The sequence below is a fragment of the Bacteriovorax sp. BAL6_X genome (genome assembly GCF_000443995.1).
Taxonomy (GTDB): Bacteria; Bdellovibrionota; Bacteriovoracia; order Bacteriovoracales; family Bacteriovoracaceae; genus Halobacteriovorax_A.
Genome location: NZ_AUMC01000006.1, coordinates 230,686 through 288,356, shown reverse-complemented (window position 1 = coordinate 288,356; position 57,671 = coordinate 230,686). Strand labels below are relative to the sequence as shown.

45 protein-coding genes (2 of these 45 only partly in view) are annotated in these 57,671 nt (G+C 36.3%); 27 read left to right on the top strand and 18 right to left on the bottom strand.

All coding sequences use genetic code 11. The features are described 5' to 3' along the window. Together M902_RS05645 and M902_RS05640 are read left to right on the top strand one after the other, a co-directional pair. On the top strand, positions 1-300 hold the end of the coding sequence (locus tag M902_RS05645; protein WP_156979729.1) for an IS3 family transposase. It extends 570 nt beyond the left edge of the window; the window shows 300 of its 870 coding nt (coding positions 571-870); its start codon lies beyond the left edge, outside the window; the stop codon is at positions 298-300. 70 nt (positions 301-370) lie between these two features. Continuing rightward, positions 371-1,348 (top strand): hypothetical protein, encoded by a 978-nt coding sequence (locus tag M902_RS05640; RefSeq protein WP_021266976.1) that lies wholly within the window; start codon positions 371-373, stop codon positions 1,346-1,348. A 31-nt stretch (positions 1,349-1,379) separates the two neighbouring features. Here the strand turns inward: M902_RS05640 and M902_RS05635 are convergent, their stop codons facing one another. Beyond that, positions 1,380-2,171, bottom strand: a complete 792-nt coding sequence (locus tag M902_RS05635; RefSeq protein ID WP_021266579.1) for a helix-turn-helix transcriptional regulator — start codon at positions 2,169-2,171, stop codon at positions 1,380-1,382. Positions 2,172-2,307: 136 nt separating this feature from the next. On the opposite strand from M902_RS05635, the gene M902_RS05630 reads away from it, so the two are divergent. The 3 genes from M902_RS05630 to M902_RS05620 all read left to right on the top strand — a co-directional run bounded on the left by M902_RS05630 (position 2,308) and on the right by M902_RS05620 (position 11,328). Then, complete coding sequence (locus tag M902_RS05630; protein ID WP_040314180.1) at positions 2,308-2,568, top strand: DUF3892 domain-containing protein; 261 nt, start codon at positions 2,308-2,310, stop codon at positions 2,566-2,568. 331 nt (positions 2,569-2,899) lie between these two features. Next, positions 2,900-3,175 (top strand): hypothetical protein, encoded by a 276-nt coding sequence (locus tag M902_RS05625; RefSeq protein WP_021266776.1) that lies wholly within the window; start codon positions 2,900-2,902, stop codon positions 3,173-3,175. Positions 3,176-3,201: 26 nt separating this feature from the next. After that, positions 3,202-11,328 (top strand): RHS repeat-associated core domain-containing protein, encoded by an 8,127-nt coding sequence (locus M902_RS05620; RefSeq protein ID WP_021266687.1) that lies wholly within the window; start codon positions 3,202-3,204, stop codon positions 11,326-11,328. Positions 11,329-11,616: 288 nt separating this feature from the next. On the opposite strand, the gene M902_RS16750 is transcribed toward M902_RS05620, so the two are convergent. Beyond that, entirely contained in the window at positions 11,617-11,739 is a 123-nt protein-coding gene (locus tag M902_RS16750) for a hypothetical protein (RefSeq protein WP_021267115.1), read from the bottom strand. Between the two features lie 989 nt (positions 11,740-12,728). Between M902_RS16750 and M902_RS05610 the strand changes: the two genes are divergently transcribed. The 4 genes from M902_RS05610 to M902_RS05590 all read left to right on the top strand — a co-directional run bounded on the left by M902_RS05610 (position 12,729) and on the right by M902_RS05590 (position 17,866). Further along, on the top strand, positions 12,729-13,931 hold the full coding sequence (locus M902_RS05610; protein WP_021267107.1) for a hypothetical protein: 1,203 nt from the start codon (positions 12,729-12,731) through the stop codon (positions 13,929-13,931). Between the two features lie 791 nt (positions 13,932-14,722). Further along, positions 14,723-16,036 carry a cytochrome-c peroxidase gene (locus tag M902_RS05600; protein WP_021266847.1) on the top strand — a complete coding sequence of 438 codons (1,314 nt, stop codon included), beginning with the start codon at positions 14,723-14,725 and terminating at the stop codon, positions 16,034-16,036. Positions 16,037-16,145: 109 nt separating this feature from the next. Further along, positions 16,146-17,435, top strand: coding sequence for a hypothetical protein (locus M902_RS05595; RefSeq protein ID WP_021266806.1), 1,290 nt, complete (start codon positions 16,146-16,148; stop codon positions 17,433-17,435). Beyond that, complete coding sequence (locus M902_RS05590; protein WP_021267012.1) at positions 17,435-17,866, top strand: hypothetical protein; 432 nt, start codon at positions 17,435-17,437, stop codon at positions 17,864-17,866. Before M902_RS05595 ends, M902_RS05590 begins: the two co-directional genes overlap by 1 nt. Here the strand turns inward: M902_RS05590 and M902_RS05585 are convergent. Next, positions 17,858-18,733: an arginase family protein gene (locus tag M902_RS05585; protein ID WP_021267054.1), complete on the bottom strand. Its 876-nt coding sequence runs from the start codon at positions 18,731-18,733 to the stop codon at positions 17,858-17,860. The genes M902_RS05590 and M902_RS05585 overlap by 9 nt on opposite strands. A gap of 23 nt (positions 18,734-18,756) precedes the next feature. On the opposite strand from M902_RS05585, the gene M902_RS05580 reads away from it, so the two are divergent. Then, positions 18,757-20,130 carry a DUF4339 domain-containing protein gene (locus M902_RS05580; protein ID WP_021266672.1) on the top strand — a complete coding sequence of 458 codons (1,374 nt, stop codon included), beginning with the start codon at positions 18,757-18,759 and terminating at the stop codon, positions 20,128-20,130. Positions 20,131-20,132: 2 nt separating this feature from the next. Here the strand turns inward: M902_RS05580 and M902_RS05575 are convergent, their stop codons facing one another. After that, on the bottom strand, positions 20,133-20,975 hold the full coding sequence (locus tag M902_RS05575) for an MBL fold metallo-hydrolase (RefSeq protein ID WP_021266603.1): 843 nt from the start codon (positions 20,973-20,975) through the stop codon (positions 20,133-20,135). A 205-nt stretch (positions 20,976-21,180) separates the two neighbouring features. Between M902_RS05575 and sucC the strand changes: the two genes are divergently transcribed. From sucC to uvrB, 7 genes are all read left to right on the top strand, one after another. Next, positions 21,181-22,353, top strand: a complete 1,173-nt coding sequence (sucC, locus tag M902_RS05570; protein ID WP_021266827.1) for an ADP-forming succinate--CoA ligase subunit beta — start codon at positions 21,181-21,183, stop codon at positions 22,351-22,353. Then, positions 22,353-23,228 carry a succinate--CoA ligase subunit alpha gene (sucD, locus tag M902_RS05565; protein WP_021266725.1) on the top strand — a complete coding sequence of 292 codons (876 nt, stop codon included), beginning with the start codon at positions 22,353-22,355 and terminating at the stop codon, positions 23,226-23,228. Before sucC ends, sucD begins: the two co-directional genes overlap by 1 nt. A gap of 41 nt (positions 23,229-23,269) precedes the next feature. Next, positions 23,270-23,698 (top strand): nucleoside-diphosphate kinase, encoded by a 429-nt coding sequence (ndk, locus tag M902_RS05560; RefSeq protein ID WP_040314368.1) that lies wholly within the window; start codon positions 23,270-23,272, stop codon positions 23,696-23,698. A gap of 99 nt (positions 23,699-23,797) precedes the next feature. Next, complete coding sequence (locus tag M902_RS05555; RefSeq protein WP_156979728.1) at positions 23,798-24,280, top strand: hypothetical protein; 483 nt, start codon at positions 23,798-23,800, stop codon at positions 24,278-24,280. After that, positions 24,255-25,646, top strand: coding sequence for a sensor histidine kinase (locus M902_RS05550; RefSeq protein ID WP_040314176.1), 1,392 nt, complete (start codon positions 24,255-24,257; stop codon positions 25,644-25,646). The genes M902_RS05555 and M902_RS05550 overlap by 26 nt, the downstream gene beginning before the upstream one ends. 135 nt (positions 25,647-25,781) lie before the next feature. Beyond that, positions 25,782-26,255, top strand: a complete 474-nt coding sequence (locus tag M902_RS05545) for a CarD family transcriptional regulator (RefSeq protein WP_052607400.1) — start codon at positions 25,782-25,784, stop codon at positions 26,253-26,255. 125 nt (positions 26,256-26,380) lie between these two features. Beyond that, positions 26,381-28,378, top strand: a complete 1,998-nt coding sequence (gene uvrB / locus M902_RS05540; protein WP_021266675.1) for an excinuclease ABC subunit UvrB — start codon at positions 26,381-26,383, stop codon at positions 28,376-28,378. Here uvrB and M902_RS05535 read toward each other — a convergent pair. Further along, positions 28,341-28,853 carry a hypothetical protein gene (locus M902_RS05535; RefSeq protein WP_021266745.1) on the bottom strand — a complete coding sequence of 171 codons (513 nt, stop codon included), beginning with the start codon at positions 28,851-28,853 and terminating at the stop codon, positions 28,341-28,343. The genes uvrB and M902_RS05535 overlap by 38 nt on opposite strands. A 115-nt stretch (positions 28,854-28,968) precedes the next feature. Between M902_RS05535 and M902_RS05530 the strand changes: the two genes are divergently transcribed. Further along, the gene (locus M902_RS05530; RefSeq protein WP_156979726.1) at positions 28,969-29,361 is read left to right on the top strand and encodes a hypothetical protein; all 393 of its coding nucleotides are present in this window, start codon (positions 28,969-28,971) and stop codon (positions 29,359-29,361) included. Beyond that, entirely contained in the window at positions 29,339-30,478 is a 1,140-nt protein-coding gene (locus M902_RS05525; RefSeq protein WP_021266787.1) for a metallophosphoesterase, read from the top strand. Before M902_RS05530 ends, M902_RS05525 begins: the two co-directional genes overlap by 23 nt. On the opposite strand, the gene M902_RS05520 is transcribed toward M902_RS05525, so the two are convergent. Continuing rightward, positions 30,475-31,488, bottom strand: a complete 1,014-nt coding sequence (locus tag M902_RS05520; protein ID WP_021266888.1) for an HD domain-containing phosphohydrolase — start codon at positions 31,486-31,488, stop codon at positions 30,475-30,477. The two genes, M902_RS05525 and M902_RS05520, sit on opposite strands and share 4 nt — an antisense overlap. Then, positions 31,485-33,980, bottom strand: a complete 2,496-nt coding sequence (locus M902_RS05515; protein WP_021266972.1) for a hypothetical protein — start codon at positions 33,978-33,980, stop codon at positions 31,485-31,487. The genes M902_RS05520 and M902_RS05515 overlap by 4 nt, the downstream gene beginning before the upstream one ends. A gap of 287 nt (positions 33,981-34,267) precedes the next feature. Between M902_RS05515 and M902_RS05510 the strand changes: the two genes are divergently transcribed. After that, positions 34,268-35,101: a flagellin gene (locus M902_RS05510; RefSeq protein WP_021266720.1), complete on the top strand. Its 834-nt coding sequence runs from the start codon at positions 34,268-34,270 to the stop codon at positions 35,099-35,101. 107 nt (positions 35,102-35,208) lie between these two features. Here M902_RS05510 and M902_RS05505 read toward each other — a convergent pair whose 3' ends face one another. Next, the gene (locus tag M902_RS05505; protein ID WP_021266592.1) at positions 35,209-35,553 is read right to left on the bottom strand and encodes a hypothetical protein; all 345 of its coding nucleotides are present in this window, start codon (positions 35,551-35,553) and stop codon (positions 35,209-35,211) included. 89 nt (positions 35,554-35,642) lie between these two features. After that, on the bottom strand, positions 35,643-36,050 hold the full coding sequence (locus M902_RS05500; RefSeq protein ID WP_021266610.1) for a DUF523 domain-containing protein: 408 nt from the start codon (positions 36,048-36,050) through the stop codon (positions 35,643-35,645). Between the two features lie 135 nt (positions 36,051-36,185). On the opposite strand from M902_RS05500, the gene M902_RS05495 reads away from it, so the two are divergent. Then, complete coding sequence (locus M902_RS05495; RefSeq protein WP_021267072.1) at positions 36,186-37,370, top strand: hypothetical protein; 1,185 nt, start codon at positions 36,186-36,188, stop codon at positions 37,368-37,370. A gap of 37 nt (positions 37,371-37,407) precedes the next feature. Here the strand turns inward: M902_RS05495 and M902_RS05490 are convergent, their stop codons facing one another. From M902_RS05490 to M902_RS05455, 8 genes are read right to left on the bottom strand one after another with little or no spacing between them, the layout of a single operon-like run. Further along, positions 37,408-38,898, bottom strand: a complete 1,491-nt coding sequence (locus M902_RS05490; protein ID WP_021267051.1) for an aldehyde dehydrogenase — start codon at positions 38,896-38,898, stop codon at positions 37,408-37,410. A 9-nt stretch (positions 38,899-38,907) separates the two neighbouring features. Then, entirely contained in the window at positions 38,908-40,119 is a 1,212-nt protein-coding gene (locus M902_RS05485) for a thiolase family protein (protein WP_021266946.1), read from the bottom strand. Beyond that, entirely contained in the window at positions 40,116-40,775 is a 660-nt protein-coding gene (locus M902_RS15785) for a 3-hydroxyacyl-CoA dehydrogenase family protein (RefSeq protein ID WP_021266621.1), read from the bottom strand. Before M902_RS15785 ends, M902_RS05485 begins: the two co-directional genes overlap by 4 nt. After that, complete coding sequence (locus M902_RS05475; protein ID WP_021266679.1) at positions 40,768-41,631, bottom strand: 3-hydroxyacyl-CoA dehydrogenase NAD-binding domain-containing protein; 864 nt, start codon at positions 41,629-41,631, stop codon at positions 40,768-40,770. The genes M902_RS15785 and M902_RS05475 overlap by 8 nt, the downstream gene beginning before the upstream one ends. A gap of 4 nt (positions 41,632-41,635) precedes the next feature. Further along, positions 41,636-42,448: a Phenylacetic acid catabolic protein gene (locus M902_RS05470; protein ID WP_021266762.1), complete on the bottom strand. Its 813-nt coding sequence runs from the start codon at positions 42,446-42,448 to the stop codon at positions 41,636-41,638. 12 nt (positions 42,449-42,460) lie between these two features. Further along, entirely contained in the window at positions 42,461-43,249 is a 789-nt protein-coding gene (locus tag M902_RS05465) for an enoyl-CoA hydratase/isomerase family protein (protein ID WP_021266830.1), read from the bottom strand. Positions 43,250-43,251: 2 nt separating this feature from the next. Continuing rightward, the gene (locus M902_RS05460) at positions 43,252-44,031 is read right to left on the bottom strand and encodes an enoyl-CoA hydratase-related protein (protein ID WP_021266851.1); all 780 of its coding nucleotides are present in this window, start codon (positions 44,029-44,031) and stop codon (positions 43,252-43,254) included. 14 nt (positions 44,032-44,045) lie between these two features. Next, a complete protein-coding gene (locus M902_RS05455) occupies positions 44,046-44,357 on the bottom strand; it encodes an EthD family reductase (RefSeq protein WP_021266832.1) in 312 nt (103 codons plus the stop codon). A gap of 275 nt (positions 44,358-44,632) precedes the next feature. On the opposite strand from M902_RS05455, the gene M902_RS05450 reads away from it, so the two are divergent. Continuing rightward, the gene (locus M902_RS05450) at positions 44,633-44,992 is read left to right on the top strand and encodes a hypothetical protein (RefSeq protein WP_021266657.1); all 360 of its coding nucleotides are present in this window, start codon (positions 44,633-44,635) and stop codon (positions 44,990-44,992) included. 5 nt (positions 44,993-44,997) lie between these two features. Here M902_RS05450 and hppD read toward each other — a convergent pair whose 3' ends face one another. After that, positions 44,998-46,071: a 4-hydroxyphenylpyruvate dioxygenase gene (gene hppD / locus M902_RS05445; protein WP_021266726.1), complete on the bottom strand. Its 1,074-nt coding sequence runs from the start codon at positions 46,069-46,071 to the stop codon at positions 44,998-45,000. A 94-nt stretch (positions 46,072-46,165) separates the two neighbouring features. On the opposite strand from hppD, the gene M902_RS05440 reads away from it, so the two are divergent. The 5 genes from M902_RS05440 to M902_RS05420 all read left to right on the top strand — a co-directional run. Further along, positions 46,166-46,681, top strand: a complete 516-nt coding sequence (locus tag M902_RS05440; RefSeq protein WP_021267048.1) for an energy transducer TonB — start codon at positions 46,166-46,168, stop codon at positions 46,679-46,681. Between the two features lie 70 nt (positions 46,682-46,751). Beyond that, the gene (locus M902_RS05435; RefSeq protein ID WP_021267121.1) at positions 46,752-50,189 is read left to right on the top strand and encodes a thiamine pyrophosphate-dependent enzyme; all 3,438 of its coding nucleotides are present in this window, start codon (positions 46,752-46,754) and stop codon (positions 50,187-50,189) included. Next, positions 50,186-51,523 carry an MBL fold metallo-hydrolase gene (locus tag M902_RS05430; protein WP_040314172.1) on the top strand — a complete coding sequence of 446 codons (1,338 nt, stop codon included), beginning with the start codon at positions 50,186-50,188 and terminating at the stop codon, positions 51,521-51,523. The genes M902_RS05435 and M902_RS05430 overlap by 4 nt, the downstream gene beginning before the upstream one ends. Positions 51,524-51,779: 256 nt before the next feature. Continuing rightward, entirely contained in the window at positions 51,780-54,722 is a 2,943-nt protein-coding gene (locus M902_RS05425) for a FlxA-like family protein (protein ID WP_021266969.1), read from the top strand. Between the two features lie 341 nt (positions 54,723-55,063). Beyond that, positions 55,064-57,671, top strand: partial view of a hypothetical protein gene (locus M902_RS05420; protein WP_021266722.1) — the 5' portion only. Its footprint extends 35 nt past the window's final position; the window shows 2,608 of its 2,643 coding nt (coding positions 1-2,608); it begins with the start codon at positions 55,064-55,066; its stop codon lies off the right edge, out of view.

Genomic DNA, 57,671 nt, shown 5'->3' with positions numbered 1-57,671 from the left:
GTCTTTCATTCTGACCAAGGAGCTCAATATAAGAGCATAGGATTTAGAGATACTCTTAAAAAATATAAAATTAGAGGTAGTATGAGCAGAAGAGGAAATTGTTATGATAATGCATTTGTAGAAACATTTTTTAAGACGATCAAGAGTGAATTATTGTGGAATCAAAATTTCTTAAGTGAAAAGCATTTGAAGTTTGAAATATTTGAGTATATAGAAAGTTGGTATAATAGAAAAAGAATTCATTCTTCACTTGATAACAAAAGTCCATTGGAGTATGAATTATCAGCGCTAAGCGCTTAAACTAAGTGTCCACTATTCGTGGGGAAGTCCAGTTAATAATAAACCGATTAAAGAAATAAATAATACTCCAGTGTTATTACTTGATTCAAATATAGTCGGTAATTTAGATCTATATTTTAATAATATAAATTATTCAAAAGAGCATGATGATAGATCCTTACTCGTTCATGATCTATTAACATTCACTGCAAAGTCAAAATGGGACTTTAACTATAACTTTTACCTATTGGAGTCATTATTAAATAATGGACCTAATGACTTTATTAAGAGCTCTTTAGACTCATTAATAAACATTAATAGGGTTTTAATGCTCAATAATGATCAGTTTTTAGAGTCTGGAAGTGTTACTATTTGTGATGAGACTTTTAGGTTTTATTGTGAAAAATACAATTCAAACTCTGTAGAAGAAATTTCCTTATCAATTCTTAAACAAAAGTTAAATAGCTGGCCTACAGCTAAGTCCATGGGGCTTGCAATGAAGATAAGTTATATTTGTTTAATTGAAATGTTTTTGATCCATAAAACTAGTAAAAAAAGTGTACCTAAAAAGATGGAGGAGTTTTTAAACTTTATAGATGAAAAAATAAGAAATAAAATGGGTGTTGAGGAGATTTTAGCGATACATTATTTTTTTAATAAGTTTAATTCTTTTTTTAAAATAGAGTTGAATTCTTCTTTCATGAAATGTTCCAGTAATTTAAAAGCTACATCTAGAGATTTATATTTTATTCGAATGATTGAAGACTTTTTTGGCTCATCACTTCCTACAGTTGCAAAATACTGTTATATCTGTACCTTCGAGCACTCTATAAAAGAATTGTTTGATATTCTAAAGCCATCATTGATAAAAGTTGAGAATAATAGAGTTTCATTAAGTATAAGGAATTTTGATTTTAAATATTTAGAGAATGAAAAGAATATCGATACAGTAATAGATTATTATATTAATAAAAAAAGATTTGGTAATAGAAAGCCTTTAACTGAATCAGAGATTGAATTACTCGTTTGTGAGAGTGAATCTAGACTAAAAAATATTCTAAAAAGTTAAAGAAGGTATATGTTAAAGTTACTGCTTTTTGTTAAATACTTATAACTTTCTTTTTAATATAGTGGAAGTCTTCAAGCCTTAGACCTATATGCTGAACTATCCTTTTTATATAGCTTTCCTCTTCTTCTGCGAAGTCATTATCAGATTTTGCAGTGATTATTAGAAGCCATACTAAGAATCGCTTTATTGCATCAGTTTTGAAATACTTTGGAGATGTCTTTCCTAGGTAAACTTTCTTATTCGCTCTGTTTATTGATGATTTTTCTTGTTCTGTAAGAGGAAAACTAAGAGAACTCATTAATTCATTAAATATAATCTTCTCTTCAGTCGTTATTTTATTGTCTATATTTATTAAAGAACTCATATATTTTAGTACTTCAATTGTTACTTTTCTTTTTTGGTTCTCTGTTAGCTTATCTGTAATCCTATCAAATGGTGATTTTCTAAGAGGGACTTCATTAAGGCCAAGATCGGCCATGATTATTGGATCAGTTATGAGGTGATGATGTATTATGTAGTAGTTCTTATTTGAAATTCCTGTTTGAAGTACTGGCAGGAAACGTAAATCTGATGTTTCCTTTGTTTCTGTATTGTTTTTTTCTTTTTCAATTGAGTATATTTCTTCTAGTGAACAGTCATATAGATTTGCTAGCTGTATTGCTGTTTCAATATTAAGTTTTATTCTTCCTCTTTCAAAATCGAAGATTGCCATTGGCCTTAAGTCTAGCTTCGCTTCCACCTGTGCCTGTGTATAGCCAGATGACTTTCTTAATTTTTTAAGATTCTTGCAAAATAACAATTCATTAAAGTTTTTATAGCTCATAAATTACCACTCAAAGTTTTCTAAATAACTTATCGTCTATATTTTTTTCAATATTAGAAAATAAAATTGATATAAATGTCTACTAAATGTAAAAGGTTGACTTTACTAATGTTTTAGATTTTTTAAAGGAGTTATTATGCTAAGTAGAGAAATCAAACGAGTCCAAAAGGACACTCGCGACAACATTACCGGTGTATGTAATGCTGGTAATTACTGGTCCCCGAGGAAAGCATCAGAGGTAATTTCAGACATTAAGTCTGGAAGTTATGCTTATTTTGTTAAAGTAGGTGGGAACAAGGTAGATGTTCTAGTTAAGTCAAACGGGGGGAGTGAGTATTTAACGACTGCCCCAGATAACTATAGCTCGAACAACTTAGATAACTTACCTCCTTGTTAAAAGGTTGTTAAAAGTTAGCTATGCTACAACGGAGCGTGCCTTTGATTAGGTGCGTTTCATTTTGAGAAAATTGCCAATATTTTGTGTTTTTATCCAATGTTTTTAAATTCCATTTTGATAAAAAGCTCTTTTTCTTAAGAGTATCTTTAGAAACAACTTCGGAAAGCCGTTGTTAGAATAGCCTTTGTGTGTGCAAGTCGTGCGATTTCTTGAGTTTTGCAATGTAAGTTATCGAATTTATTGCCTATTTTAAAGAAAAATAAACTTTCTTTTTCAGAAGAATTTGTTGTGCCCGATACTCAATTAAATATAAATATTTGATGAGGGATAAATGAAGAATTCATTCATAGTTTTAGTTTTTTGTTCTTTTTTACTTTTTAGCTGTAACTCTGGAACAGGAGATGGCCCAAAGGTCTCTAGTAGTAATAAATCATTCTCACAGTCAAAGTCAGAAGAAATCGCTCAATTTAAAGAAGCTTTAAAAGAAACCCCATATATCTTATCTAAATCAGAATTAGATAACTTGAAAGCTGATGGGGCAATTTCGGATGAAGACTATCAAGAACTACTAGCTTTAGCTAATTCAAACTCTTCAGCAACTAATTAATTAAAATAATAGCAGGACGTATGATCATGAATAGAAACTTATTCACTAAGCTTATTTTATTATTTTCAATCTCACTAAGTTCTTTGGCATTTGTTGGATCAAAGTATAATAGAAAGGGTGTTGTTATTAAGTACGATACACCAGCACCTAATGATGTTAAGCATGATTCAGGCTCAACAACTGAACTATCAGGTTCAATTTGTGTTTCGAAATATTCTTCTATTCATAATAAACAAAAGTGTAGAGCAACGTTAGATGGTAATGTTTCTATAAGAGCTTATTTTCCAGATGCAATGACAGAAGTGACTAACCAGCTTCAGGTGACGAAGCATGGCCATGAATATAAATGGAGTTTTTCTACGCCAGAGCTTAGCACTGGTACAGAAAATACTCTTCATATCTTAGTTGCTAAAGAAGATAAAAGAATAAAGAAGTATGAAAAACTCCAAGCCAAGCTAAATAAGAGAATTCTTTTAGTGGAAAAAAGAATAGCAAAACTAGAAGGGCGCGTATTAACAGACCGTTTAGTTGAGTGGTTAGAGCAGCTTAAATCTAGGCTAGAAAGAGTATCTAAAAATATTGATAGTTTAGTTGAAGAGGATACTTCTGTTTTAGCTCAGATAAAAGTACCACTTCAAGTCGATAATCAAATATCTTTTCCATTCTATTATTCTAGTTTTTACTCAGGACATAAAATGTCTCTAAGAGTACCACTAGGATCACCAATTGAAGGTAGAAGTGTAAATGTTGAAGCGAAATCTAAGAACCTATCAGAGAAAAGCTTTTGGTTTCCTGAAATTGATGAGAAAAATGATAAGCATGATAAGTCATTTGAAGATGATGGGCTAAATCAGTATGCATTGTCTCTATTTCATAAAAGTGTTGAAATCTCTAATACGGGATATATTGAAGTACCTTTTGGAAATGAGTTGGAAATCAACAGAGAAATATCATCTTTAAGTATTTCTGAGGCCAATAGCTTAAGACTTGATCTTCTTAAAAAACTCAATCTTGATTTTAAAGGAAAAGGTAAAAAATCTGAAAAAGAATTTGTATACGGGTCTCTAGATTATACAATTCCTGTAGCTGAGGATTTAATTGCTCCAAAATGGTCTCATATTTCATATGAAGGACAGAATAATTACTTTAATTCAGACTTTTCTATAAATTTACAGGCCGGTGATGATTTTGGTGATCTTGATACTACAAAGTCCAAGTTTGAGCTGTTTAAGGTTGTAGACGGGACTTTAACAGAGCTTGCTCTACCAAGTATTAATCAAAATGTAGGCGAAGACAGAGTATTAGATATTAATATCGACTTTAACTCGTTAGCAGATGGTGAATACCTATTTAAAGCTACTGCATTTGATCATGCTGGTAATGCTACTGATACATTAGAATATACTTTCTTTTGGGATACTGTAATTCCAGAAATTGCTCTAAATAATGTTGAAAGGATAATTACTAACGAAGCATTATTTCAATCAGACGTTATTGTGACAGATAAGTCTCCGACACAAATTGAAGTTTTTAATAATAACCAACTAGTCAATTCTGTAGAAGACAGTGTCTTTAGTAATTTTGTGTCTTTATCCGAAGGAATGAATAACATTGTTGTTCGTGTCGTTGACCGTGCTGGAAATATTAACGAGGCATCTTATCCTGCGATTGAATTAGATACAATTGCGCCAACGTTGAGTGATATTTCTCCAATTCAAGACTCTATTATTGATTTAATTACATTTCCAGTTAAATTTAAAAGTAGCGAAAATCTTTATCAGGTATTTTTAAATGATGAAGAAATTGATATTTCATCAAATCGCTTGAATATTAATCATGTTTTTACAGCCGAAAGAGAAGGGGATTTTCACCTTAAAATTAAGGCTGTTGACTATGCGCTAAATGAAACAGTCGTTGAAGTAGATGCTGTTATTGTATTAGAAGTTCTAAGAGCTGAACTAATCTCTATAAAGCCTAAGGAGAATGATCCATACACAATTGTAGTCACAGGTGCAGAGTGGGCTTCTCAGCCAGGTCTTAAAATTTCTACTGGTTTCTTTGGGTTTAATTCTATTAACTCAGATGAACGAGGGCGATTTGAAATAGAACTTCCAATCGCGTCTGAAGTTACACTTAAGGGTGTAGATAGTGTATATGACCGTACAGAGTATGTAACATTAAGATATAATATTGATACTACTTTTTCTGGTAAAGTTCAGAACATTCACGGTGAAGCAATGGCCGGTGTAACTGTTACAATTATTAACTCTAACCAGAGTGCTATTACTGATGCTTCAGGTATTTTTTCTATCTCTGATCCGGCAACTGGGGATCAAAAGGTTTCTTTTGATGCATCAGGTATAAATGTTGTAGATGAAGAACAGACATACGAAGAACGTTATCAAAAAACAAGTGTGGCATTCTCTTTAGGTAGTAATCAGTTAAACGTATTAAGTAAACCTATTACTTTAGTACCTCTTGTAATTGATGGTAATGAAACGATTGTAGATGAAACAACTTCTACAACAGTAACAAATCCTAACGTCGAAGGTTTTGCTTTAAGTGTGTCCGCAGGTAATACTGTTTTCCCTGATGGAACAGAAACGGGGACAATCAGTGTTAGTAAGCTCTCGTCTGAACATTTAAATGTTACACCTCCTGAATACGTGAAGCCTGAGTTTGTTTATGCGCTAGAACCTTCGGGGCTTAAATTTAGAGAGCCTGCAAGTCTTGTATTACCAAATGACAATGAATTTCCACCAAAGACTCAGTTAATTGTATATTCTAAAAATAGTGATACAGGAATTTGGGAAGTTGACGGATTATCTCAAGTTTCTGAAGATGGACAAACTGTTGAATCAGTTGAAAATGGTGGGATTACACATTTTTCAGAAGTATTTGTGGCTCCTATTGCTCCTAAATTAAGTAGCTTTTCAGATGATGCAATTAATGGTGCAACTGTTGGCAAAAATGGTCTTTCTTTATCTGCAACAATACCTTCAATGAAAATTGCTGGAAAAGATTTTGCACCTAGTTTTGTTTACAATAGTGCATGGGCAAATCCTAAATTAGTTGTTTCAAATATTATCAATGTTGATAAACAAGAGAGAAAAATAGAAAGAACGAGTCTTGGAAAATCTCGAATTGAAGGACATGGTTACGAGGTTTCTTTTGAAGGGAAGCAATGGGTTGAACCTGAGAACCTTTGGGCATGGGCTTCAGTTGGTGATTATACAAGTGAAAAATACCCATTTACAGGAGTTCCTAATAAATCTGTAGTTTCTTATGCTTTAGATTTAAAAGATCAAGCTTCTGGTTATCATCCATATTTATCAGAATATGAGATTCAATTAAAAACAATGACTCTTGGGACGTATTATTTAAGGCCAACTAGTAATGCTTTATATCTTCTTTCAGGTACAATAAAGAATAAATTGTCAGACCCAGAGTCAAGCGTAATGGAAGAGCTTTATCCTTATGCATATTCTGGAAATGTCATCGTTCAAAATAAGTCTAAATCTGAGTTTGGGAAGGGATGGAAATTAGGTATTAATAGTCAAATCCTAGATCCGAAATCAGCTGTCTTAGCTTTAGAAGGGCCAAGTGGTGACGTAAAAACATATTATGCTAATAACCTTATTCAGAATGTATATACATCAGAAGAAGATATATTTAGCGCAAGTTTTGATGGCACGTCAGCCTTTCTTTCAAAGACTAATGGAGAAGTTATTGAGCTAAGTTCTAATACTGGAGAATTTCTAGGCACAACACAAACTCCAAGTTTTGAAGGTTATATGGGCTATAACTATGTTCGTCATGAAGGTACATATGGTTGTGGGTTCTTAAATTCAAAACGTTGTAATCGTTATAGATGTCACAATAGAAGAGTCGATTATAAGCAAAGTCACGTATTTTCTAAGATTTTCAAAAATGATGAAGGAAAGCTTGTTGGTTCAGATGTTAATGGTGCTTTATTTGTCATAGATGACTCTTCTAAAGAAGTCATTGTTGGAAATGTTGCAAATATGGCTGGAGTAAGTAGTGGTAGATCATCTTCAAATTCATATAAGAACACCACCTGTGCAACAACTGGTTTCGAATGTTCAAATGATGTCTATTTAAATAAATACAACGGTGTTTCATGTGGTACGCCTACTGCAAGTACTGGTCAAAGAATTTATTCTGGATATGTCGCAGGTGATAGACTTTCTTCTAAGTTTAACAATATTACAGATTTTACATCAACGCCTTTTAATAGTCTTTTAATTGTTGATTCAGGGAACAATGTAATTCGTTCTGTAAATATGGAGACAAATACTGTCGAAATATTCGCTGGAAATAGACAAACACTTGATAATGGAGATGGTGGACTTGCTACTGCTGCAAGTATTTATCACCCGAATGGCATAGTTGCCGATAAACAAGGAAATGTTTATATCTCTACAGAAAATGGATATATCCGTAAAATTGACTCGGCTGGATATATTACAAAAATTGCAGGTCTTAATACTTTAGATGGTGGGAAAATTGCATTAAGTGGGCATGCTCTAGAAATGGCACTTACATTCCCTAAAGGGATGACAATTGATCATAGTAAAAATGTATTATATGTTGCTGATTCTGGAAATAATCGTGTTCTTGCGATTAATTTAACAACTTTAGACAGTTATGTTGTTGCAGGAGATGGTGAATGTCGTGCTACAATTAAAGAAAATGTCCCTGCTACATCTGCATCTCTATGCTCTCCCGAAAGAGTCGCACTAGATGAAAATAATAATCTTCTTATTTTTGATAAAGGACACAGAAGTATTAGACGTGTAATTCTAAATACTGGTGTAAACAACCTAGCTTTCTTTACAAAAGATAATGATGGAACAACTCTTGAGAGATTGGATAATGGGGAAATCAAACTAACTATGCGTGATGGAACTCACACGTTCTTTGATAACAAAGGTCGAGAATACTTATCACAAAGCTTAATCGGGACAACTCTAGAATATAAATATCAAGATGAGCTATTAACTGAGGTTATTAAAGATGATATCAAGCTTTATGACTTCTATTACTACGACGGCCTTCTGGACAGGGTTGTGGATAAAGCACAAAGAGAAACTCAATTTGTATATGAGGACTCAAAGCTCACAGAAATAATATATCCTGATCAAACAAAAGAAAAGTTTGTGTACGATGAAGCTGGAAAAGTTATTCAAAGCTTTAATAAGAACAATATTGCCACTAGTTACTTTTTTGATGAATACGATCAGCTTGTCAGCAGTGAAAGTGCTAATGGTGCACAAACTTCTGTAGAGGTCGGTACATCAAATACTGTTGGTAATGGAAGTGAAGAGACAGAATTAAAAGACTTTGATGATCCTGCAATCGCAGACTACTTAGTTGATGCGAAAGGTAATGAAGTTACAATGAAAAAGGACTTCACTGGATTTGTAAACACTATTACAGATGTAAAAGGGCAAACCACTGAAATCGAAAGAGATTCTATAGGGCGTCCAGTCTTTGTTAAACGTCCAGATGGATCAGAAGTTTCCTTTGTATATGCTGGCTTCTCTAGTGATTTAATTGAGAAGTATGATACAGCTACAGGTGTACGAGTAAAATATACTTATAACGACTTTGGTCAACTTCTTCTAAAAACAGAAAATGGAGATGTCGTAGAAGAAAATTTATATAATGAAATTGGACAACTCGTTTCTAAAATAAATCAAATCGGCCAAAGTGTTTCATATGAATACAACTCTATGGGATTGGTTAGTAAGAAGACAAATCCGGATGGAACTTTTGTTGAATATCTTTATAGTGATGTCGGAAATGTTCTAGCTAGTTCGGATGAGCTTGGCAACGTTACTGACTTTGTAAGAGATGCCTCCGGTAATATTATTTCTATTACAAATGCTAAAGGGCAAAATGTTTTAAGAGAATATGACGAATTTAATAGGTCACTATCTGTTACTGATGGTAATGGACAAAAAACATCATATACATATTCAGCAACAGGTCAACTTGCTAATATTCTAGATCCTAATGGAAAAGTTACAAGTTTTACTTATGATAATTTAGATCGACTAGTGGAAAAAATTGATCCCTTAGGTCGAGTTACATCTCTTGAATATGACTTAAATAATAACGTCACAAAAGAAGTTCTACCGAATGGAGTCATTAAGCAATATCAGTATAATAGTGCAAATGAGCTAATTAAAAAAATTCTTCCTGATAATCTATATGAATATGCATACGATAGCCGTGGAAATCTAACAATGGCCCGTAATAATGTGACTCAAGTAAATTTTGAGTACGAACATTTAGAAAGTGGTGATGTGGTAAGTGTTGCTGGAACGTTTGGAGTAGGGGAGAGAACAGATCTTCCAAGTCTTGATTTTGAGTACTCTTATGACTCTCGTGGAAATCGTGTTGAGTTCAGAGATGGAGATGAGATAAATACTTACGAATATGATTCGATAAATAGGCTTCGACGTTTAGTTAATCATAAAGGAGAGGTCTTTGATTTTGACTTCGATTCTAAAAATAGACTGTCGAAAATTACAAGGCCCGGAAGTACATCGTCATATACATACTTTGATAATAATGCTGTTCAATCAATTATTCATGAAAATAATCAAGGAATAATAAATAGCTTTTATTATCAAGTTGATGGAATCGGAAATATTACTCAAAAAAGAACACCTTCTTCAGTCGAAGACTACAGCTATGGCAACAATAATCAACTCGTGGGTGTCTCTAGTGGTGGAGTTCCTCTAGAAAACTTTGAGTACGATAATTTAGGAAATAGAATTGCCGATGATAATGGCTCTTACTCTTATGATCAAACAGGGCAACGCCTCACCGAAGATTGGAAATATTTATATTATTTTGATGATGCTGGTAACCTTTCGAGTAAAATCGATAAACAGAATAACGATACTCATCAGTATATTTATAATTCTGAGAATCAATTGATTGGGTATCAATTCTTCAAAGAAGGAACGCAAAAAGAGATTGAGTCATTCTATACCTTTGATTCTTTAGGACGGAGAGTCGAGAAAGTAGTTAGTAATTATAGAAATAATACATCTAAGATATTACGATTTGCATATGATGGGCAACAGATTGTTCACATATACAACGGATCAAATAATTTACTTCAAAAAGTTACACATTCAAATACAGTAATCGATGATGTACTTTCTTATGATGTAAAAAATAATGATTCAGTTGGAAGTGCAGACAATAATAGTTACTTTTATTTAAAAGATCACTTAAACTCGATTGTTAACATAGTTGATGGATCTGGTAATATTAAAGAAACCTATAAGTACTCCGTCTTCGGTGAGACTCTTTCTTCAAATAATTCTCTGATTAATAATTTCTTTACATTTACAGGCAGAGAATATGATGAGGAATCAAGTCTATTTCATTTTCGCTCTAGGGCCTATAGTCCCGAGAGCGGTCGCTTTCTGCAGATAGATCCAAATAATGGAAACTTGCTTCTACCTAGTACATTAAATAATAAGTATGTATATGTCGCAAATAATCCATTGGGATTAACTGATCCGACTGGTGAATCATTTTTAGGTGATTTTGGTAAGGAGATGAAAAGCTTCTTTTCTGGAAGCGGTGGTTGGACAGGTGACCTTGTTGCAGCATTTGTGGCGGGGACAATTTTATACGCTACCGGAGGTGCTATGGTAGGTGTTTTAGATGTCTTATATGCGATTGGATCTACTGCTATTGGTTCAGCTTTGGCTGCAGGAGCTAGCTCTTTAGCCGGCGGTGACTTTGGGGATGCTTTTCATAGTTATTTTCGTATATCTTTGAGCTTTCTTACTTTGTCTGCAATATTTGCAAAAGGGGGAGTAGCAGGATTAGGTGGTGATGGGTTACAAGGCTATGTTGAGTCTTGGGATCCTTTCATGGGAGAGGGGAGTGGACTTACGATTGGTAGCTCCACAACTTATAACTTTGGAAGTGGGCTAAGTGTGCATGAGCTTTCTCATACAATACAGTTTATAGCAATAGCGAGAGGATCAAAGAAACCTTCGCAAACATGGTTCTTATATACGATAATAGGTGGAATTGGTGCGGGGCTGCGACTAATGGGGCTTCCTGACAGTATGAATCCGATTGAATTTGTACATTAAATACGAGAGGTGTAATTTGTATTCATATATTAAAGTTCTCATTTTTATATTAATTGTTTCTTGTGATTCTATGTCGCGAAGATTTACAGTTGGTCAATGTATGAAAAATAATTGGGTGAGCGGGATATATCGAGTTAAAAGCATGGATGGAGTGAGTATCTATCTTGTAAATGTAGAAACTAAAGAAAAACTTGAGATTAGTAGTATGGATAGAGGATGGGAGGATGTGTCATGTTATTAGGTAATGATTCGTTTCTAATTATTTAGGTGTATTGAGAAATATGATTATTATCCTCCACCCATATCTCCACCGTCGATAAGTCTTCTTAGGGTATTAACATCAATTTTAAGACCGTTGTTTAAATATAAAGACCTAAGATCAAGATTAGAAAGATCATTTAAATCAATCACTGTATGGTATTGCTGGTGGATTCGGGGGTGCTATCAGCTCGGGAATAAATCCAAGCTCATCGAGTTCAGTGTTTGCAAATACAGTAAATGAAACTAACCGTAATATTACAACTACAGTTGCACCAAATATAAACTTTGATTGGGCCGGGGGGAAGATTAATTTGGAAATAGATACAAGTTATGTAAATAGAAACACTACTAATTTTCTATTGTATATATACAGAAATTTTATAAGTCACACTATATTAGCATGTGTTTCTGTAATATTCGTTTTTTACCTAATTATGACAGTTATGAATAAGGAGTATGGTTATCATTTTATGTTAATCATAGTTTCAATATTCATTTTTTACATTTTTGCATTGTGTAATCATTGGTGTCTTTCATTAAGAAGAAACTCAACGAATGATGGGTATAGCGTAAAAGATTTATTTTCTAAATATGATTTTTATAAAAATGATATAAATAAAATTATTTACTTATCAGGAGATAAAAAATGGTTGTTGATAATTAAACCAGAAAATAGGTTCAAGAAGTATTTGTATATTGATGACATAAAAATATTTTTTAATAAAACAGGATTAGATATAACTAATATCAATTCCTGCATTGAGTCGGATAACGTCTTGTTCTTATTGAACAATCGTTACGAAGAAAAAAAAATAACAAAGACTTTTCTTAAATATAGGGACAAGTAAAATTGTAGTATATAGACTGTTCTCCATTAATTCTAGCTCAATGATATTTGCTTTATATCTATACGCTTCAAATACTTTTTCTCTACGCAAGGTAGGACATGGATGAGATAAAAAAAGTTGAAGACTGGAGAAAGTCAGTTCTTTTCTCATCGTGACCCCAAAATGGTTGAGTATCTTAATAGCCTCTTGTATTGGCTATATATAATCCTGTTTTGAATAATTTGTTGTTTTTCTAGCTTATTAATAACTAGTAAATTATGATTTTTACTAGAGTCTAATTTAGGAGTTTTAGTGAGTATAGAAGAGGATAAAACATTATATCGAAATCGTCCCATTGGGGCATTATCTTTAAATGGAGTTGGAGAAGTAAACATCTATCCTCTTAATTTTGGTCTAATGTTTGAGCTTTGTAAGAAACTAAAAAAAAAAATTAAAGATTGTTCTCCTGAAGAATATGTTGAAAATTTGTTGCTATTTGTAATATTTAAAAAAAATGAGAGTGGTGATGAAGAAATGGTTAAAGAGGAAGATATTGCAAATATGTCTTATGAAGACAAAGAAAAAATAATTAATGTATTGCTAAAAGAGAATGAAGGTTTATATAGAAAGAATATTACAGATAAGAAAACAGATGAAGATGGGAATACTTCAATTGAATTTAAATATGGTGAAATCGAGTACCCTAAGGAAGATGGGGAAAGTCTCTTCCATTATTTTCACCGACTAAGTGTTATCGAAGAGGAAGGAATTGAAGAGAGTTCACGAAAAATAACTGAAAGTTTCAAGAGCCAACTTCACTTTTCTTCTGGATTAAATAATAGAATCACTGATATGCTCAAAAAATTGAGTCCTGTAGCAAATCAAATGTCTCATATGCAAAAAATGGCACAGATTTATCAACCATTAAGTGGATTAAGTGAGTCTGTCGCTAGGGCTACAAAATTAAATGATACTATTAACAAAAGTGTATTAAACTCACCATTTTATAAAATTTTAAATGATCAAAGCAGTTTTGAATTAAGAAAGGAAAATCCACAACTAATTGTACCTAGAGATAATCGATTAGATGCATTGAAAGAACTCAAAGAAAGCTTTAGTCTTATGACCACAAAAATGGATGTTTTTATTTCTGTCACCACGGAAATGCTTAATGAAATGAAAGATTCAGGCGATTTGGCTAAAGAATCAAGTCGGCATTCACAAACCTCGTCAAAGACAAATGTTCGACTAACGTATTTAGTTATTTTTATAACAGTATTGTTTGGTTTTGCGACAATTTACACAACATATGAATCATCTAGTTCCTCTACTGATGAAATGATTCCTCCATTAAATGAAATTGTAAAATCAATTAATAATCAGAATACGGCTAGTGATGATAGCAGTAAGAAAATCATAGAATTGCTAGAGAAAAGCTTAGAAAGTGATGAAAAGATATTAAAAGAGCTGCATAGATATAATAAAGGTAGGGGAGAAGGAAAGGCTAAAAAATAATCAAGTTAGGGAGTTGGACTGTTAAATATAATTTTGTTTGTGTTAGTATTTTACTGCGGCACGCATAGGTAACTCTCTTTTTAAGATTTTGTCTCTTACAATATGTATCTCTTCTTTGTAGGAACATTGTTATCTATTAATCTCGCTTCAATCTTACATGCTTAAAAATAATTATTTATCTGTTCAATTAAGTAAACTCTAAATTCTGCCTTCTTGGCCTTGTGGAGTAATGATTTATTACTAAAATAAAGTTCTGTCTCGGGTGGGATGATGTTGATTTTGAAAATGAGATTGTTCGTGTTTCAAAATCATTTAATAAAAGAACTAATGAGATCAAGAGTACAAAAGCTGGTTATTGGCGAAATGTTCCAATGTTACCAGAACTCAAAGAGCTTATTATTTCTTTAAAGTCATCATCTAATAAAAAAATTGTTTTACCAAGATTCAACGATTGGAGGGGGGGAGATCAATCAAAGATATTCTTGATTGGTAACGGCCTTCCCAAGATTAAATTTCATGCTTTAAGAGCTTGTTTTGCAACTCAGCTCTTAGCAAAGGAACACTTGCTGTAATTGTGATGAAAATTTGTGGTTGGAGAGATTTGAAAACCATGGAGTTTTACATTCGTGTGGCTGGTGTGGACGAAAAAGGTGCGACTGATTGTCTTAATATCCTACCTTTTCTGATGTGGGTTTGACGGGCGTCGTGTAAGATTTAGGAAGTTAAATGTTTGACGTATCAAACACTCTTTCCTAATATTTTGAAAATTAATTTTTTGGGACACACACAAAATGAAAACATTATTTATCCTCACTTTTTGCTTGGCCGCTTTATCGGCGCAAGCAGACCAACTTGATATCAAACTAAAACGCTATATTAGTGACTTTAGATTAGAGGCCGTTGTAAAGCCTAAGGGAAAGAATCCTCAAATCTTTAAATTGGGACAAGAGCTCTTTAATGAGAAAGAGATTTCTGGAAATCGAAATATTAGCTGTGCTGATTGTCATAGGCCAGAGTTTGGAAGTGGTGACAAGCTTCCTGTTGGAATTGGTGAAGGTGGGAAGTGGCAAGCTGGTGAGCGCTTGATTGGTAGTGGACATGCAATCCCACGAAATTCTCAGCCTCTTTATAATCTTGGTGATAAGAATGTCGAATTTCTTTTTTGGGATGGGAGAGTTCACTACAGAAAAGATTGGGACGTTTACACAACTCCAGTTGAGGCCCTAAACGGTGACTATCCTGAGCGTTGGGATATTACAGAAAACTTAGGAAGTGCCCTTGCTGCTCAAGCTCTTTTTCCAATTACTTCTCATGAGGAAATGAGAGGTGTTAAGGGGAGTAACGATATTGCAAATGCTACAAATGAAGAAGCTGTCTGGGATCTTGTCATGAAGAGACTATTGGCCATGCCAAAGTACCAGAAGCTTTTTAAAGAAGCATTTCCTAAAACTCCACAGGCCGAGCTTAATATTGGTCACTTCGGACAGGCGATGGCCCATTTTGAAACACATGAATTTGCTGCATATAATACTGGTTGGGATAAGTACCTAAGAGGCGAGCGTATGGCCCTTAACCAAAAGGCAAAGCGTGGAGCAGTGATCTTTTTTGAAAATGGTAGTTGTTTTTCATGCCACTCAGGTGATCTACTGGGTGGGCGCGGGTTCTTCTCTGTTGCCTCTCCTCAGGTTGGTCCAGGTAAAAATGATCCTAGAAAGAATGATGAAGGTCGATTTAATATTACTAAACGTGACTTTGATCGTTATCAGTTTAGAGTTCCACCACTTAGGAATATCGCTCTTACTGGCCCATACTTTCACGCTGGAGCCTATGGGACATTAGAAGAGGTAGTGGATCATTATAATAACGGAATAAAGTCTATTGATACTTATGATAGTTCTTGGGTGGAGAATACATTCTTGAAGAATTTTGGACGAAAGTTATTTGTTGAAACTAATAACTATATGAACTTTAAGAAGAAAAATGCCGCAGATACGATCCTTAAAGATCACCTTATTCGCCTTAATAATTCTCAAAAAAGCGATTTAGTCTACTTTTTAAAGTATGGATTAACTGACGAAAAAGACCTCGATAAAATAGTGCCTTAAATAATTGGTAGCGAAATTTGTATAAACAAGCAGATTTCGCCCATATTTTATTAACCTTCCTGCAGTGTGCTACAATAACTATTGTCGCGTTAAACTTATGGGGAAGTTGATGAAAAAGTTGATATTATTTTTAAGTATCCTTGCAGTTTCAAGTATATATGCAGGTACGTCAGATCCTTCTTATGAGGAAATTTCAGATATTCAATTTGATGTTGTTCGTTCATTTGATGTTCTAGATACAGAAACTGGCTATTCCCATCGTATTGATGCCCCAAAAAAGAGAAGCGATAAGAGTATTAAGGTTCGTATTGTTGGCCAAAATAAGTGGGCCTATAGAATAAAGATTGAAGTTGATGGTATCGAGCACGACAAAACATATCACGTAACAAAGAGATACCTTAAAGAGGCCCTAGATATGGCAACGGCCTATAATTATATTCGTCTAAACCGTATGGTTGGAGAGGTTGGAAATCCACCTGTTGAACCTTGTGGAGATAGTACTGTATCAACGAGTCTAAGACCTAAGCCTCGTCCTGTTTATGTAAGTGAAATTTTTGAAGAACCTGAAAGTATCATTACAAATAATCAAAAATGGAAAGCTGGTTGTGAAGTTCTTGAAAATCGCGGTTCATTATCAGCAGAAGATAGTGAGTCAAAATCTAAGCTTGCACAGTGTATGAAGAGTATTCAAAATTCTATCACTCGTCAGGGGACTCTTTCGAACCGTGGGCAAATCTTTAAAAATCTTTATAGGTATCTAAGGCCAGAAGAACAGCATTTTGCAGCGATGGTATTTACAGCTCAAGGTGAGGCTGGGATTCTTGTTCGTGATTTAAATGGCGGGGAGAGACATCCTGAAGAAATGATGATGATTATGAAGGTTATTGATAACCGTGTCCGTAATTCAAATGAAGATGCGGCCCGTGCTGGAAAGAAAGGTGATACAAGAGCTCTCGATATTGCTTTAGATCCTTGGCAATTCTCAATGTATAACCACAATGAAGACAACTGGCGACAGATGATGTTTCCAGGACGTAATCAGGAGTTTGATACGGCCATTGATGCTTATATGAAGTTTGGAACAGCGGATTTTAAGCCTAAGCCAGATGTTGATCATGTTTATCATTACCACGCAAACTGGATGCTTCCTTCAAATGATGCTTGGGGAGACAACTTCAGAGCAAATCAAGATAATTGGGAATTAAATGTGAAGGTAAATGGAGATCTTTTAAGACAACCAAACCCGATGTATAATGAAAACAATGCAAGTGATCGCAAGAAAATTGCAAAGAGTTGGAAAAGACAACGCCATATTTTTTATAAACCGATTGATACCGATGGAAAGATCGTTGATGGCGACGATTGGCATTGGACGGTAAGAAAGCCATTTAGGTCATAATGAAAAAGCTACTATTAATTTCTACAATTATTTTACAAACAATTGCATTCGCTGGTGTTAGTGACTGGTCAATTGTAAATATTAAAGGTGACTTCTGGCTTAAGAAGAAAGATTCAAAAACACTTAAGGCAAAGATCACAAAACGAACTGGTAAAAGTAAAGTCACGGAGACAAAATCAGTAGGTGAGAATTATGAGCTTATCATTTATTATTCTGGATCTGCCGGTACTTTTCAACTAATCGATATTTACTATGCGGTTATCTTTGATAAAAAGAAAAATCAATTTCTCGGGGATTATCCTTGGGCCTATAAAGCGCAAGAGGCGTCTAAGAAGGTTGATAATCCAAAGTGGGATATTTCAGAGAAGTCCATTAAAATCATTGATCAGCAAACTGATTTGAATAAAACAATCGAATTAAGATCAAATTAGAAAATCATAGATGAGTGAGGCGAGGGCGCGCGCGTCCTTTGCCGATAGCTCGTCAAATATCGGATTGTATTCATAAATTCCCAAAATTTGCTTTTTATTAGCAGTATACTCTTTATATTGCGAAACAAGCTTCCTTAAAAATTCAAGTGGTATACCATCGTGATTAACTGCACTCACACTTTGCATGTCACTTGCGGCAATGGCATCAGCATCAATACTAAAGAGGATATCTCCATCGTGACTTTTATAGATATCATCCATAAAGCTAATATCATTGAATGTGTGGGATAACTCTTTTAGCTTCTTTGTATCGATAATATCCATCTTCATGCCCTCATAATTTTCAGGAATATTGGCATAATGGTGAATTCCTATTTGAAGAATCTTAACTTCTTTTTGATTGGCGACTTGGCGAAAAGGTGTACCCGAATGATAGACATCATCATTTCTTGTATCGAGATGAGCATCAATATTAATGAGAAGTGGATTCTTTAATTCAACTCCCATCGCCAATGGGTATAGATGATCATGGCCTCCCCCTAAATGAATAATCTTCTTGGCCATAACACTTTTTATCGTCTCAATTGATTGGGCCTGCATTTTGTCAAAGTCTAACTGCGTTTGGTTTGCGACGCTGATGATACCAAGCTCTTGTAGATTATTATGGTCGGCAAACTTTTTAAGTTGTGAAAGTATGACTTTTGGCCCATGAGAAGCACCTCGACGCCCACCATTTCTAACAACTCCGAGATCATTCTCACTTAAAAGAAGTGCTTGTTGGGTCTTTAAATCATCTATTTTGAAGCGAGTGACAATGGATTGTGATTTTCTTTTATTAAGATTGTCATCTATTTCTTTCCAGCCCATGTAACTTCCTTTAAAGTATAACTATGCAAAAAAATTGGTATATTAATCAGTCCGGTAAAAACAAGGGACCATTCAACGCTCAAGATATTATCGACTTTTATGATAAAGGTCTAATTAAATCCTATCAACTTTGTTGGCGCAAAGGAGCTGCTAATTGGAAGCCTGTCTTTGCTGTCATTCAAATTGCCCGCAATGAGGCCCAGTCTTATTATGAGTCTAAGGTATTAGATGAGGGGCACGATCTTCCTGAAATTCCTATTCACGAAGTAAAGTCCACAGGTGATTATGATGAGCTTAATGATGAGAATATTCCCCCTCTCTTAGAGGAAGAATTAAGTGAAGAACTTGATCAGGAATACGACCAGGATATCTTGGAATCAAATTCTTCATTTGATCTCAAGGATTCAGAAGCAGAATTAGAGGCGCAGATACCTAGCAAATTTCCCATTTACTCAACAGTAGTGGCGAGCTTTATTATTGCTGTTGTTGTCGTTGTTAGTTTTTATATGGCAGCTGGCCCTAAGGTAAAAGAGGTTGAGTTAAAAAATATTTCTATAAGTGCTTTAAATGAGTTTAAAAAGCCTGTTCGTTCTAATGATGTTCACTTAATTGTGAATAAGGATATGTCTACTCTCTATCTCAAGCTTCCTTTCGAAAAGAGAGTGAGTGTCGAGTTGATCTTGCATCGAAAGCCTGATGAGTTTCACCGTGGTGATGTTCTTGTTAAGGCCCATAATATTGGAGAGGGTGGAGTTATTGAGTTTAAGGATCTAATTCTTGAAGAAGGTCAAAATTTTATTCCCGGTACATACGCAGTCACATTCATTTATGACTACTTAGGCTTACTGGATAATATTAAAAGTAAATTTGGTAGTGGCCCAAGTCGAGAAGTCTTAGAAAAGAAAGTCTTCCTTGTTCCAGAAACTCGCGAAAAATATCTAGAGAGAATTACTAAAATTGAAAAGAAGAAAACGGTAGCCTCTAAGAAGAATATTGCCGCTATTAATGAAAAGCTTAGAACATTGGAGGCCATCATTTCTTCAATGTCGATTCACTATCGACTTTCTCTAAGTCAACAAAGTGGATGGCTTGCTCATAAAGAGTTCAAACAGCGTTACGCTAAGAATATTGCACCTCTCTTACAAAGTATTGTTTTATCAAATTATGACCTCAATAATACGAAGTTATCTGATAAGGAAAGAAAGCTTGAAAATGAGATTCATTCACTTGGTAAGGATATTAGTGCATGGAGCGTGAAGTTAACTGAAAAACTTTCTCGTTATGGCATGCTTAATAAGAAGAAGCGTCTTTATCTGAGAAGATTCATGGATAAAGATCGTGTGAACTTTCAGTCTTTAAAGAACGAAGTTCAAAAGCAAATCAAAAAGCTACTTTAATTTTATTCTAGTTCAACTGGAATATACTTACCGCGCTCATTTTGCGTAATCTTTGCACTGGCATATTTTGGGTCATGTTCAAAGATTACGCGAAGATCTTTTTCCACAATCATCTTTAAAAACTCGATCTTATCCATTGTTGTCTGCCCTGGAGCAATATCGTAGCCCATAACCCATGGAACGTGGACATGATTAGATGTTGGAATTAGGTCTGCCAAGTAAATATATTCATTAGTATAAGGATGAATAAGGTGTGGAGTGTGACCGTAAGAGCACTTAAAGCGCAGACTATCGTCACTTAACTTTAAGATTTCGCCTTCTTTGCCACTCAGCCAATGAACGCGTCCGGCCTTATCAAAATTTTCAATTGTTTCTTTGAAATATTGAGTATGGAAGGAGCCACTATCTCTTACTGTTGGATTAAGTGCATATTCCCAGTGATCTTTATGAAGGTGAATTGTGGCATTGGGAAAGACTGGTGTAAATTGACCATTCTCATCCTTATATACCATCCCTCCAACATGATCGAAGTGAAGGTGAGAGATCACAAGATCTGTTACGTCAGTACAATTAATTCCCTTATTTGCAAGGGCCTTAACTAGAGGAGAGTGTTCTTGGCGAACATCAAATTGCTGGTCAAACTTCTCGCCGTGATAATCACCAATTCCCGTATCAGTAATAATGATACGATCCTGGTCCTTAATAATCCAAAGACGGAGATCGAGGTCAATGCGGTTATAATCATCCGCAGGATGAACCTTATTCCATAATGGTTTTGGTATAATGCCGAACATGGCACCACCGTCTAATCTAAATTTACCAGGGCTAATAAGTATGTTTTCCATGCCTTAATTGTGCGAAAGTTTGGAAATAGCTTCAAGACTGTAAGCGTTATATTGTTGATAACTCTTTTGTTCTAAAGTTTAATCATTTAATGCACAAAAAACTTTGGGAAAATGACACGACTCACCTAGAAAGATATGGTCTTGCCCTCTATTATAAGCCAGTAAAATCATGAATATTTCATAGACTAAAAACTTAGGAGTTTTAATGAACGTACATGAGTACCAGGCCAAGGGTTTAATGAGAGATATGGGCCTGAAGGTTCTTAGAGGTGAAGTTGCAAAGACTGTTGATGAAGCAGTTGCTGCGGCAGAAAAATTAGGTGGAAATATTTGGGTTGTTAAAGCTCAAATTCACGCAGGTGGGCGTGGTAAAGCAGGTGGTGTAAAGCTTGCAAAGTCAATCGAAGAAGTTCGCTTACACGCTGACGATATTCTAGGTAAGACTCTTGTTACTCACCAAACTGGTCCAGAAGGCAAGAAAGTTCACACTCTTTTCATCGAAGAAGGTTGTGACATCGAGCACGAGTACTATGCTGGTGTTGTTCTAGATCGTGCAACTGGTAAAGTTACAATGATGGCCTCTGAAGAGGGTGGAGTTGAAATTGAAGAAGTTGCTCATAAAACTCCAGAGAAAATTATTAAGGTAGCAATCGATCCTGCAGCTGGATTTACTCCATTTGTTGCAAGAAAGCTTGCATACGGAATTGGTCTTAAGACAAAAGAAGAAGTGAAGGAAGCTTCAATTTTCTTTAAAGGTCTTTATGATCTATACATGAAGTACGACTGCTCAATTGCAGAAATCAACCCATTAGTGAAAACTAAGCAAGGTGATATCTTAGCACTAGATGCAAAGCTGAACTTTGACTCGAATGCTCTTTTTAGACATCCTGAAGTTCAAGAACTAAGAGACCCAACTGAAGAAAGTGATAAAGAACTTGCAGCAAGTGAGTTTGGTGCTGCATATATTGAGCTTGATGGAAATATTGGTTGTCTTGTAAACGGTGCTGGTCTTGCGATGGGTACAATGGACATCATTAAGCTTCACGGTGGTGAGCCGGCTAACTTCCTTGATGTTGGTGGTTCAGCAACTAAAGAAACTGTTCAAAAAGCATTCTCTCTTATTCTTCAAGATGAGAACGTAAAAGCAATTCTAGTTAATATCTTTGGTGGGATCATGAAATGTGACATCATTGCTGAAGGTGTTGTCGCTGCTGCAAAAGAACTAGAGTTAACAGTTCCATTAGTAGTAAGACTAGAAGGAACAAACGTTGCTCTAGGTAAGAAAATATTAAATGAATCAGATCTTGCAATTATCGCTGCTGAAGATCTAGCTGACGCTGCGAAGAAAGCAGTAGAAGCAGCAAAAGGGGAGGCGTAATGGCCATTCTTATTAATCGTGATACAAAACTAATCACTGTTGGTTTTACAGGTAAGCAAGGTACTTTCCACTCACTACAATCAAGAGATTACGGTACTAATTTTGTTGGTGGTGTAACTCCAGGTAAAGGTGGAACAGTTCACGAAGGTTTCCCTGTTTTCAATACAATTAAAGAAGCTATGAATAAGACGGAAGCAAATGCGGCCATGATTATGGTTCCACCTCCGTTCGCAGCTGACTCAATCCTTGAAGCAATTGATGCAGAAATGCCACTTATCATTGCTATTACTGAAGGGATTCCTATCCTTGATATGGTTAAGGTAAAAGCAGCTCTTAAAGGTTCAAAGTCAAGACTAATTGGTCCTAACTGTCCAGGTGTTATCACTCCAGGTGAGTGTAAGATCGGAATTATGCCAGGTCATATCCACATGCCAGGTCGTGTTGGTGTTATCTCTCGTTCAGGAACTCTTACATACGAAGCTGTTTACCAATTAACTCAAAGAGATATTGGTCAATCAACTTGTGTCGGTATTGGTGGTGACCCAGTAAATGGAACTAACTTCATCGACGTATTAGAACTTTTCGAAAAAGATCCTGATACTGATGCCGTTATCATGATTGGTGAAATCGGTGGTTCTGCTGAAACAGATGCAGGTCGTTGGATTCAAAAGAACATGAGTAAGCCTGTTGTATCTTTCATCGCTGGTGCTTCAGCGCCTCCGGGTAAGAGAATGGGTCACGCAGGTGCAATCATTTCTGGTGGAGATGATACTGCAGAAGCTAAGTTTAGAATTCTTGAAGAATGTGGTGTAACAGTTTCACGTTCTCCTGCTGAGCTTGGTGAGACAATGGAGAAGGTTTTAAAGAACCTTTAAGTAAAAAATTAGTGAATTTTCCACTAGATAATTTTAAGGAGATTAAAATGGAAAGAACTTTTAGTATCATTAAGCCAAACGCGCTACTTGATAACAACATCGGTAACATTGTAAAGAGATTCGAAGAAGAAGGTCTAAGAATCGCTGCACTTAAACTTACTCATCTTTCAAAAGAGAAAGCTGAAGGGTTCTATATCGAGCACAAAGATAGACCATTCTTTGGTGAGCTTGTTGCTTTCATGACTTCTGCACCAGTAGTACTTATGTGCCTAGAAGGTGAAAATGCAGTTGAAAGAAATAGAGAAATCATGGGTGCAACTAACCCAGCTGAAGCAGCAGAAAATACGCTAAGAAAGCTATATGCTAAGTCAATCGGTGAAAACGCTGTTCACGGTTCAGACTCTCTTGCTTCTGCAGAAAGAGAACTTGCTTATTTCTTCGAAAAAGATGAAATCGTTTCACGTTTCTAATTATCTTTTAAATTAAAAGCATAATATGAGAAGGTCCTGTTTTAAACAGGGCCTTTTTTATACTTGGTCATAACGTTCTAAACGTGATAAAAATTATTTATGAGAATATTGATATTAATCACTACACTTATTAGTCTTAGTGCTTTTGCAAATAAGATTCCTAGGCAAAAGATTAAAATTCTTAATCATAAGCGCCATATGGAAGTTGAGATTGTGAAGGTTGATTACTTTAATAAAATTCCAAGCGTTGAATTTGATTTTATCGATCCTTATCAGCAACATAAGAAAGTTAAGGTCACTGCGATTTCACTTGAGAATCTATTTGCATACTTTGCACCTAGTGCTATCTCTGTAAAGCTAAAGGCCATTAATCTTTATAAAGTTCATATAAAAAGGAATGTAGAGCGTTCGAAAACTACATACTTAATGTATAAGCAAGATGGTAAATGGTTGAAGAATTCTGAATTGGGACCATTGAGAATTATCAGAAAGGGCCTTGGAGTAATTGCCAAAGATAAAATTACTGAAGAGGGAGCTGATTGGATTTGGATGATTAATGAAATCGAATTCATCTATGAGTAAGCTTTCTAATAAGCACTTATTTTACAGTTTTCTAATAATCCTTGTACTTATGCTCTCTGCTGGTTTTGGAGCAGGGTTTCGAATTTTTGACAAGGAGGAGCACAGACTCTTTAACTCAAGAGTCGTCGCAAGGCTATATTTTCACGTCGCCTACGCCATACATGATACTCATAAAAAACTGATTAAGTTCAAAGATAAACCTACTGTTGATAATCTAGAGGATGCCTATTTAAGAATAGATGCTAGTTTTGGACAAATTAGTGCTCTTAAGAATGAGGCCTTCATTTTAGATGAAATTGAAACAAAGTCATTTCAAGACTATTTAAAAGTCGTAAATTCTATACTTACATCTGCTCGCAATATAATTGAAGAGGTTCTCATCAAGGCCGAGAGTATTGAAGGTTATAAATTTCAAGAAAGTGATTTTAAAAAGATTGTTAAATCGATTGTAATTCTTGAGCGATTAAGTGATTTAAACTTAGAGCTAGAAAGTGAGTTTTGGCAGCTCTCAGCTTATGTTTATGGAGATATTACTAGTTCTTTCGATTTTAAACGAGCGGTCTATGTTGCATCTTTTTCGGGACTGACTATTTGCCTAATCGGTTTCCTAGTTATACTTGTGCTTAAGATTCGTAGTGATTCAAGACTTGAAGAAAAGAATGTAGAGTTGGTTAATAATTACCGCCTGGCAAATCTTGGAGAGTTTGCGGCCAATGTTGCACATGAAATTAATAACCCTCTGACTGTCCTTTTGTGGAGTGTAAAAAGACTCGAGAAGAATACAGTCAATGAAGAAGAGAAGAAACGATTTAATATGATCAAGAATCAGGCACAGAGGATTGATCAAATCATTAAAGGGATTAAGCTTTTATCAAAGAACTCAAATCATCTTAACAATAGCGCAATTGATGTTGATAAGCTTTTTGAACAGCTTCAAGAGCTTGTTATACATAAATGTAGTGCAAATAATATTGCTTTGAATATCGAAGGTGACTGCGATGGTTGTCAGATTTGGGGAAAGGAAGTTCAAATCCTTCAGGTGCTAACAAATTTTGTTTCCAATTCTGTTGACGCTATTGAAGAGATGGAGAAGGGAAGAATTACTATTCGCTACAAAAATAGTAGTGACAATCAACTCATTATTCACATCATTGATACAGGAAAGGGGATTAAGCTTAAGGATCAAAAGAAGCTCTTTGCCTATATGTATACGACCAAGCCAGAAGCCGGTATGGGGATTGGATTGGCCCTTAGCACGCAAATTATTGAATCGATGAATGGCCATATCAAATATCTCAATGAAGAGAAGAATACGACATTTGAAATCATGCTGCCACTGTACCGTAGTTCTGCTAAACATAAGTAATTGAAATTATAAGAGTTGCTCTCTACAACGAACTGTCTAAAAATCAAAGATCATATGTAAATCTTACAAGGCTCATTGAGACTGATGCTGCGTCATAGTATATTCAATGGGAGAGAAGTACCCATGGAGGTAGAAATGTTTAACATTGGAGATTACGCAGTTTGCCCTGGCCACGGTGTGGGACAAATTGTGGACATCGAAGATCGCGAGGTGGGAGGACAGAGCCTTTCATTCTACATCATCAAAGTTGTAGCAAATGGAATGACTGTTATGGTTCCTACAAATTCCAAAGACGGAATTAGAGTACTCGTCGACGAAAGTGAGATAAGTGAAGTCTATGAACTTCTTAATGATCACGATGTAACAGTTGATAATTCAACTTGGAATCGTCGCTATAGAGACTATATGGAAAAAGTGAAGACTGGTTCACTTTTAGAGATTGCTGATGTCCTAAGATCATTATTCTTATTAAAGAATAAGAAAAATCTGTCATTTGGTGAAAAGAAAATGCTTGAGCAGTGTAGAGATTTAATTGTGCAAGAAATTTCAATCAAGAACGGGGCAGAGAAAACTGAAATTAAAAATCAAATTGAGAGCTGTTTTAATTAATAGCTATATAGGTTCATGATTCTTTTGAACTTATTCTCTTGTGTTGTGTGTGTGAAATAAGCGTTTGTGGGGCAACTTACAAACGCTTTATTTGTTTTTGTCTTCTTTTAGGCTAGAATACACTTATGAGTGACACAGTCTTTAACTTAAAATCAAAATTTCAACCTTGTGGTGATCAGCCCGAGGCAATAAAAACAATAGTCGATAAAATTGGCTCTGGCGCTAAAGAACAGACACTTTTAGGAGTAACTGGTTCTGGTAAAACTTTTACCATGGCCAATGTTATACAAAAGCTTGGAAAGAAAACTCTTATTCTAGCTCATAATAAAACACTCGCAGCGCAACTCTATGCAGAGTTTCGTGAGTTCTTTCCTGATAATGCTGTCGAGTACTTTGTTTCATACTACGACTACTATCAACCTGAAGCCTATGTGCCAGGCAGTGACACTTATATTGAAAAAGACTCGTCTGTAAATGATGAGATAGATAAGCTTCGCCACTCTGCAACTCGATCTTTATTAGAGAGAGATGATGTTATTATCATTTCATCTGTTAGTTGTATTTATGGGATTGGTTCTCCTGATGAATATGCAAATATGAGAGAGACACTTTTTGTCGGTGATGAGAGAGATCGTGATGAATTTTTAAAATCACTTGTTGCCATACAATACGAAAGAAATGATATCGACTTTGTTCGCGGTTGCTTTCGTGTACGTGGTGATATCGTTGAAGTTTTCCCGGCCCATGAAGATTCAAATGTCGTGCGTATTGAGTTCTTTGATGATGAAATTGAAAGTATAACTGTCGTTGACCCCTTGAGAGGAACTAAGATTCAAGCACTTCAAAAGGTGACTATCTATCCAAAGTCTCACTACGTTGTTGGTGAAGAACGAATGGAACAAGCCTTGGAGACAATTAAAGTTGAACTCCGTGAAACACTACAGGATTTAGAAAAGAAAAATAAATTGGTTGAAAAGCAAAGGCTTGAACAAAGAACTCTTTTAGATATTGAGATGCTAGAGGAGATGGGCTTTTGTTCAGGAATTGAAAATTACTCTCGTCACATGACAGGAAGTGAACCGGGAGATCCTCCACCGACTCTAATTGATTTTTTTAGAAAAGATTTTCTTATGATTATTGATGAGTCACATATTACTGTTCCACAGGTTGGTGGTATGTATAGGGGAGACCGAGCAAGGAAAATGAATCTCGTTGATTATGGCTTTAGGCTTCCTTCTGCTCTTGATAATCGTCCTCTTAATTTTGAAGAATTTAAATCGAAACTAGATGATATTCTTTACGTGTCTGCGACTCCGGGAAATTATGAGTTGGAGAGAACACATGGAGAGTTTGTAGAGCAAATTATTAGGCCAACAGGTCTTCTTGATCCAATCATTGAAGTAAGGGATGCGACTAATCAGGTCGATGATCTTTTGGTTGAAGTTAAGAAGATTATCGATAAAGGTCAAAGAGTTCTGATTACAACATTAACAAAGAAGTTGGCCGAAGAGTTAACAAATTTCTATCATGGTAGTGGAATTAAGGTTAAGTACCTGCATAGTGATATTGATACCATTGAGCGAGTTGAGATTATTCGCGATCTTAGGCTTGGCGAGTTTGATGTTCTTGTGGGGATTAACTTATTAAGGGAAGGACTTGATATTCCGGAAGTTTCACTCGTTGCTATCTTAGATGCTGATAAGGAAGGCTTCTTAAGGTCTGAAAGGTCACTTGTTCAAACAATCGGACGTGCAGCTCGAAATAGCGACGGTAAAGTTCTCATGTATGCTTACCAGACGACGAAATCGATGGAACGTGCAATTGGCGAGACAAAGAGGCGTCGAGCGATTCAAATGGAATATAACGAGGTCAATGGAATTACACCACAAACAATTCTAAAAGAAGTATCTGGTGGAGTTATTGAGACACTTCGTGGAGGTAAGAAGAAGGGGAAAAATAGCGGGCCAAAAGAAGTTACAATGTCTCCTGATGAGATAAAAAAACGCATCGCTGAGCTTAAGCTTGAAATGAAAGAAGCTTCTAAAGATTTACGTTTCGAAGATGCTGCTAAGATTCGAGATGAAATTAAGTTCTTAAACGAATCATTTCTAGTCTTTGGCTAACCTCTGTCGTGATAGGCATGCTCTTTAAGAAACTAAAGAGACCTAGTGCATGGCCATGACGAATTGAAAACTCGTCTGCTTCAATTTGTTTTGTCATCTCACTTAGTTGAGATCTCATCGTGAAATGACGATAGTATAGGTGTCCTAACTCGTGGAAGATCACAGCTTGGGCCATAATATTATCTGCAGAACGAATCATTTTAAGTAATTGAGGATAAATAAGGATAAATGTTTTATCACCATGTGATGGGATAACACTTGAGTAAAATCCTTGGCTGTCTAGAAAAACGAGTTGCCCATAAGATGCTAAGCTTTCACACTCCTCATCATCAAGTTGACCAAGTATATCTTGAAAGAATCTGAAAATATGTGGGTTTGAAACAATCCAATGGTGTGCTGGATCAGAAAAGTCTACTAATGGTAGATTTTGTTCTTCAATATTCTTTGTAAATGTTTTCTTTATTGCGTTTATCATACATTATTCATCGGATCGAAACTATGGTGACATCAGTTTCAGAGTACATTAGACAATTACTAGGTAAGCTTTGCCAGCTGTAATCGGTAAACTATTAAAAAGTTACAATATAAACATGAATAATAAACAATTAACCTGCCTCTTCTCCCTTATATTTAGCTTTTTATTACCTTATGAAGTCTATGCTCAGCAGAGAATGGAGAGGTCTGAAGCATTTATTGTGACGGCCATGCCTAGTTATTATAAAGTTATCTCTCCTGCCAAGATGAGAAATGGAAGAGTTTCGGTTATTGTTCAGAATAAAACTCTTACTCCCATTCGAGGGAAGTTTATTGATGAGAATGACAAAAATTTAGAATTTATTACTGTTAAGTCTGATATGGAAGTAAGTACTGAATTTGACTTTAATACTAAGAAGAAATTTTTCTTCGTTCCACTAGACCCTGCTTTTCAGAAAGTAGTCTTGAATATAGGTAAATCGGCGTATGAGATTCCTTCGCAAAAATAATTCAAAAAAAACTATTATTGTAATTTCTGATGTTCATTTAGGAGCAGGTGAATATGTAGATGGTGTAAGAAATTATCTAGAGGATTTTCACTACGATGAAGAACTAGTGGACTTTCTTGAATACTTTAGTAAAGAGGAATATGCCAATAAAGATGTCGAGTTAATTATCAATGGTGACTTCTTCGATCTATTGGCGGTTCCTTATATTAAAGTCTATGATGATGAGTTTTGGTCAGAAGAGTCGTCTTTAAAGAAACTAAAGATGATACTAGAGGCTCATAAAGAAGTTATGCAAGGTTTAAATGACTTTCTTAAGGCAAAGAATAAGAAGATAACTTTTATTATAGGAAATCACGATGCTGAGCTAGTCTTTAAATCATTACAGGACTTAGTCCTAGAATGTTTTGAAGAGAGTGTTCGATCTCGCTTTGAAATTCGCCATCTTAACGATGATTATCGTCCGGCCGATCGAGTTGTCTTAAAGCATGGACACGAGTACGAGATTGCCCATACTTTTGATGAAGAACATTGTATAATTGAAGATGAGTCAGGTAAGAGATATTTTAATCCTCCATGGGGATCATACTACGTCACAAGAGTTATCAATAAATTTAAGGAAGAGCGTGATCATGTTAATGCAGTAAGACCAATTAATAAGTTTCTTATTAATGGGCTTATTTACGACACATTCTTTACTCTTAGGTTTATGTTGGCAAATGTAATCTACTTCATTATGGTGCGTTCGATTTTTCTCTTTAAAATAAGCGATAATTTTGGTGACTGGCTGAAGCTCTTCTTTAAAGAACTTACACTTTTTCAGGACTATGAATCTCTTACGTTCGACTATCTACAACAGGCCGAGGATACAGACGTTCTAATTGTAGGTCACACTCATGAGCCTATTTGCCGTACATACTCTAACGGTAAAACATTTATTAATACGGGAACATGGACTCGTATGTATAATCTTGATTTTGGGAAAGGAACAGGTACAACTCAGCTAACTTTTGCAAAGATTGAAGTAATGGATAGTAAGAATGATGAAGATATTAAGATTCAGGCAAACCTTCATACTTGGATGGGGCGCAATACTCTTCCTTACGGAACGTTTAACTAGAGATTTAAAACACTTGTAATATGAGGCCTTATTCGCCCACTATAGTTAATATTTAGGCCATTTACGCCAGCGCCCGCATCAATCATATAGACAACACTACTTAGTGATGTCTTTTCTCCAGTGATTAAACCGTCGCTAAACTCCATAATGTGGGAGATAAACTCAAGGATCTCACTGCTAAGGTTAAGACCTGCTTGGGAGATCTGATCTGGCATTCCTGTACCATCATATTTTTCGTGATGAGTATCGATTAGCTTCTTACATGTGTCACTAAGCTCAATTCCACTTTGCTCAATGAACATACGACTGAATTTAACATGCTTATAATATTGTTCTCTTTGGTCTGCTGTTATTTCGGTGTGGTTGCCGTGAATGATATTAGGAGATATTTGAGTCAGGCCAATATTTGCTAAAAAAGAAGCGCATACTAGATCCGCTAAGTCACTAGGCTTGTCTATCATGAGTTTCTTAGCAAAGAAGTAACTTAGTGAGACAATACGATTAGTCAGATTATCTTTATTCAGATGAACACCTGCAAAGTGTCGTGCAAGAGATACAGTATGGCCTATATCAATAGAAAAAAGCATTATCTCTTTTTGCGCCCTTAAAATAATAGGTAGGAAATCATCCTTATCAATTGCCTTTGATACCATACTACGAAGGGGAGGTAGTGCGATATGTTCACTGATTCGCTGTTCTTCAATGATATTCTCATACTCCTTGAGAACTTCAATTTTTTGTTTAGTTTTTTCAATTACTTTAGATTCAATCTTTTCAAGCTCTCCGACAGTTGCCAGATATGTCATTCGTTGAGAAAGCTTGACTGCAATTTTTCCTTTCTTACTTTCTTCAATATAGCGAAGCAGTTCATAACTATCTTTTGTTAAAGGCGTATTGGCCTTTAGAGATAAGTTATAGGTTTTATCTTTTAAATTATAGATATAGAGTGAGAAAGCAAAAGTCTTAATGTCTCTAAGGGAACTTAATTTAATAAAGAAGTATGCTCTCATTTCTTGCCTCCAAAGATACCTCTAAAAAGTCCACTGACTGAATCAGTAATAGAATGACTCTTTTTTGATGTTACTTTTGTTGAGGCCCGATCCTCTCCACTTAGGTAACTACCTTTCATTACTTGGAGGCATAACTCGACTCTCTTCGGGGTCTCACTAGCTCTCGCAACCTCATCTTTTGAAGTTAAAAAAAGTAGAAAGTTATGATACTGCCCATTTTCTATAATAGGGATGTGATAATAGAGAAGCTCACTTTGAAAAGTCGTATCATTCCAACTAGGCTTTCTCTTGGCCTTTAAGACATTCTTTATGTCATCAAATCGATCATCTACGTCTTCATTGCCCAGAATACATTCATTTTGGATATTATATACAACGACAGTTCCTTGGCAGAAGGTGTTTATATATTCATTTGTGAAGTTTTTGATGCTATCCCCATCAATTACAAAATTCATGGCCTCGATAAAAAAGTTCATATCCTTAGGATCGGGAACAAAGATGGACCCAAGCGCATCTTCTATATCTTTTTCATCTTGAAGCCTTTCTGCTTCTGCTTCTGCTAAAGCTTTGGCGCGTTCGGTATCAAGCGCCTTTTGTCTTGCTTCCTCTTCTTTTCTACCTTCCTCTTGTTGCTTTAGTTCTTGAGCAAGGCGAGTGGCATCATCATTATTGTTTTTATTAGCAAGGGCATCGCCCTCTGTGAACTTGATCTCTAACTCTTCTTTTGTACCACCATCATACTCCGGTTGCTTGTCGAGGTTACTATAATCGATAGTCTGCTCTCCAAGACCACCTTTTTTCTCATATTCAATTGTCGGGCCTTTAGCATTTAATTCTTCCTCTTGCTCTTTTTCATCTTCTCTAGCTAGGTCAAGGTTGTGAACATTTTCATATCTTTTATTCTTCTCTTTCGAGTATGCATCAAGAGAAGCGAAAAGATCGTCCTCGTCACTACTCTTTTTGTCATTTTCTTGTGCTGTCCCTTTGTTAGTGTTACCCATTTCGGAACCATTCTTATGTTTTCTTTCTAAGCCTTTTTCATTATCAATAAGCTCATCATTTAGCGAATCATTAGAATTTAGTTTCTCTGATGGCCTAGTGGTACCTCGATTGGACTGTAGTTCATTCAAAGCCTTAAGTAGATCGTCGTCAAGGTCATCATTATTAATATCATCTGGTGTCGGATCAATCTTGCCTTTTAGGCTTGGGGTACTCTTCTTTTCATTAAAATTAGATTTTTTTACATTATCAAGGCTTGCAAAGAGATCTTCATCAGGTTCCCTTTCATCATCTACATCATCTAGTGTAGGGGAGATGACTCCTTGAAGTTGGTCATCAAGATCTTCTGATTTATTTGCAGACTTCTTTACTTTATCGAGGCCAGCAAATAGATCCTCATCAGCATCTTTTTCGTCTTCAACATCATCTAATGTCGGAGACATATTTCCTTGAAGGGAGCCCCCTAGATTATCTGCTTTATTTGCTGACTTCTTTAAACTATCGAGGTTTTTAAAAAGGTCTTCTTCTGTTGCATCATCTTCAACATCATCCATTGTTGGAGTGAGGCTTCCTTTTAGTTGTCCAGTAGGTTCATCAGATTTTTGTGAACTCTTTTTTACATCATCAAGACTTTTTAGGAGATCATCTCCAAAGTCGTCCTTATTTTTTTCAGGATGATCTAAAGTAGGAGATGTTTGACCCTTTAAGTTACCACCAAGGTCCTTATTCGATTTACTAGACTGTTGCTCAAGACTTTTAAAGAGGTCCTCTTCAAAGTTAATCTCAGGAGATGCACTTTGCTGATCACTCTTATTAACTGATCCTTTTAGGTTACCTCGTTCCTGGTTATTTTGTTTTTGATGAGCATTTAACTCTTTTAATGACATTCCTCGCTGTTCAATCTCATCTTCATCACTATAGTCTGTATAAGTACTGTCATCAAAGACATCTTTATTGTCTTTTTGAGGTGTGGCCTTAGCAACCTTGCCTTGCAGGTGCCCACCGTTGTTCTTTCGTTCGGCCTCTTTCTTATCTTCATAATTACTTTCAGGTGCAAGCGATTTTTCCTCACCACTTTTTAGCTCCATCTCTGCGGATTCTTCTGCTTTCTTTAGAGATCTTAGAATAAGATTAACTTTATATTCTAATGTTTTAGCCGGAACAGGTTCTTGAATATATTCAGTAAGACCTATCTTTCTAAACTTCTCTAGCGTTTTAGGTGGAATGGACTTCGAATTAATTAAAAGTACCTTAACATTACTCTTGAGAATGAACTTTCTTAGGGGCTGAATACATTGGGCAGTCTTCTTAGGACTACAAGCAATTGTGAGTGACTGGCCAATAGTAGGGATTAGTTGATTATATTCCTCAGGACTATCAACTTCATAGATTTCGATACCTTCTGCTTGCGCAGATGCTTCAATCGTGCTCTTGAGCTTCTTTACTGTTTCAGTAAGAGGCTCAAGAAATATGAGTGGTTTCCCTTCTTCCATATAGGATATTATCGGTGTTTTGTTTATTTTATTTATAAACTTATCATTATAGAGGCCAAAAATATTAAGGATATTGGAGGATTTTCTTAATTTTAGAATATGTAAAAAAATATATAAAATAATTTAATATTTTCCTAAAGCTTTAATTTTTACCTCCGAGAAGATTCATGTTAGGTCAGAAGACTTAATTAAAAAGTTAATAAAATTCACAAGAGCAGTATGCTCATTGTTCCAATGGTCGGGACAACCCTGAGTACGGGGGGGAAATAGATCACGGAGGTATCACAATGGGTATGCGTATTAACACAAATGTAACGTCTTTAGCTGCACAAAGATCATTAGGTCAATCAAATTCAGCTCAATCAAAGTCATTAGAAAAACTATCATCTGGTACAAGAATTGTACGTTCAGCTGACGATGCTGCAGGTCTAGCAATTTCTGAAAAATTAAAAGGGCAAATTAGATCTACTAATCAAGCAGAAAGAAACGCGAGTGACGGTATTTCAATGATTCAAATCGCAGAAGGTGGTTTGAATGAAGTATCAAACATCTTAGTAAGACTAAGAGAACTATCTGTACAAGCTGCATCGGACACAGTAGGTGACACTGAGAGACAGTTTACAGATCTTGAATATCAAAACCTTAAGCAAGAGATCCAAAGAATTTCAGAAGTTACTGAATTTAATGGAAAGAAACTTCTAACTGGTTCTGGTGATAAGTTTGATATCCAAATCGGTATTAATAATGATGACTTTCAAGATAGAATTCAATTTGATACGAATGTTTTAAATTCTTCTCTTGAAAACTTAGGTGTTGCTGATCTTCAAGTTGGATCAAAAGAAGGTGCTCAATCTGCACTTGCAAACCTAGACTCTGCAATCGAAAGTATCGCAGGGCAAAGAGCTGAGCTAGGTGCTAAGCAAAATAGATTAAATTCTACAATTAACAACCTACAAATCAGTTCAGAAAACTTAAGTGCTGCTAACTCTCGTATCAGAGACACTGATTATGCAGCTGAGACAGCGAAGAAAGCTAAGAATGATATTCTTGTTAACGCTGGTTCTTCAGTACTTGCTCAGTCTAACTCTCAAGGTGCTGCAGCTTTAAAACTAATTGGTTAATTAAAACCACAATAATTACTGCAAAAGGATGGCCCCGCGAATGCGGGGCTTTTTTATGTGCCATGCACCTTTGGTTTCGCACATGCGAAACCAAAGGTGCATGGCACCTAGTGCGTAAATTCCGATTGAGACTCAGTATTAATCAATAACTCAACTCCAAGCCCATCCAATGCATCAAGAACTTCGTCAAACTGATCTTTTACGATTGTGATCGTTTCACTATTAAAATTTTCATTTAAATGGTTTTGTAAGAGAGCAAGGTAATTTGCTGCCTCAACGCTTCCAAGGGAAATTGAATCATTGATAAGATGATTAAACTTCATATTAATGATTGATTGAAAATTCTCCCAGTCTTCAGGATTAACTTTTAAGTATTCAAGTTGATGACTGAGGTGCTTCATTCGTCCTTGTAAATTTCTTGCTTGAAATTTCTTTAGTTCTAATTCATTCATCTAGACCCTCCTAGTGCTCTAGTAGGTTCATCATAAATGATTTTGTAATTGAGTTGTTACAGCTTTGTTAGATGTATGAAAACTTTGGATTAGTCGATTGCTTGAACTTGGATACCGTTCTCTTTTAGCTTCTTTGTAAACTCACCGTCACCTTCGATGAGATTACCTGCAAAGTTACCATCGTAAACAAGACCAGCTCCGCACATTGGTGACTTTGATTTTAACAGGGCCTTGGTACATGAGTTTTCCAATGCAATCTCTAAAGACTTCTTGGCACCTAGTTCATAGTTGACACTGACATCTTCTCCGTCAATTGTAATGAGCTTTCCATCAACGTTTTCTGCTGGTGGGCGAGGAGTGGGAAGCCCTCCAAGTTCTTCTGGGCATACCGCGATGGCCTTGCCTTGGGCAACGAGGTCACTTATAAGCTGTTGTTTTTTATGCTCTCCGTCATATCGACACTTTTTTCCGGCCAAGCATGCACTTACGATCATCATATTTAACAAGAATACGTTAAAATCGTCGAATTCGCCACTATGTGTCGAGAATTCTTGAATAAATTACAATATCATTATTGAAAATCCTACATATGGTAAAAAAACCAGACTAAATGAAGTTTTTGGAGACGAACTTTGCTTAAGGCAATATTACTTGTAACTATCTCTCTGCTTGTTCTATGTTCATGTGGAACTCCTGGTGGAGAAGATGGTCTAAAAAAGAATGTGACGAGACAGACCTCGAAATTAGAGACCTCAACGAAGGTTAAGTTCGACTGTTTCGAAGAGGGACAGTGTACTGACTCATTCATTCTTTTTATAAATAGTGCAGGTGAGTTTCCAACCTACTGTACTGGTTACATGGCAGATGAACAGCATATGGTTGTTCCTTCACATTGTGTGGCCGAAGCAAAATGTAGCTCAATTGCAGCAAAGACTACAAATGGCCGAGTTTATCAGTGTGGTGAAATTCTCGCTGGTCATTCTCAATTCAATGAAGAAAAAACTTATAATGGAAACTTCACTACGATCAAATTTAAAGAAGTGATTCCTGGTAATTATGCAGAAGTTTCTGACAATAAGATGAGTGACTTTAGCTACTATCAATTATGGTTCATTAAGAAGAAGCTCGATAATACAGGCTATGAACTTAACCGTATGAGATATAACTGTCGAAAAACAAATAATAATGTTCTCTTTCCAAGTAATAATGATGACTCTTCGGCCGTTGCTATGAAGAATTGTAATATTCGTGATGATTCAATGGGTGCTGGAGTTGTTGACACGAGAACAGGAAATGTTCTAGGCCTTGTTCATGGATCGATTAATGAAGATAAAACCTTCAGACGATTTATGCACGGAAGAAAAGGCTCGACTCTTACTCTGGCAACCCCGATTAAATGTATCTTAAAATCATTTAATCTCGATGTGGAAGGAAGTGACGAAGCTAGGTACTGTAATGAACCAGTTTATCGTCCTGGTACTGGAGAGCACTCTAAGCAATTAGCAGATTTATTTAAGTTTAATAATCGTCAAATTGATCATGTTTTTTCTAGACTAGCTGGAATTGGTGAAAACTTTATTAGTTACCGTGAATTCTTTGCTTTAAGTTATGAAAGCATTCCTTATCAATACCCAAGGGTTAGGATCTGTGAATTCCAACCTTACTTGAATCGTAGTTATGAGATTTATGGACGTGATTTTATCACGACGTGTATTGATACCTCTCTCGATATTGTGTTTAGAGAAAGTCATTTAGAAAAGTCATTCTCAATTTACGATGTCTTTGGTGGTATTGCTCTGAAAGTATTATACAAATAAAAAAAGGCCTTCGTATTGAAGACCTTTTGTTATCTATTTAAAAAAGTGCATCAAACCACATTTTTCCTTCACGAGTATTGCAATCAGATTCCCATAGGTGCTTCACTTCAAGGTAGGCCTTGATACCTTCTTCACCCATTTCACGTCCAATACCAGATTGTTTAAAGCCACCAAATGGCATACCTGGGTTAAGTAGGTGATACTCATTTATCCATACAGTACCTGCTTCAATCTCTTTTGCTAGTTTTAGCGCACGATCTTCATTCTTTGACCATACAGCACCAGCAAGTCCGTAAATTGAGTTATTTGCTAATGAGATTGCTTCCTCTTGCGTTGAAAATTTTGTAATTCCAACAACCGGACCGAAGATTTCTTCATGCCAAATAGTATTATCCGGAGTGATTTCAAAAGCTGTTGGTTGGATATAATAACCCTTGGCAAAGTCACCATCTGTGATACGCTCACCACCATAAATAAGATTTGCACCTTCTTCTTTAGTCTTATTGATATAATTCATAATTGTATTAAATTGCTTTTCTGAGACTACTGGTCCGAAACCTGTTGTCTTCTCAGGCGTTGGGCCAATAGCAACTTGAGCAATTCTTTCTTTGAACTTTGTCATGAACTCATCATAGATGCCATCTTGAACAAGTAGGCGAGTCCCTGAGTCACAAGCTTGACCTGAATGATAGAGGAATGCGTATAAAGCACCATCAACGGCAATATCGAGGTCAGCATCGTCTAAAACGATATTAGCAGATTTTCCACCAAGCTCCATTGTCGTATTCTTTATCTCTTGTGCACTTTGCTTTAGGATTTCTCGCCCAACGGCCGTCGATCCAGTAAATGCAACTTTGGTGATATCTTTGTGACTTACTAGAAATTGCCCTTCTTTAGCTCCACCTGTTACGATATTAACAACACCCTTAGGTACACCAGCATCAATAAGAACTTGTGCAAGCATCATTGCTGTTACAGGAGTTTCAATCGCTGACTTTAGAACTGTTGTACAACCAGTTGCTAGGATTGGCCCAATTTTCCAACCGGCCATGACTAGAGGGAAGTTCCAAGGAATAATTTGAGCACAAACACCAACTGGTTCGTAACGACGAGTGTTCTTGGAAAAGCCCGCTCTTGTGGCCTTTTCATCAAGTTGTTCAAACTTGAAGTTTGTTGCCACTTTACTCATAACTTTAAAGAAGCTAGCTGTGTTATGAAGATCAGCGGCGGCTTTTCTAAAAGTAGAGCCACTATCCTTGATCTCTTGTGCGATAAAGTCACGCTTTCTTTCTTTTAAAAGCTCTGAGACTTTTAATAGAATTTCTCCACGCTTAGCAGGTGTCATTTCGCGCCATTCTTTATTGTAGAATGCTGTCTTCGCGGATTGTACTGCCTCTTCAAGGTCTTGCGTTGATGGAATGTGAACCTTGGCCACTAATTCACCATTCGATGGGTCAATTGAATCGACCATTTTGCCTTCCGAAGAAGGGCGGATTTCTCCATTTATGTATAATTTGATTTCATCCATATCTTTCTCCTATTTACAATTCTCTACACTTAAAGAAACACCTTGCCCAACACCGACACACATTGACGCAAGACCTTGTTTAAGGTTTACATTGTCTTTCATAATATGAGTAAGGGTTGTTACAATTCTTGCCCCTGAACATCCTAGAGGGTGTCCAAGTGAGATTGCTCCACCACGTAGATTAATTTTTGATTCATCTAGACCTAGTTCTCGAATACATCCAAGTGATTGAGATGCAAAGGCTTCATTTAGTTCGACAACATCAAAGTCAGAAACTTTCTTTCCAAACTTATCCATTAGTCTCTTTGTTGACTCTACTGGACCAAGGCCCATAATACTTGGGTGGATGCCTCGAACTCCTGCACCAGTTAATTTTACTAGAGGAGTTAGGTTGTGACGCTTTAAAAAATCTTCACTGACTAGGGCAACACAAGCTGCCCCGTCGTTCATCATTGAAGAGTTTCCGGCCGTTACTGATCCATCTTTTTTAAAAACTGCTCGAAGTCCAGCTAAGGCCTCTAGAGTTGTTGAAGGACGAGGTCCTTCATCTTTTTCAACCGTAAGCGTTTGTTTTCTTAGTTTAATTTCCACAGGAAGAATTTCGTCGTTAAATTCTCCATTCTCCCATGCTTGACATGCTTTTTGGTGAGAAGCTAGTGCGAATCGATCCTGGTCTTCTCGAGAGATTCCAAGTTTTGTTACAACTTCTTCTGCAGTTTGCCCCATTCCTAATAGAGGAAATATTTCTTCCATTTTCTTATTTGGAAATCGCCATCCAAAAGTAGTATCAAACATTTGTGAGTCTCTCCCAAATGGAGTTGATCCTTTTGAGATTACAAGAGGTGCTCTTGTCATGCTTTCTGCACCACCAATGAGAAGGCAATCTGCCATTCCTAAGTTAATTCGTGACCAACCATCAATAATTGCATCAAGTGAAGAAGCACAAAGACGGTTAAGAGTTACTCCTGGAACTTCGTACGGAAGACCTCCAAGAAGTGCTGCCATTCTTGCTAGGTTGCGATTATCTTCTCCGGCCTGGTTAGCACAACCAACGATAACATCGTCGATTTCTTTCATATCAAAATCAAAGTTTTGAGAGAAGTCACGAAATAGGTTCGCCAACATATCATCGACACGTAGGTGAGCTAGACTTCCACCAAGTTTTCCAATTGGAGTTCGTTTTGCATACACAATGTATGCGTCTCTATTATTTAAACTCATAGATTCATCCTTAATAGACGTGATGGACGATAGCGTGCATCACCTGTGATTTCTCTTAGTTCTTCAAGAAGAATTAAGATCTTTTCAACGCCAATTTTTTCCGACCACTCAAATGGGCCAAGAGGGTAATTAACTCCAAATTTCATCGCCTTATCAATATCAGCATTTGAGGCAAGTGCCTCTTCTTTAGCAAAGTATGCTTCATTAATAATTTGAGAAATAACTCTTGGATAAGTGAAACCAATGCCAATGTGGTTAACGATCTCTAAGTCAAATCCAAGTTTTTTAAAAACATCAAATGTTGCTTCTTCAATCACGTCATCTTTCATATAGAATTCGAAACAGCTCTTTGGTGAATAAAAAGCTGCCGCTACTGCACCGAGAACATTTTCATATTGTGAGATAAGGTATTCACCCCAGTTAACTGTTAGGTCAGAAACGATTGGGCCACCGAAAACAATATCAAGATGCTCGTAGAGGTCCATCTTTGAATTGCGATCAAAGCATGTTAGGTCAATAATAAAGTCAGTTTCATCGAAGTCAACTCCATCGAGCGTGTTAATACTATACGGATCAACGACAATTGAAATGAATTCACTTCCTAGGACGTTCTTATAAAGAGGGTGGTTATCACTTACTAAGATTGTTTTATTCATAACGGTAGAACCCCTCTTTTACCTTACGTCCAATACGGCCACTATCAACCATTTCTCTTTGGATTTTATGTGGCCTGAAGCGAGGCTCGTTATAGTATGAGGCCCAAACTGACTGTGTGACATCATAGTTAACATCAATTCCGATAAGGTCCATTAATTCAAATGGCCCCATTCTAAATCCACCTACATTCTTCATGACGCGGTCAATTTCAGCTACTTGTTCTTGGTCATAATTTTCGAGACGGTGAAAGCTTTCTCCGTAAAAGTTTCTGGCAACACGATTAACGATAAACCCTGGAGAGTCCTTACATAAAGCAGGCTTTTTACCATAGCGCTCGAACCAATCATAAAGGGCATGTGCATAATCTTTTGAACTCCAAGGTGTTTCGATGATCTCCACAAGTTTCATAATTGTTGCTGGATTGAAGAAGTGTAGTCCTAAAAATTTTTCTCGACGAGACTTTGATAGATCCTTTGCCATCTTTGTGATTGGGATTGATGATGTATTTGAAGAGAAGATCGTTTCTTCTTTCATAATCTCATCAAGTTTTGCAAAGACTTGTTTTTTGATATCAAGGTTTTCGACAATTGCTTCAATCACAAGGTCGTGATCGATCAGATGATCTTTCATTTCAACGATGCTTAAATTGGTTTTAAACGCAGCAACTTCTGCTTCGTCAAACTTTCCCTTACTTTGTAACTTGTCCCAAGAAGAGTGGATGAGATCACCACTTGCTTGGGCCATTTCTAGGTGTTGGTCAATTAACTCAACCTTAACACCATGTTGGCAAAACCACTGGGCGATTCCTCGCCCCATTGTTCCTGCACCAATAATTAGTACACTTTTTATATTCATTAAATTATTGCCTTTGTGGTTGTGCGTCTTCGTCGTAAACAGGTAAAACTAGGCCAGCTTGCTGACAAAGCTCTTCTACTTCTTTTACAAAAACATCACGAACAACAGCATTTGTTCTCTTTTTAAGACCTAGTTTTACGTATAGGTCATTTGAGCGGCCTTTAGTTGATCCAAATACATTCATTACACGTGGCCACCAGATATTTAATCTTTCTTGTAGGAATTCTTTATTTTCACCTTCTGCAAGAATCTTGATCCACTTATCTCCATGAGCAAGGTGCATGATCTCTTCTTTATAGATTCCTTCAATACCTTTTTTCCAAGGAAGGTAGCTAGAATCAAGAGTGTCTTCTAGTTGGTGACCAGCGGCCCTGTCCATTAGGAAGTTAAATAGAATGAAGTCTTCCCAGAAGTTAATACCGTAGTAGAAGATGTTTACACGGAAGTCATCTTTTAATCTTTGGAACCCAATCTGTGCTTCATCTTCTGGCATCTTAAAGCCAAGTTCTGATTTTTCGATATGTGAATCAACATCTTCACCAAGGCCTTTTAGAAGTCTGTAGCAAACAGAAGCATGTCTCATTTCGTCTTTAACGATTTGAGCTACAACAACTTTCTCTTGCATCGTTGGTGCCTTTTCAATCCATGGAGCATAACCAAGTGCACCTGAGTATTCTGAATCGTGTTGCATCCATAGAAGGTTTCTTAGGGCCTTCTTATATAGAGGAGGTAACTCATCTCCCTTATCAAATTTCTTTCCATTTTGAATGTCTTCAAATAATTGTAATTCTTCTTGAGTGTATTCTCTTGCTGCCATAGGGCCTCCTTCTTATTTTCCTAAAAACTTTGCTTGTCTCTTTTCAAAGAATGCCGATAGGCCTTCTTTGTAATCCTCACTATTTCCTAAGAACCTCTGGTATGCAGTTTCGCGATCCATTGACTCTTTAGAAGTGCTATCAATTGCAACACTGATATTTTCTTTGATTGCTTTTACTGAAAGTGGTGCCATTGCATTAATTTGGCCGGCCCAAGCTTTCGCGTCAGCAAATGCTTCTTCACTTACCTTATTAATAAGTCCTGCTGCTTCAAGGTCTTCACTCGTTAGGGGAGCATTAAAGAGAAAGTACTCCATTGCCTTTTTTGGCCCAAGTGCTTGGGTGAACATATGAGTTGATCCTGCATCTGGGCACAGTCCTAATTTTGAAAAACCAGAAACAAACTTTATCCCTGGTTTCGCCACGACTAAGTCACATGCAAGAGCTACTGAGACGCCGGCCCCTGCAACAACACCCTCTACTGCTGCAATAACAAGCTTTTTTGAGTTTTTTATTGCATTAACAAGTGGGTTCCACTCTGTTTCAAGTGTGACTCCTAGGTCAACTGGCTTTTCTCCTGCTTGTACCGTACGGTCGTTCAAGTCCTGACCTGTACAAAACCCTTTACCTTTGGAGGCCAGGATGATGCAGCCAACTTCGTTGTCTTTATTTAAAGCACGGAGCGCAGAAATAATTTCTAGCTTTGCTTCCTTTGATAGAGCACCGTAAACTTCTTCACGATCAATTGTGATTACACCTGTGAAGGCTTCTTTTTCAATGATGATATTATTATATTCTGACATCACTATATACCTTTGTATTCTGGATCACGTTTTTCTAAGAAAGCACGCATCCCTTCTTTTTGGTCGCTACTTGCAAACGTGAGATAGAAATTTCTTCTTTCGAAATCAACACCATCACTTAAACTCATTTCAAAGGCCTTGTTTACAGACTCTTTAATTAGCTTAATGGCAACAGGTGCTTTATTTGCGATATTTTTTGCTACCTCAAAAGTTTCTTGAAGTAGAGTAGTGCTTGGGACAACCTTTGCTACAAGGCCCCAATCCATTGCTTCTTTCGCTCCAAACATTTCACCTGTCATAGCAAGCATCATGGCCTTCGATTTTCCAAGAGCACGAGTTAGCCTCTGGGTTCCACCTGCACCTGGAGTTGTTCCAATTTTAATTTCTGGCTGACCAAACTTGGCGCTATCTCCTGCAATGATAAAATCACAATGCATTGCTAGCTCACAACCACCACCAAGTGCAAAACCATTTACGGCTGCAATGATTGGTTTTGTAATTTGAGCAAGTTGTTGCCAAGAGCGGAAACGGTTGTCGTTGATTTGATCAATTGGAGTTGCTTCAACCATTTGTGCAATATCTGCACCAGCGGCAAATGCGCGATCATCTCCAGTTAGAATGATGACACGAACTTGTGGGTTATCATCAAGTTCAAATAATTTATCAACAAGCTCTCTCATTAAGTCTGTTGAAAGAGCATTTAAAACCTTAGGGCGATTAAGCTTTACTAGGGCGATATGCTCGTGTCCGTTATATGGAAATTCACAAAGGATATTACTCATTAAAACTTTCCTTATTAAAGAGTGATAACTTCTTCTTTAGCGAAGTGAACAGAAACGATCTCTTTAGCAAAGTTAAACAGATCTTTTCCACATGCCATATTTTCTTCAGAGCTCATACCTGTTTTAAAGTCATCTTTATTTTCAAAAACCATCTCTGCTATAACATGTAGGTCGCTAGCTCCACGTGGAGTTCCCGTGATGCGGTTTAAGCGTAGCTCTTTCATACTTGGAACTTTCTTAACAAGTGGAGTGTGGACTTCTGCATAGTGTTTTTCCCATGCATCGATATCATTTGGTATTTTATAAATGGCGATTAACTTGTACATAAGTATCCTTTCTTTGAAGTTGCGTCGTATTGTTTAAATTTTAGTTAATTAAACCAATATTGTAGGGATATGAAGGGTCTTTTGAATAGGCTTATCGAGTCATTTCTTGACGTATTTTCAGTGGTTTAGATAAAGTAAAACCATATATTAGTTTAATCTAATGAAAAATATCAGTTTCCAATGACGCTATGTGAAATACTTTCAATAATAAACATTGCCTTTAGATTTTCGTCTATATTGCCGCATCTAAAAAAATACTGATCCCGGAGTGGAAAATGAAAATATTAATCAAAGTAATTCTTGTAGCATTGGCAATTCAGGCGTCATTTGCTTTAGAAGTTTCACCAAGAGATGTGCGTGCGCACGTAATTGAATCTTTTCGCCCTTTTCATGAGGCCCATATTGTTATCAATACAGAGCGAGAAGATATTATCATTTCTAAAGAAGTTATTTGTGAAAACTTCTTCTTTGAGTGTTCTGATAAGTCAGAATATGAAGTCCTTGAAGGATTTGTTGAAGTGATTAATTCAATTCGCGATCGTGCTTATAAGGCCTGGTCAGATATGACAATTGATAAAAGATGCTTTGCTTCGAGATCTTATCGAAAACAAAGCATCTTCAGTTGTATTAAGTAATTAGCTTAGTCCAGGTATCCTCTGGCCATTTGATCTCTTTCAATGGCATCAAAGAGGGCCTGGAAATTACCTTCCCCAAATCCATTGTGATTCTTTCTTTGAATAAATTCAAAAAATAGCGGACCAACATATGTATCAGTGAAGTTTTGGATTAAGTATCCTTCTTCATCTCCATCAACAAGTAGTTGACGGTCCTCAAGCTCTTCAAGACTTTCTGTAACATTAATTCCACGTCCAGAAATTCCCTCATAATATGAGTGAGGAATATCGAGAAACTTAATATCTCTTTCTCTTAAATCTTTAACCGTTGTTAGAATATCTCCACAAGTTAGAGCAATATGCTGAACACCTGCACCATTGTGACGATCAAGAAATTCTTGAATTTGATCCTTTCCACCGGCTTCTTTTGGTTCGTTGATTGGTATAATAACTTCACCCTTTGGAAGTTGGACAACTTCTGAGTTCAGGCCTGTTTTTGAACCTTTAATATCGAAGTAACGAGTTACTTTGAACCCGTAAACACGGTCATAGAATTCAACCCATTTTTTCATTTCACCTTTAGGAACATTATTTGTTAGGTGATCAATTCTGGCAACTCGAGAACCTAGTGGACGTGCCTTTGGATCTTCTTCAAGTTTTGTGTACTCTGGACGGAAGAATGAGCGAGGTCTTTCAATAAACTCATTGGCAACATCCCCAAAGCCTTTAATACGAGCAGACTTGTAAATACCGTGCTCATTTTCTGTGATAATAACTTCTTGAAGCGACTCTGCACCACGCTCCATTGCAGTCTTATATGCGTATTCACAATCTTCAACAAGAAATGAAATTGTCGAAACACCCTCACCATGGTTTTTGAAATAAGTTTCTGCATGGCCACCTTTTTGTGCTGTTAGAAGAAATCTAACTTGACCTTGAGTGAAAAGCTCCTTGCTTTCACTTTGCTTTTCATATGTTTTAGAAAAACCAAATGTGTAGAATAATTCTTTCGTGGCCGTCTCTAATGAGTCACATGTGAATTCAAGGTGATCAATGGCCAGAACTCCAAGTGGGTTCTCTGGAGAAATTTTTGAGTTCATAAAAACTTCCTTCTTTAAATTTTGCTGTTTGAATAGAGTATGGAAGATACTAACGATTTTTCCCAAATGGAGCAAGTTGCATTATGATATGTGCATGAAGCATCGTTTATGGTTTTTCTTTTTTGCACTAAGTCTAGTGACTCATGCCGTTATCTTCTTTTCAAATATTCGAAAGGGTGAGCAGCAAATGAGACGCGAGCGAATTGGTATTGATATTCAAATTAAGGCACACGCTATTAGTAAGAAGGATGAAGAAGAGATAAAAGAAAAGAAGCTTGAACAAAAGTCCCGCAAAAGTGTTCAGGCCAAAAAGAAGTCTGTTAAATCTGAGCAGCAACAGGTTGTGACAAATAATACCTTTGATAATCAAATCGTACACTTTGAAGCGCCGATTTATCCGCGTTCTGCCAGAAGGTCTGCCATAGGGGGCTCTGTTACAATCTCTCTTGTAGTAGGTGTTGACGGTAAGGTTATCGACGCCAAGATCCTAAAGTCAGCTGATTATACAGCATTTAATGAAGCTGTTCTAAGTGTGGCCAGGCTGTGGAAATTCAGGCCACAGAAGATAGAAAGCACGTATACTAAAAAAATAGTGTTTACAATTGAGTAATGACGCTTTGGTTCGTCAAAAAACATGATATTAATTCTATACTTGCTCCTCAATTAAATTTAGAGGAATTATGAGTCAATATAGAATTCTCAATGGGAATGAGTTAATCATTCAAGGTGCTCTTGAAGCTGGTTTTAATCTTTACACTGGTTATCCAGGTTCACCGTTAGCAGATTATTTTAATATCTTATATAAGAAGAAAAAAGAATTTCACGATAAAGGTATCCGTGTTGTTATTGCTAACTCTGAGGCCAATGCTGCTGCAATGGCAAGTGGAGTAAAACAAGCGGGACGTGATTGTATTGTGGCGATGAAGTCTATGGGACTGCATGTAGCAAGTGATGCTTTATCTGTTGGTAATTTTGCCAATCCTGCACGACCACAATTCATCGATGGAAAGGAAGTTTACCCAGCAACTGTTATTTGTGTTGGTGATGATCCTTGGTCAATGTCTACTTCGACGGCAGCAGACTCAAGGTACCTTTTTAAACATCTTCATATGTCTTTTTTGGAACCATCAAATCCAAAAGAGCTAAAAGATTGGATTGCAAAAGCAAAAGAGATTTCATCGAAAACAAGTCTCTATCAAGGTTTACTTCTAACGACGTTCTTAGCTGAAGGTGGTGGCCGCGTTGAGTGCTTTGATGAAGCTCCAGTTGAAGCAGGCTTGATTGATATTGATCCTTCAACTTTTGATTTGCAGAAGAATGTTATGGTTCCACCAAATTCACTCTTGGCCGATGTTAGCATGATCAAGGAACGTTTCCCTAAGTTACAAAGCGTACTAAAAGAGATGGCCCTTGATCAAGTTTTTGGAAAATCTAGTGCAGATATTGGCTTTATCTCTAGTGGAGTTATTTTTGAAACACTTAAGCAGTGCTTAGAAGAAGGTGAGTATCTTGATCACTTCTCTCTTTATAAAGTAGCTTCTTCATTCCCACTAGTTGATGACTTTTTAGTTCCATACTTAAAAGGCCTAAAGAAACTTGTTGTGGTTGAAGAAAAGAGAGGCTTTCTTGAAGGAGAAATTCGCTCTCTTTGCCAAAAGCATGGCCTGACTCTTGATATTGTCGGTAAAGACTTTAAAGATACAGAAGGATTCCCTGCATTTGGTGGGCTTAGTTATGAAATCATCAGTGAAAAGCTTGAAGCACTGAAAGACTATCTTGAAATTGGCCAATGTAAATCTTTGGCATTCGAAGAAAGAAATTTCGGAGAGATACTTCCAAAAAGACTTCCGACTTTTTGTCCAGGGTGTCCGCACCGTGAAACACTTTCTCTTTTAAAAGATCTTCGTCGTTGGCTAAAGGCCCAAGATATTGACCTCATCACTCACGGTGATGTTGGTTGTTACTCTCTTTCATTTCTACCTCCGTTTGGAGAGATGCATAACTTATCTGCAATGGGACAAGGTGGTGCGCTAGGTGCTGGGATGGATCTTTTTACAAAGAACCCTTCAGTTGTTCTTATGGGAGATTCAACTTTCTTCCACTCTGGTTTAACTGATATTTCAAACTCAGTACAAGCTGATCACGATATTACTTATATTTTATTAGATAATGATAATACTGCCATGACTGGTCACCAGATGACTCCTGCTTCGCAAGTTAACGTTGAGGGAAGTAAGAGACCAAAGCAGGATATGTTAAATATCGTGCAAAACCTTGGTGTTAAAGTAGCTAAAGAGGTTAACCCTTCTGATCGCTATTTTTATCAAAACCTTATGCGCGAATTTGTCGTGCAAAAAGGTGTTAAGGTTATTATTTCAAATAAGGAGTGCTCACTTACATACCAAGCAAAAGTGAGAGCTAAAGAGAGAACTCAGATCAAGCAGAAAGGAACTCTAGGTGAGAAAACTTTCTATCAAATTAATACTTCTGCTTGTGAAGACTGCCGTGTTTGTATTGAAGAAACTGGCTGTCCTGGTTTAACTCAGGTGATGGATGCTTATGGAACTAAAATGGCCATCGATCCTACAATTTGTGTAGCCGATAGTTATTGTACAAAAATGAAGGCCTGCCCTAGTTTTGAAAAAGTCGTTGTTAAGGGATATCACCCGACAATGTATCGCGACAGTGACCTTTCTCACTTAACATATGATCTTAAAGAATTTGAAACAAAGAAGACATTTGATGCCATTGCTAGTGGCGATACTTGGCGAATGGTTGTCACAGGAGTTGGTGGTTCAGGGATTACAACGATTTCAAAAATTATTGCAAACGCATGTGTTGAAATGGCCGGCCGTAATGATCTTGATTTTAAATTTATGGATCAAAAAGGACTTGCTCAAAGAAATGGAAACGTAACTGGTCACATGTCAATTTGTCACAAAGACAAGTCAATGGGAGCAGTTACTCCACGTGGAGGGTCTGATGTTCTCTTAAGTCCCGACCTTTTAGATGGTATCGGTCAACTTGGATTCTTAAAGACTGAGAATGCTGTGGCAATTTTTGATGATTCATATCAAGTGCCTCTTTCGATTTTACTTGATAAAGGGGAGAGTGAAGAGAGCTTAACAAGAGCAAAGCTAATCGAAAAAGTTAGAAGTAAGGGTGACGATCGAATTATTCTTGTGCCACTTAAGAAGTGGTGTGACCTCTTCTTTGGAAAGGCCGTTTATGCTTCAAGTATGATTCTTGGTTACGCGTTTCAATTAGGCCTTGTCCCTTTTGGTGAAGAAGACCTTCTTGGTGCACTAAAAAAATCAATGAAGCCAGCAGAAGTTGAAAATAATATCGCTTCTTTCAAACTTGGGCGTGAAATGGCCTCTCTTGGAACTGAAGCCTTTGAAACTAAGTATAAGAATCTTGTTATCAAAAGTAAGGACCCACTTGATTTAGCAATCGAGTCTATTAAGGCATCACTACTACCATGGCATAATTCAAATTATATACTAAATAAATTTAGAGAGCATCTCGATCAGGCCATTGTTGATATCAATTGGATGGGACGCAAGGATTTAATTCAGTTAATTCATGATCAATATATCTTCAATCGTGGCAAAGAGACGACTGAGTTTATCTCGGGTGCCAGAGCTATTGGAACCATTGTTAACGAGGATAACCGAGTACTGGCCACACGTGTTCTTGCTAAGACCTTTATCGTTAAAGATGAAGTTATGGTTGCGCATTTAATGCTTTCCCCATTTTTAAAACAAATGGAAGAAGGTATTTATAGCTTCCTAGGTAAGTCATATACAAAAGAGAGAATTAATCGACCTTCATTTGATATTTTTGGAAAAAAAGTTGAATTTGATATCTCTCCCAAAGATTGGCAGTTAAAAATTATGAGGCACTTTAGATTACTGCGCTCACTTCTTCCTGCGTGGCACGAGAAGGAAAGAGAGATTAGCTCTAAAGTAAGAAATTTCTTATTTAATGGCATTCAGAAAATTGAGGTCAAAAATAACCAGTACCATGCACTTAAGCTTCTCGATAATATTAAAGGTTATAGAGAAGTTCGCTACACTAATGCACAAAGAGTATTTAAAGAGTTGGAGATCAATTGAAGCAATCAGTTTCAGCAATATTTATCTGTGAGGACCAAGTCCTTATCATGAAGAGACAAAATTACCTTAGAGCGTTTCCTGGCTACTCTTCTTTTCCTGGAGGAAAAGTAGATGAGGAGGATGTTGTCAATGGTGGTGATAACTACCTTCTTTTCGCTCTTAAAAGAGAGATACAAGAAGAACTTTATATAAATATAGATGAGCTGATAAAATCGGGACATATTAAAAATGTTAGTCAGTATGCTCTTGCTGTAACTCCTGACTTCAATCCACATCGTTTTGAAAATTACTACTACAAGGTTTTTATAAAAGATAAAAGGGCCCTTGATGAAATAGCTTTTCATTTCGATGAAGGCGAGATTGCCAAGGCAACGTGGATGAATTGCCACGAGGCCTTTACTGAATATAAGAAAGGTCATCTCTTAGTTGTTCCTCCTATGATTACGATTTTAAAGGATCTTGATCGAGATATTAATTCTGTCGACTTCCTTGATGCTAATTTAAAATATGATAGTGACAAGCAAGTTCCCATGATTGAGCCTTTATTTGGCCTACGTCAGTATATGCCATTGTCTCATACTTTTCCTCCTGCAAATCGTACAAATTGTTTTGTTATTGGAGATGACAATGGAAAGAAGATTGTTATCGATCCTTCACCTAAGAATGAAAAAGAATTGGAAAAGCTCATCTATGGCCTAAAAGAACATCAACTAAGTGAAATATTTTTAACACATCATCATCCTGATCATCATGAATTTAGTCGTGAGTTGGCAAAAAAATTAAGCCTTCCTTTTTCCATGTCTAAAGGTACTTATGAGCATCTTCTTGAAGACTTTGGACAGGATTACTTTGAAGGCCACGATGTAAAGTTTTATAAAGACGGCGATATTGTCACAAAGTCATGTGGCCATGATGTGAAGCTTGTCACAACAGGTGGGCATGCTTTTGGCCAGAGCTCACTGCTTCGTGCTGACGGCTCATGGATGATCGTATCTGATCTTATTCAAACAATTGGAACTGTTACAATTGGTGGCCGTGGTTCTAATATGAGAGAATATTTTCAGTCTCTAAACCATGTAATCAATCTTGATCCACAAGTTGTGATGCCTTCACATGGCATTTGTCTTGGGGGGACTAATAAGATTAAGCATACATTGGATCATAGAATTGAAAGAGAAAATCAAATCCGCGCCTTTCTAGAAGAAGGTAAGAGTCGCGAAGAAATCTTTCAATCAATTTACCCTGATTTACCTGAAAGATTACATAAGTATGCATATGCTACGATCGACTCTCACTTAGATAAGTTAAGTATGTTTGGGCCTGGACTTTGCTAAAAAGCAAAATTTATTGGCATAATTATTTGCCTAAACTTTAGTGATTAGTAATTTTACAATTGAAAATTACCCTTTGATATTAACTACTTAATATAGTTTGAAATATTATCTTGCGTCTATTTTATTAAAATCATTCACTCACACTCTTTCTCAAGTAAAAATATGAGAGGGGAATGGTCAACTTTATTGTCGGTTGAGTAAAGAAATAAAACTTATTAACCGATAAATTAAGAAGATTAATCTATGTGAGGAAGAAATGAAAGTTGTTAAATCATCGATTATCCTAATGTTTACTCTTAACTCTGTTATGGCCAATGAAGGAATTGGAATCTTGAATGGTTCTAATGGCCAGGCAGCAGTGATACCTGCAGGAGAAACAACACAAGTACTCGATGGAAGTACTCTAGATGACGAAGTTCATTTACAGCTTGTAGAACAAGCAATTGGACAAGCTGAAAAAAGTGTTTCGATAGAACAGTCACTTCGTCGTAAGCGTCTTCAATTCTTCTTAAACTCTGATAGCTTAGTTAGTAAAGTTACTCCTATGTCTTATGATTCAAACTTTTTGGCAACGGCCTATATGAGTGAAGTTCCTACACTAATGTCTGACTTTAGCGCAACGGATGAAAGTTATTTAAATTTTACGAACCCTAAGTCTTCAAGAGTGGATGTGAGTAAGTATGTAGATAGTGGTGCATCGCAATCGTTGTTTAATTCAAATTGGAGTAATATAAATTTTGATTTTGATCAGGGTTATACAGAATGTAATCCGACTATCGGGAATTTTAGCGGAAACTCTCGTTTTCTTGAAGGTGTTATCTTTGATTTAGGTACTCGAATTAATGGTTGTTCAGATGAGTATCTTACTCTCGTCGATGATGGTTATAATATTTTGCCACTCATTGATACTAAAAAGTTTTGTAGCTGCACTAGTGAATTTAGTTACGAAGATGATGTTGAAAAACAATTAGAAAGCGATGATCTCCTTAATGATTTTGCTGACAACCTATATGGAAAACTTGTTGCACATCGTATGAAGAATTTTGAAGATTTTCTAAAGAGGTCGAAAGATCGATTTGATTTATTTGATGAGAGTAAAGAAGTTGTCGATGAGTATAGTTGCTCAAGAAAGAACATTGCTGTTATAAGTGAAAAGTTGAAAGGTTGTTTTGGTGGAAGTGCTGCAAGTGCAATTGATAAAAAACTAGGACTTGATAATTCTAAAGATACTTCAAGCTTTTTATCAAATTTAATCTCAATGGGGCCATCTGGAAAGTTAGGACGTTCTAAAGACCGTATGGCACAAATCTTTTCAAAAATGAAAGATAGTAATACGCAACCTTATGGTCAAAGTGTGAGCGAGGAACAAAAAGTAAAAGAGTTTACTGAAATTTTTGTTCTTGGATATGAAAAACATAGTCAGGGGCCACTTGGTTTTACTCGTGAGTATATTAATAAGTTAAGTGGGTATATATACAATGATCGAATAATGCGTGGTGCTTACGAAGATTTCAGAAAAAAAGAACTTGATTATATGGATTCTGTTTTAAAGGCGAAAGAAAGTGAAAACAATAAGTCGTCTTTCGCAAGTCAAATGAGTTTAGAAAAGCAAAGTCTTTCTTTAGTTCAAGAAGATATGCTCTTTCTCCAATTTGCAACTGCAATATTTTCAAAAACTCTACCACGTCTTTTAGACGGTTCATCTAAAGCGTCATATGCTGACATTTCAAAGGCGTTCAATGAGCTTGAGACAGAGTCTGATGAAGGTGTAAAAGCTATGGGCGATATCTATAATGTTATAAAAGGCCAGCACGAACAGGAACTAAGAGCGAGTTGTAAAGAGCAAATAATGTTGTTGGAAGAGTCTTGTAACGAAAGTAATGCTGAAGAAGTTATGTCGTCACTTTCAACAGAAGAGTTCATCGCGATAAACGAAGTGAATGATGGTTTAGATGATAGGTCGATTAATGCGAGAAAATATTGTTCGGCATTAAATAAAGGACTTTTTAAAGATTCTGAAGTTGTAGTTAAAAACTATGCTCTAGAATCACAAAAAGGTATGGATGAAATTAGAAGTGCATACGATCCATCAAATAAACTTGCTTCAAAAACAAGAAGAGAAGTTGACGAAAGCCTAGGACACTCAATTGGAGGATTCTCTGAAAGGAGTAGTAATGCTGGTGATATAATTAACAATGGTAATGAAGGCACTGTTGCAAACGATACAAGCTCGAGTGATTATAATTTTGATGAAGCTGCACAATTTCTAGAAAGTTACAATAACACTAGCTCTTCGGCTGCAAATTCGAATTTCACAAACTCTAATGTGATTGATAGCAACTCTCTGCAAACGATGATTCAAAACCCGTCCACTTCTGTAAAGTCACTTGAAGATGTGAGGTCAAAAGTAGAGGATGAAGCTATGGCCGTTGCAAAAGAAATTGAAGAGAGTCAAAATTCAACAGCGGTATCAACCGATGAGGCCAGTCAGAGCGCGGAACTAAAAGCAGAGTTGGCCGCGTTAAAGGCACAAATTGCTGAGCTTAACTCTGCTATTACGTCAAAGAATGAAAATAGTGATCCTACTGATGAACTCGATAGACAAAAGAATGCTGCTATACAAAGAAATAGAGCGGCATCTAATTTCTCTGGAAGTAGTGGCTTTGGTGGGGGACGTCGTGATGTTAACTCTACAAACAATCCAAGAGCTATCCAACAGTCAACGAGTGGTTCAAGTATTCCAACTAACTCAAGTGTCGGTAGTACTGGAAGTACTTCTTCTGTCGGGGCAGGGGTTAGTGGTCTCAGTCGGCTTGGTGCAACAGGTGGGCTAGGACTTACTTCTGGTGGCCCATCTTCTAGGGCATCTTCTGGAGCTGTGGCCGGAGATAATATTGCAAAAAGTGATCAACGTTTAGTTGCTAAGGCAATTGCTGAAGGGAGCAATAGCGTTGTACTAGCAGATGGCCGTATTTACTATATTGGTCATGATGAAGAAGGTAATGTTATTCTCTCTGAAACTGCTGAAGAAGTTTTAGCAAGTGTACCGGGACCTGAACAAGAAGGTCCTCAATTACCTAGTCCGAAGGCCGAAGATGGTGTTAAGCGAGAGATTGCTTCGGAAGAAGAAGATGTAAAAGAACCAAGAGAAGATAGTATTTATTCAAAGTTTTTAGATGCAGCTGAAATTAGCGATTAATTAAAATTTCATTAATATTTCTTATAAAAGGCCAGCATATGCTGGCCTTTTTATTTTCATTTTACAATTTTTATAAAAAATAAAAGTGTTGAATTGACGACTATTATTGGCGTAGGAGAATTTTGTTGATTAAGAATATTTTATTTGTTTTTAAATAAGTATAAACGTGAATTCAATAGGTTTGACAACTTACTATCTAAAGCAATGAGAAAGCTATTAGTGAATATGTTTATTAGCTTCATAATTAATGGAAGAGATTAAGCTGGACAATAAATTTTGGTCACTTAAGAGAATTCTTAATGCCACCGATAGATATTTTGGATCGGTACTCGGGACAAAAAATGAAACAATTTAAATTTTTTATTACAACAACATTATTTACTCTACAAAGTGTTACACAAGCTGTTGGAGTACTTGGAGCTGCTGGTGGAGGTAGCTCTATTGCACCTATACAGGAAAATCTGCTTATGTTAAGTGAAGTAAATACCGGTGCCGCTGATGCTGGTTCATATCTACTACAACAAGTTGCAGAGAACGAAGATACATTTCAAGAAATTAGAATGAGTAGAATTTTAGGTTCTGGTGATCCTTTTGTCGGTATTGAGAATAGTATTATAAATATTGATTGTAGTGGAAGTCGTAAAACAATAACTCCGACAAGTGGGCAGATTGAACAAGTCAGTAAGATGGAAATAAGTATGTCTCGTTATGGTAATGCATGCCGAGATACTCTATATAATATTGATCTTCAGCAAGGAGCAAAGGAGAAGATTGATTTTAAACAGTATTGTAATTGTATTAACAATGTTTCAATGACTGTTGAACAAAAAAGTCCAAATATAAATAGCACGTATGGTGCTTTTAAGAACAAGTTTCACTCGGCGATTGTGGCAAATCGCCTTTATAACCTATTTGACCTTATAAAGGATAATGCCGGTCGATTAGAAAAATATCGAAAATATTTAACTATTAAAGATAAAAACTTAGATCGATTTACATGTTCTAAGAGTGATATTGATAAAATTAGTCAAAGGATACAGTCATGCTTAGGTCCTGAGGTGAGTGAAGCAATTGATAGTAAATTTGGTTTTGATTTTGAGACACTTGTCTCTATGGATAATGAAAGTAAAGCAAGGCAACGCTTAGAAGATATCTTTGATAAGTCAAATTTGGAAATTGCGGGCTACTTTGATGACAAAATTGCTTCTGAAAATCTTTCTTTAGCTAAGAAGAAGCGAAGTAAGAAAAATAAATTCATTGATCTTTTTATTATTGATTTTAATGAACAACGAATTTCTGGCAATGGCTACTCCAGAGAATATATGAATAATTTAAAGACATATATATATAATCATGAAAATTTTAGTCGTGAATTTTACAGCTTTAGAGAAAAAGAAATTAAAAATACAGATAAGCTAAGTCGATCACTCTATTACCAAACGAATGGTAAGGATGGACGTCTAGACTATGCAGATCAGGTGTTTACAGCGGAAGAAGAGAACCAATTCCTTATACAATACGTTTCATTATTTGGATCAAAGTTTATGAAGACAATGGTTCGTGATGCAAACGACTTCGAACAGGTTAGTAAGGCATTAAAAGAAATTAAAAATAATAATATTGAGACTAAGAATTTCATATACGATTCTTTAAGAAAGCATATTAAAGAATTGAAAGAAGAGGTTATTACGGAATGTGATAACAGAATTCGTGAGCTTGAGTACACTTGTGATCCCTCTAAACTTGATGATGTTATGAAAAATATTTCAGCAGTTGAGTTTACCGAAGCGAATGAGATATTTGGAGGAAATGATATTGAAGTTGCAGAATACTATTGTTCTTCAATTGATAATGGTGAAATTTCTCAAGCTGTTGCAGGTGGTTATGGGAGCTTTGGTACAAGCGATGATCCTGCTTCTGTATTTGATGAAGTTCGTGGTAGACATGGGCAACAAATAGCATCATTAAGAGAGTCTTATGAGAAAAGTGGAGTTGCTAATACATTTAATAGTGGAAAGAGACACACTAGCTTTGAACATAATTCACAAGAAGGTTTAGATAATAATGCTTTCGCTCAAACAGCAGAGTATCTTAATAAGAAGTATAGTGATAATTCAAGGAGTTCGTCGGTAGAAGCGCAGAGCACGATTACGACTATTCCTGAAGCTCAAGTTAATAATAGCACTAGTCAATCGGTTTCCAATGTCGTTTCAACAAAAGATGAAAGAGTAGATCGAAATATTGAAAATCAAGTAGATAAAATTGAAAACCAACTTGCTTCAAATACTAATGATGATACTGAAGCGCAAGAGCTTAGAAAACAACTTCGAGCACTTAAAGAACAACTAGCAAATGTTGCAAAAAATGCACTTGCTGTTAATGAAGAAAGTACAAAGAAAAGAGAAAGACATCCTGCTAGTGAGCAGCCAATTAATGAAAATTCTACTAATAATGGAATGAATGCTTCTAGTTATGCAGGGCCTTCAAATTTTCAATCGCAGGCAAGGGCCGTCGCATCTACTGGTACTGTCGGGAGTCGTGGTATTAGTAGTATGAGTACTGGGTCTTCTTCTGGGGCGGCCGCGATCGTAAGTTCACTTGGCCCTGCCGAGATGACATCTGGATTGAGCCTGTCTAGTAGTACAAGATCAGATGTTTTATCTGTTTCAGATAATCGAATTGGTAAGCAAGATCGTAAACTTGTTGCTGACGCTATCTCTCAAGGTAGTACACGTGTTATTCTAGCTGACGGCCAAACATACTTCATTGGCCACGATGACAATGGGAATGTAATACTGTCGCAATCTAAAGATGCGTTATATGAAGTTGCAATAGTTCCAGAATTAGAGGGACCACAGTTAGAAATCGATCAAATTAAAAACCTGAATAATGCAGGGCGATCAATAGCTTCTGAACCTTCAGAAGTAAGTTCTGAGGATAGTATCTACT

What these genes read in the sequence shown, in the direction of transcription:
- M902_RS05635 (WP_021266579.1), bottom strand. Translation starts at nt 2,171, where the DNA reads ATGAGCTATAAAAACTTTAATGAATTGTTATTTTGCAAGAATCTTAAA.
- M902_RS05630 (WP_040314180.1), top strand. Translation starts at nt 2,308, where the DNA reads ATGCTAAGTAGAGAAATCAAACGAGTCCAAAAGGACACTCGCGACAAC.
- M902_RS05625 (WP_021266776.1), top strand. Translation starts at nt 2,900, where the DNA reads ATGAAGAATTCATTCATAGTTTTAGTTTTTTGTTCTTTTTTACTTTTT.
- M902_RS05620 (WP_021266687.1), top strand. Translation starts at nt 3,202, where the DNA reads ATGAATAGAAACTTATTCACTAAGCTTATTTTATTATTTTCAATCTCA.
- M902_RS05600 (WP_021266847.1), top strand. Translation starts at nt 14,723, where the DNA reads ATGAAAACATTATTTATCCTCACTTTTTGCTTGGCCGCTTTATCGGCG.
- M902_RS05595 (WP_021266806.1), top strand. Translation starts at nt 16,146, where the DNA reads ATGAAAAAGTTGATATTATTTTTAAGTATCCTTGCAGTTTCAAGTATA.
- M902_RS05590 (WP_021267012.1), top strand. Translation starts at nt 17,435, where the DNA reads ATGAAAAAGCTACTATTAATTTCTACAATTATTTTACAAACAATTGCA.
- M902_RS05585 (WP_021267054.1), bottom strand. Translation starts at nt 18,733, where the DNA reads ATGGGCTGGAAAGAAATAGATGACAATCTTAATAAAAGAAAATCACAA.
- M902_RS05580 (WP_021266672.1), top strand. Translation starts at nt 18,757, where the DNA reads ATGCAAAAAAATTGGTATATTAATCAGTCCGGTAAAAACAAGGGACCA.
- M902_RS05575 (WP_021266603.1), bottom strand. Translation starts at nt 20,975, where the DNA reads ATGGAAAACATACTTATTAGCCCTGGTAAATTTAGATTAGACGGTGGT.
- sucC (WP_021266827.1), top strand. Translation starts at nt 21,181, where the DNA reads ATGAACGTACATGAGTACCAGGCCAAGGGTTTAATGAGAGATATGGGC.
- sucD (WP_021266725.1), top strand. Translation starts at nt 22,353, where the DNA reads ATGGCCATTCTTATTAATCGTGATACAAAACTAATCACTGTTGGTTTT.
- M902_RS05555 (WP_156979728.1), top strand. Translation starts at nt 23,798, where the DNA reads ATGAGAATATTGATATTAATCACTACACTTATTAGTCTTAGTGCTTTT.
- M902_RS05550 (WP_040314176.1), top strand. Translation starts at nt 24,255, where the DNA reads ATGAAATCGAATTCATCTATGAGTAAGCTTTCTAATAAGCACTTATTT.
- M902_RS05545 (WP_052607400.1), top strand. Translation starts at nt 25,782, where the DNA reads ATGTTTAACATTGGAGATTACGCAGTTTGCCCTGGCCACGGTGTGGGA.
- uvrB (WP_021266675.1), top strand. Translation starts at nt 26,381, where the DNA reads ATGAGTGACACAGTCTTTAACTTAAAATCAAAATTTCAACCTTGTGGT.
- M902_RS05535 (WP_021266745.1), bottom strand. Translation starts at nt 28,853, where the DNA reads ATGATAAACGCAATAAAGAAAACATTTACAAAGAATATTGAAGAACAA.
- M902_RS05530 (WP_156979726.1), top strand. Translation starts at nt 28,969, where the DNA reads ATGAATAATAAACAATTAACCTGCCTCTTCTCCCTTATATTTAGCTTT.
- M902_RS05525 (WP_021266787.1), top strand. Translation starts at nt 29,339, where the DNA reads ATGAGATTCCTTCGCAAAAATAATTCAAAAAAAACTATTATTGTAATT.
- M902_RS05520 (WP_021266888.1), bottom strand. Translation starts at nt 31,488, where the DNA reads ATGAGAGCATACTTCTTTATTAAATTAAGTTCCCTTAGAGACATTAAG.
- M902_RS05515 (WP_021266972.1), bottom strand. Translation starts at nt 33,980, where the DNA reads ATGGAAGAAGGGAAACCACTCATATTTCTTGAGCCTCTTACTGAAACA.
- M902_RS05510 (WP_021266720.1), top strand. Translation starts at nt 34,268, where the DNA reads ATGGGTATGCGTATTAACACAAATGTAACGTCTTTAGCTGCACAAAGA.
- M902_RS05505 (WP_021266592.1), bottom strand. Translation starts at nt 35,553, where the DNA reads ATGAATGAATTAGAACTAAAGAAATTTCAAGCAAGAAATTTACAAGGA.
- M902_RS05500 (WP_021266610.1), bottom strand. Translation starts at nt 36,050, where the DNA reads ATGATGATCGTAAGTGCATGCTTGGCCGGAAAAAAGTGTCGATATGAC.
- M902_RS05490 (WP_021267051.1), bottom strand. Translation starts at nt 38,898, where the DNA reads ATGGATGAAATCAAATTATACATAAATGGAGAAATCCGCCCTTCTTCG.
- M902_RS05485 (WP_021266946.1), bottom strand. Translation starts at nt 40,119, where the DNA reads ATGAGTTTAAATAATAGAGACGCATACATTGTGTATGCAAAACGAACT.
- M902_RS15785 (WP_021266621.1), bottom strand. Translation starts at nt 40,775, where the DNA reads ATGAATAAAACAATCTTAGTAAGTGATAACCACCCTCTTTATAAGAAC.
- M902_RS05475 (WP_021266679.1), bottom strand. Translation starts at nt 41,631, where the DNA reads ATGAATATAAAAAGTGTACTAATTATTGGTGCAGGAACAATGGGGCGA.
- M902_RS05470 (WP_021266762.1), bottom strand. Translation starts at nt 42,448, where the DNA reads ATGGCAGCAAGAGAATACACTCAAGAAGAATTACAATTATTTGAAGAC.
- M902_RS05465 (WP_021266830.1), bottom strand. Translation starts at nt 43,249, where the DNA reads ATGTCAGAATATAATAATATCATCATTGAAAAAGAAGCCTTCACAGGT.
- M902_RS05460 (WP_021266851.1), bottom strand. Translation starts at nt 44,031, where the DNA reads ATGAGTAATATCCTTTGTGAATTTCCATATAACGGACACGAGCATATC.
- M902_RS05455 (WP_021266832.1), bottom strand. Translation starts at nt 44,357, where the DNA reads ATGTACAAGTTAATCGCCATTTATAAAATACCAAATGATATCGATGCA.
- M902_RS05450 (WP_021266657.1), top strand. Translation starts at nt 44,633, where the DNA reads ATGAAAATATTAATCAAAGTAATTCTTGTAGCATTGGCAATTCAGGCG.
- hppD (WP_021266726.1), bottom strand. Translation starts at nt 46,071, where the DNA reads ATGAACTCAAAAATTTCTCCAGAGAACCCACTTGGAGTTCTGGCCATT.
- M902_RS05440 (WP_021267048.1), top strand. Translation starts at nt 46,166, where the DNA reads ATGAAGCATCGTTTATGGTTTTTCTTTTTTGCACTAAGTCTAGTGACT.
- M902_RS05435 (WP_021267121.1), top strand. Translation starts at nt 46,752, where the DNA reads ATGAGTCAATATAGAATTCTCAATGGGAATGAGTTAATCATTCAAGGT.
- M902_RS05425 (WP_021266969.1), top strand. Translation starts at nt 51,780, where the DNA reads ATGAAAGTTGTTAAATCATCGATTATCCTAATGTTTACTCTTAACTCT.